The sequence below is a fragment of the Bacillus sp. AF62 genome (genome assembly GCF_050312695.1).
GTDB classification, from domain to species: Bacteria; Bacillota; Bacilli; order Bacillales; family Bacillaceae_G; genus Bacillus_A; species Bacillus_A cereus.
This window is the reverse complement of sequence record NZ_JBNPJZ010000021.1, coordinates 1-57,671: the sequence shown is the minus strand read 5'-3', so window position 1 is coordinate 57,671 and position 57,671 is coordinate 1. Positions and strand designations below refer to the sequence as shown.

Below are 57,671 nucleotides of genomic sequence, written 5' to 3'. Positions count from 1 at the left end.
ACGGACAGTCATTTGTTCTGTTTCATCATTAAGTTTTGCAATTATGCTTCGTTCAATCGCTCGCATAACAGGAATATATACACCTAAATCACATGCGTCGATAATACCACGAATACTTGCTGCTTCTTCACTTACACGTCCATCGCGAGCTAAAGGCATAAGGTCGCTTGCAAATGCAACAAACTTTTCAATTGTTGCAACATCATTTAATTTTGATTCTGCTAATAATAGTTCTTTTAATGTGTCACCTTGAATGTAAGGAACTTCAATAATAACGAAACGGTTTTTTAATGCTTCATTTAGTTCACTTGTTCCAACGTAACCTTCGTTAATCGCAGCAATTACACGGTATTCGTCATCACCGTATACAACCTCTTGTGTAAATGGGTTTGTGATCATTTTACGGTAATCTAATGCGCCGTGAAGTAGCGGTAAAGTTTCAGGTTTTGCCATATTGATTTCGTCAATATATAGGAAGTGACCGTTCTTCATTGCTTTCATAAGAGGACCGTTAACGAATGAAACTTCAGATGCACCATCTTTCGTTTGTAGTGTGTTGTATCCTAAAATACCTTCTACATCTAAGTCGACAGAGCAGTTAATGCTATGCATTGGTTTTTGGAATAAAGAAGAAAGAGTTTCCGCTAGTACTGTTTTACCACTACCAGTCGGTCCTTTTAATAGAATGTTCTTGCCAAGAAGAAGTGCTGTAATCGCATCTTCAATAATGCTATTATCAGACGCTTTATATATTTTCGTTCCGATTAAATGTGCATTTTCACCAGCTTCTTGTTTATTCTTTTCATGAATCGTAGAAAGCTGTTGTTTTAAATCAGAATGTATATGAAATTGTTCTAACATGTATTTCCCACCTAACATTATTTTCATAAAGTAATACATCTTATGATAACTTGTTTTAATATGGTATGCAAAGAAAAGGAAGGAGGATAAAGGGAAAAGAAAAAGCAATCAAGATGAAGTTGATTGCTTACAGTAAAGGAGAAATGAGCCTCATGAAAGACTCCAATATGCGTTTTTTTATACTTCTTTTTTGGAAAGAGTTCCATTTAATTTCAGTTGAATGTTTAAAGTCTTCTTCAAAATCACGTTTAATATCGTGAACTGTTTTTGATTCATAAAGTACGCTAATAATTTCGTAATTCAATTCAAAGCTACGTACATCCATGTTTGCTGTTCCAATAGTTGCAATTATATCATCAACGAGTACAATTTTTGCATGCATAAAACCATCTTTATAACTGTAAATAGAAGCACCAGCTTTTAAAAGCGGAGTGAAATAGGATTGAGATGCTTGATCACTAATGACGCTATCACTTTTACCTGGATATAAAATCCGTACATCTATTCCGGCAATTGCACTTAAGCGTAATAATGTTAAAGTTTCTTGATCTGGAATAAAGTAGGGTGTAGCAATCCAAATTGATTTTTTTGCAGAGCCCATAACAGCTAATAATGTATTACGAATACTTTTATAATCGGAGCTTGGTCCGCTGGCTACGATTTGAACAGCACCTTCTGCATTTGAAATCTCTTTACCTGGGAAGTATTGTCTATTCATGAATTGATCCCAGGAATAAGTATTTAAACCACTAGAGGCATAGAGCCAGTCTTCTAGAAAGATTGCTTGTAATTTATATAATGCTTTTCCTTCTATTTTTAAATGACTATCACGCCAAACAGGAAATTTCTTTGAACGACCAAGATATTCATCACCGACATTGAGTCCTCCGGTAAAACCAATTTCTCCATCTACAATAACAATTTTTCGATGGTTACGATAATTGACAGTTTCAAGTAACCAAGCTGAAAAAATAGGGTCAAATTCTACAATTTCAATCCCAGCTTCTTTCATAGGTTGTAAAAATCGTCTTCTTAACGTATTACTTCCAAGGCCATCATAAAGGAAGCGTACAATAACACCATCTTTTGCTTTTTGTATTAAAGCATCTCGAACTTTTGTACCAATTTCATCAGATTTATAAATGTAGTATTGAATATGTATATGATGTTTTGCCTGCTCTATAGCTCGCAAAATTTCTGAAAATGTTTGATCTCCGTTTGTTAAAAGTTTTGTAGTTGTTTTATCTGCGGCAGGACCGCCTCCAAATTTTTGTATGACTTCTGTTAAATGTAAGGAACGTTCATTTAGTGGGACTGTGAGTAATAACTCTAGTCTTCTTCTTTCTAATATTTCACGGAATAATTTTCTTTGTTCTTCTGAACGATGGAGATGTTTTTTTCTTCTCCAGCGGCTGCGTCCGAAAATAGCGTATAAAAGCACACCTATAATAGGAAGAAGTGCTAATACTAAAAACCATGCTAATGTACTTTGTGGAGATCTATTTTCTATAAAAATAACGAATGAAATTCCTACGATTGTGATGGACCATAGAGCACCGACAAATGTATATAACGAGATATACGATGTATTTAATAGGAACAGAACGATAGATACAATTGTAAATATTAATAGTAATTGAACGATAGGTTTTTTCATTTCTATATAATTCCCCTAATCTTTTTTCAATATAGACTTCTTAAATAGAAGATGTAATATGACATCTTTATTATAAGGTGTTTTGCTTTTTTTACAAAATATAGACATTTCACCTATACTTTCCGCATTTGTCCTACATACAGTGTACTATCCCATTTTTTATCCCACTCTTAACGCATATGAAAATGAAAAAATCGAAAAGGAGCGGAGAAACATGAATTATATAGAAAATAATGGATTGTATTATCGAAATCATCATCATGGAGGACACAATCATGGTGGGCACAATCATAACGGCGGACATCATCACCATGGAGGACACAATCACTATGATCACCATCATCATCACGGAGGCGGATGGGGCTGGGGTGGTGGTAGTTCATGGGGAGGCGGATTTTTCCCTGGAAGCTTTGCAGGAGGAGTGTTAGGCGGACTGACAGCGGGTGCATTAACAGGTGCAACAAGTGGAGGATATTATCCGGCTCCATATCCAGTAGCTTATCCATCACCATACCCTGTAACGTATCCAATGCCATACCCAGGTTATCAGCAAATACCATATTCGTATTAAACTAAAAAAGAGGCTATCCTCTTTTTTAGTTTAATACGGTATTTATTTATAAAATACTTCCAAAATTAAGGTGAAAATATGTTAATATTTTGTTATTGTAATTCAAAAACATATACATTGATGTAGAGTTTTATATTATTATTCGTGAATAGTTATGTAGTATGTTCTAATTTCTATTTCGTTATTAAAAACAAAGAGATCAGATGTGAGTGGTATTAGTTGGAAACAAGGCTTGCATAGAGCCACTTAAAGGGATTGCAGTATAATAAGGCGCGAAATAATTAGGGAGATGAGAAGCTACTAGTTATAATTGGAACGGTATAATATTGCTTTTTATTACAAATAATATTATGTTATTTTAATCGGTCTATTTAAAAAGATACTTTATGTAATGGGCTAGTATTAGAAAATGAAATATCTCTATTTCTATGAAGAGAAACAGGTTGTGTTTTAGTCAGATAGAAGCAAGGAGAGATGCGCATGCTAGAACAGAGAGGTCATGCATTATATGACTCTTCATTGCGAGATTTAAAGTTAGCATTAGATGAGTCTTCAATTGTTGCAATTACAGATCGAAAAGGTCTTATTACATATGTAAATGATAAATTTTGTGAAATCTCTAAATACAAAAGAGAAGAATTAATTGGAAAAGATCACCGTATTTTAAATTCAGGACATCATCCAAAAACCTTTTTTCAAGAATTATGGAAACGTATTTTGAATGGGAAAGTATGGACAGGTGAGATTCGGAATCGAGCAAAAGATGGTACATATTATTGGGTCAAAACAACAATTGTTCCATTTTTAAATGAAAAAGGAGAGCCATACCAGTTTATCGCAATTCGAAATGATATTAGTAGTAGAAAAGAAGCGGAACATAGATTGCGGCTAAGTGAAAGTCGTTATAGGGAGCTTGCCTATCATGATGCCTTAACGAGTTTGCCTAACCGTTTACAATTAATAACGACCGTTAATAAATTGATTGCAGATAAAAAAGAATTTGGTATGATTTACTTTGATTTGGACCGTTTTAAATTAGTAAATGATACGTTAGGTCATATGATAGGAGATTTACTTTTAAGCGAAGTTGCTTCAAGGTTGCATTATGTACTAGGAGAGAAAGATGTTCTGGCTAGGCTAGGTGGCGACGAATTTGTGCTGTTAACAAAAAATCATAGACAAGATGATATGAGTCAGTTAGCGACATCTGTGTTGTCATGTTTCCAGGCACCATTTATGCTTGAAGGCCATGAAGTATACATTTCAGCTAGTCTAGGACTTTGTTCTTATCCACAAGACGGACAAGATGTGGAAACTTTATTGAAAAACTCTGACTTAGCTATGTATAGTGCAAAAGAACAGGGGAGAAACGCTGCATGTTTCTTTACAGATGAGCTACGCGCGAAAATAAATCGTAGAATGAAAGTTGAGTTTGCTTTGCAAAAGGCAATTCGTGATGAAGAGTTAGATGTAGCATTGCAGCCTATTATTGATTTGAAAACGAAGAGATATTCTGGTATAGAAGCTCTAGTGCGTTGTATGACAGAAGACGGACCTATTTCACCAAGCGAATTTATCCCTGTTGCTGAAGAGTCTGGACTTATTATAAAGCTAGGAGACTGGGTATTAGAAAAGTCATGCCGATTGTTTAAAACATTGCCAAATTATCAAGAAGGACTAAAGTTATCTGTGAATTTATCTATACAACAATTAATGCAGAAACGTTTTATTTTGTCTGTACGTAGCATATTAAAGAGAACTGGTTTTCCTCCGAACCGTTTAATATTAGAAATAACGGAAAGCATTGCAGTTCGCCATTTTGATTATATTATTGCTACATTACAAGAATTAAGAAATATGGGTGTTTTAATTGCTTTGGATGATTTCGGAACTGGCTATTCTTCCTTATATTATTTAAAACAACTACCACTGGATATTGTAAAAATTGATCGTAATTTTATTCGTGAATTTCATTATGATCACGCACAACCAGAACGAACGATTGTAAAATCCGTTATTGAAATTGCTCATAGTTTAAATTTAGCAGTAGTTGCTGAAGGGGTAGAAACAGTAGAGCAAGAGAGTTTGTTACAATCAATGAGCTGTGATTATGTACAGGGATTTTATTATGCGAAACCTTTATCTGTAGGAGAGCTAAAAGAAAAGTTAATTACAGATTTTTAATAAAAAAGAGAAGCCAGCAGCTTCTCTTTATTTAATCCGTTTTTTGTGAGTCTTTCATTAGTACAGGATAAAGAATAAGACCTAATACGAACAATCCAATTCCTAAGAAGAACGTTTTTAAGTCAGCAGTTCCTGTTTTGATAACCCAAATTGAGTATACAAATGCTAATGTAGTGATGATCCCGTCCTTTATTCGAGAACCAGGCATTATATCATACGTTTCTCCTGTAATAACCAGTTTGAATTGGTACAGAGTAGAAACAAGGTATGGAATTAAATAGGCTAATGTTGCTACGACGATAGCGAAACTATACGCTTCTGAAACAGTACCAGAAATCGTTGAAAATAAGAAGATTTGCGTCATTACATTTGTAATTAATAATGATTTTGAAGGACTACCTTTTTTATTTGTTTTCCCGAAAAACTTAGGGAAAAGTCCATTCTTTGCTGCCTGGTAAGGTACTTCTGAACTAACAACAATCCAGCCAACTGTAGATCCAAATAAAGATATAAGAGCGAGTAAAGCCATTATATATGCACCTTTATTTCCAATTGCTAAATTTAATGCGTCTACTAAAGGTTTTTGAGACTCTTTTAAAGCATCTTGCGGAAGAGCTCCCATTGTAAGTAAGGTAATTGACATGTAAATAAGAAGAGCGATAATTAATCCGAAAATCGTAGCTTTTTTTACATCGCGCTGTGATTTTGCACGATTAGAAAGCATAACTGCTGATTCAATACCGATAAATGCCCAGAGTGTTGCAATAGCAGCTGAATTGATTTGTCCACCTAATGAGATTGATTGTCCTGCTTCATTCATAAAGGTTTGACCATCTCCGAAATTAGAGGCGTTGAAAATGAATAATGTAATTACAATAAACATTGTAAATCCGATAATTTTTGCAATGGTAGCAAGTAGATTCATGTTTCCAGCTCGATCAATATTTTGAGAAAGAATATATTGAATTCCCCACAGCATAAGGCTACATACGAGGAAAGTTAACCCTTTTCCGAGTTCCAGTGAAAATCCATTTATTGAAAAAAGAATTTGCTTACTTTGTAAAACTGGAAAGAATGTTGATAAATATCCAGCAAAGGAAATAATAACAGATGCTGTTGCAGCCCAGTTAGCAGCCCAATATCCCCATGCCATACTATATCCTGCAACTTTACCAGCTTTTTTTGAAGGAAACATCGCTTGAGCATAGCTTTGTGGTCCAGCTTTTAATTCTGGTTTCCGAATCGCTAAATTTCCAAATACAAGTGCAATCATAAATACGCCAAGGCCTGTAATACTCCATGCGAGTGTAGAACCCATTGGCCCTGATACTTGTGCTAAATTTGCTGGTAGCATAAATACGCCACCGCCAACCATATTCCCGATAACAAATGCTGTTAAAACCCATAATCCCCATTTTTTCGTTTCCATTTTTGTTAACTCCTTTGTAGTAAGTTTTGCTTAAACATCATTTTTTACTAGCTTTTTGACAATAAAAAAAGAGCCATGTAGATAAAAAAATACCTACATGGCTCTTTCGCCAAAGCGTAGGTACAACGGGAATAACCCTTGTACCTACGCGTAATTTTTCCGCTAGGTTTCAAGGGTTACGTATGATGATGATGTTTTTGTGCAAATGTAACTACAGTTGTTGTATAAGTAAGCATAGTTCTTTGCTCCCTTTCTCCTCTGATTTTGAAGTTAGTATACTACATGTTTTTTTGAATGAAAAGAAAAATATAAAAATTTTTATAAAAATACGTTTTAAAGATTAAATATTTACCTATATTTTTCTTGTACTGGAAAATAAGTGAGAGATTGGCAGAAGAGTGAAGCATGTTATAATACATATAGAATTAGAAGGTGACAAGGGGCTATTGTAGATGATGAGTAAGTATGAACAAATTTATACAGAAATCAGTAAATCTATTGATAATAAACAATTAAAAGAGGGATGCAAAATCCCATCAGAAACAGAATTAATGAAGCAGTATGAGGCAAGCCGAGGCACGGTAAGAAAAGCTGTAGATTTACTGCAAGAGCGTGGATATGTGCAAAAAATTCATGGAAAAGGTGTTTTTGTTTTAAAGCGAAAAAATATTGAATTTAATTTTGGCGGTATTGTAAGTTTCCAAGAAGAAAATGAACGTTTAGGACGTCATTGTATTACGGAAGTTGTGGAAATGGACAAAGAAAAAGCCACAAAAGAAATTGCGAAATTATTAAATGTAAAAGAAAAAACAGAGATTGACCATATTAAACGTGTACGAAATATTGATGGAGAAAAAGTAATTTTAGATATAAATCATTTTGTATCTGAGTTTATTCCAGGATTAACGAAAGAAATTGCAACTGCATCGATTTATAAATACATCGAGAAAGAGCTTGGGCTACATATTAGTTATTCGCAGAGGGTAATAGAAGTACAGCCATGTACAGAGGATGACAGAAAGTATTTAGATTTAAATGGAACAGACTATGTTGTCGTTGTGAAAAACTTTACACATTTGTATGATGGAAGTCAGTTTGAATATACAGAATCACGCCACCGTTTAGATATTTTTCACTTTTCGGATGTGGCACGCAGGAAGTAAAGAGGTGGAACAAAATATTGTTTCATCTCTTTTTTTATAAAAAAAACACAAACTCGTATATACGAGTGTTGACTAACTTATATATACGAGTTAATATGTAATTGTAAACGGTATCAAAAACAGAAAAGAGGGACGGGAATATGGGGAAAGACTATCGTAAAACAGCAGAGGAAGTGTTGCAGTATATTGGTGGGAAAGAAAATATTGAACAAGCTGCACATTGTGTGACGAGGCTCCGTATCGCTTTAAAAGATGAAAGTAAAATAGATAATGATAAATTACAGTCTGTTTCATTAGTGAAAGGAGCGTTTCATAACGCTGGTATATTTCAAGTTGTAATTGGTCCAGGGGATGTAGATCGTGTTTACGCTGAATTGATAACGCTTGCAGGTATGAAAGAATCGACTGTAGCTGACGTAAAAGACTCTGGAAATCAGAAGTTAAATCCAGCTCAAAAGTTTGTAAAAATATTTTCGGATGTATTTATGCCGATATTACCAGCAATCGTAACAGCTGGTTTACTAATGGGTATTAACAATCTATTAGGGGCAAAGGACTTATTTTTTGATGGGAAAAATTTATTAGATGTTTATCCGAACTTAGGCGGGCTTTGGGATTTAATTAATATGATGGCCAATACAGCATTCGTATTCTTACCAGCACTTGTCGGGTGGTCAGCAACGAAGCGTTTTGGTGGTAGTCCAATACTAGGGATTGTTATGGGATTAATGCTTGTGCACCCGGCCTTATTAAACGCTTGGGACTATGGAAAAGCAGCGACTGGTTTAGAGGGTCAAAAGATTGAGTACTTCAATATTTTAGGACTGTTCCAAATTGAGAAGGTAGGATATCAAGGACAAATTTTACCTGTTTTAGTAGCAGCATTTGTATTAAGTAAAGTGGAAATTTTCTTAAAGAAACATGTACCAAATGCAATTCAATTATTAGTTGTACCAATTACAACAATCGTTGTGACAGGTGTGTTAGCATTAGGAATTATCGGTCCGGTTACACGTCATATCGGAGATTTATTAACAGTAGGATTAGTAGGTGTATATGAAACAGTACCAGTAGTTGGAGCAGTATTATTTGGAGCATTATATGCACCGCTCGTAATTACAGGTATGCATCATATGTTTATTGCAATTGATTTACAATTGATTGCACAGCATGGAGGTACATTTATTTGGCCGATGATCGCTCTTTCTAACATTGCGCAAGGTAGTGCGGCACTTGCGATGTTCTGGATTTCTAAAAATCAAAATGATAAAAGTATGGCATCGACATCAGCCATTTCAGCATACTTCGGTATTACAGAACCAGCGATGTTTGGTGTGAATTTACGAAATAAGTTCCCGTTCTATGCAGCGATTATTGGATCGGCTATTGCAGCTATATTTATTACGTTAAATGGTGTATTAGCACCTGCTATCGGAATTGGCGGATTACCAGCATTTATTTCTATCATTCCGAAATCGATTCCAATGTTTATTGTCGGAATGATTATTGCAGTTGTAATCCCATTTACTTTAACATGGTTATTTGCAAAAAGAGTCAAACAGAAGTAGGAGGAAGTTAAACATGAAGGATTGGCATAAAAGTGTAGTCTATCAAATTTATCCGAAGAGCTTTAATAGTTATTACAATAGAGAAACCGGTGATATAAAAGGGGTTACAGAGAAACTAGATTATTTAAAAGAACTCGGAGTGGATTATATATGGTTAACACCTATATACCAATCACCACAAAATGATAATGGATATGATGTAAGTGATTACTACAGCATTGATCCATCTTACGGAACGATGGAAGAGTTTGAAGAACTTTTAGAGGAAGCGAAAGTACGTAACATTGAGATTATGCTTGATATTGTTGTAAATCATAGTTCGACTGAACATAAGTGGTTTAAAGAAGCGAAGGAAGATCAAAATAGTCCATATCGTAATTACTATATTTGGCGTGATGAAAAAAATAATTGGCAATCTAAGTTTGGTGGATCTGCTTGGAAATATGATGAGAAGACGGAGCAATATTATTTACATTTATTTGATGAAACACAAGCTGATTTAAATTGGGAAAATGAAAAACTTCGTGAAGAAGTATATGATATGATGCGTTTTTGGCTGGATAAAGGAGTAACAGGATTCCGATTAGATGTCATTAACTTAATTTCAAAAGACCAATGCTTCTTAAACGATGAAGGTAGTACTGCGACAAGTGATGGACGCAAGTATTATACAGATGGTCCGCGTGTTCATGAATATTTACAAGAGATGAACCGAAATGTTTTTGAAGGAAAAGATGTAATTACAGTTGGAGAAATGTCATCTACGACAATTGATAATTGTATTAAATATTCTAATCCTGAGCGTAATGAATTAAGCATGACGTTTAGTTTCCATCATTTAAAAGTAGATTATCCGAATGGTGATAAGTGGACGAAAGCAGAGTTTGATTTTATTAAATTAAAAGAGATTATGTCTAACTGGCAAATTGAAATGCAAAAAGGCGGAGGATGGAATGCGTTATTTTGGTGTAATCATGACCAGCCTCGCATCGTGTCACGCTTTGGTGATGATGGAAAGTACCGAAACGAATCTGCAAAAATGTTAGCGACAGCCATGCACATGCTGCAAGGAACGCCTTATATTTATCAAGGGGAAGAAATCGGTATGACGAATCCTAAATTTGAGTCCATCGAGCAATATCGTGATGTGGAATCGTTAAATATATACGATATAAAGCTAAAAGAAGGGCTATCAAAAGAAGAGATTATAGGGATTTTAAAGCAAAAATCTCGTGACAATTCGCGCACTCCAATGCAGTGGAATGAAGAGATGAACAGTGGTTTTACAACAAGTACACCTTGGATTTCAGCGGCTGAAAACTTTAAAGAAATAAACGTAGAGAAGGCATTAGAAGATAAAGAGTCCGTATTTTATCATTATAAAAAGTTAATAGAACTTAGAAAAACGTATGATGTAATTACTGAAGGAGAATATGCTATTTTGGATAAAAATGATCCTAAAATTTGGGCATATACTCGTACTACAGAAAGTGAAGTACTACTTGTTATAAATAACTTCTATGAAGAAGAAATAACTTACTCTATACCAGCGCACGTTCAATTAGATGGAATGAAACAAGAAGTACTACTGTCGAATTATAAAGATGCCAGCAAGGATATTGCAAAACTTAACTTAAGACCATATGAATCAATTGTGTATCGATATACGAAATAAAAGGTTGTATGCCGCATGGGCATACAACCTTTTATTTTAGGACACCACTGTACAAAATGTTTACCTCTACCTCAGGTTTGAATTTTACTTTTGCATAATCTTTATTCCAATTTTTCTTCTTCCATAAGTCAGGGTGATAGGCGATAAGGTGTCTGCCGATACCGAAAGCATCACAGTTTGCTTTTTGTAACTTTTTCGTTATCTTTTTAGCTTCTTTCGTAAGTTGTTTAGACAATTCTTTATTTAGTTTTTTTCTTTCATCCATTTTGTAAAGATTATCTCTCGGAGCTTCAAGCGCTATAACTTTTAGTTGGAGCTTAATGTGAGCATAAACATTTCCTTTTTTATCTGTTGTTATTTTTAAGTCTCGTTTTAACTTTCGATTGCTAATTTCCATTGTTAAATAATCAGATGTTTTCTCTGATTCACCGCTAGTAAGCTTTTGGGTTATACGGGCACTTGTTCCCATTTTTCCGGTTAATAATACGAATAAAACAGATTGTTTCAAAGGTAAATGCCCAGTTAATTTATCATTGTTAAATAAAGCTAGACCGTTTGTAATTACTTCTTTTCCTTTTATTTTTATAGAAGGGAGGGTAAAGTCTTTACCGGGATCTAACATTTTTGTAGCAGCTGTTTCTAAAGTTTCTTTTGGAAATACACTCATATCTTCTAAGCTTTTCACTTTTTTCTTTAGAAAATCTCCAATTAGTAAATTTCCTACTTTCTTTTTTTCTAGTATCTCCGATGTTTCACCATCTACTGCAATAAGTTTTACTAAAGCAGTTGGGTTTGTTGGGTCCCGAAAGCTGACATCTAAATAAGGTAATATACCTTTTTTTAGGATTTTGGTTCCTAGTAATTGAACGCCATATTTAAAATAGCGAATATTCCCAGTAACATTTTTTTTTAGGGCATCGCTTGTATCCCTTATGTTATGCCCCGTTGCTGAATGTATTTCATTTTCGAATGAAGATTGCTCTCCGCTTGAACTTTTTACGAGCTCGATTGTTTGCTGGAGTTTATTCTCTTCCGTAATATCAGATCCAATACTATAAGCTAACCTTGCTTCCCTTAATGGTTCTTGATCCCAACAGCCAGAAAGGAGGGAACTAGCACATAATATAGAAAGTAATTTAACTTTTCTTGTGAACATACTGTTCTCCTTTCTTATTTCGTATCACAGAATAAAGTAGAAATAAAAGAGGGAGGACAACAATAAAAATATACGTGAACTTATCAGTGAAAGTTGAGATTACTTTTAATTCTTCAGGTGTATCTATAAATAAGGCTACACTAAAAGCAATAATACCAATGATTGGAACAGCTTTTTTATGATTAGCAAGATTGAATATATGTCCCACTCCGATTGAAGCAGCGCAATAATAACTAGCGATAGAAGCTGCAACTGTTATCATCCATATGGGAATGAATAGTAAATCAGTCCGGTCTATAATCCCAATATGTAAGGAACGTAATAAGTAAGCAACTGGTTCTGGAATAAGCTCAATTTGTTTTGGACTAAATACGATAAAGCAAATCCAAACAGTAAAAGTATAAAAAAGTGTTACAAATCCATTAGCGATAGAAATGGCCTTCAGTTTTGCGACAGAACTGCCATTTACTTTTGGAAAAGCGATAAGAATAATTTCAAAACCATACATGGCTGTAATTGTTTCCTTGGATGCTTGAATTATATTCCACCAGCCGGCTTCTGTAATGGGAAAAATATAAGAAAAATCAGCTCGGGAAAGCCCTAGGGCAATTAAAAGGGCCATTGGAATAATGAGGATAGAGGCCATGACATAAAATCGTACGATGACTTTAAAAGTGTTATAAGCTACATAACAACAAGCTATTGTAAATAGCATGAGAATGGCAGACCAAGGAGTAGCTTGTAATATCCAAACTTTAATGACATTACAAGCATTTAACATAACTGTCATACCGATAAGAGTAAAATAAAAAACATAAGCAAAACCTAATAGTTTTCCAAACTTATTACCAAATAGCATACAAACACTTTCGTACATATCTGCATCAGGAAATCGTTTTAAGAAAAGCCACATAAGTAAAATAATAAGCTGAATCGCAAGCCCAGCGATGAGAGCAGAAATCCATCCGCCACCTTTCGCTATCGGGTGAAGACGGTTTGGTAAAGAAAGTATACCAACTCCGATTTGGCACTGAATAACGAAAAAGGTAAATTGAACAAGTGAAATTTTACTTTGCGTGTTTGTCACCGTCCTCATCCTCTCTCGTTACATGTTGTCGTTGCATTTTTTTCGGTTTTGGATCATGTGGTCGTTCCCAAAATGACTAAATTGGAAGTCTTACAAAAGAATCTTTCATATCTTTGATCCGCATCGGGGCAACAGGAGAAAGATATGGTGTATGAAACGAATGAAGCTGACATAAGTGAACGAAAGTTATAATTAGACCGAATGATATTCCTACATATCCGAATATGGCAGCAAGAAGCATTAACGGAAAACGAAGAATTCGAACTGCTGAACTCATATCATTTGATGGAACGAGAAAAGATGAGATTGCAGTTAAAGCTACAACGATAATCATTGTGTAAGAAACGAGTCCGGCTTTTACAATCGCATCACCAATTACTAAACCACCTACAATACCGATTGTTTGTCCAACTCGGCTTGGCAAGCGAATACCAGCTTCCCCTAATAATTCGAAAATCAATTCCATTAAGAGAGCCTCAAAAATGGGAGGGAGAGGTACTTTTTCTAATGAAGCCTTAATTGTATAAACGAGCTCGAGTGGCAACACATCAGGATGAAAAGCGACGGTTGCGATATATATAGCTGGTAGGAGAAATGCAATTAAAAAGCTCACTAGGCGAATCATTCGGACGAAAGAACCAACAATCCAGCGGTTATTATAGTCATCTGGTGATTGATAGAAAGCGAATAACGTAACAGGAACGATAAGAGCTGTTGGATCTCCGTCAGATAAAATAGCAACTCGTCCTTCCATTAAATTTGCTGCGACTCTATCTGGACGCTCTGTATTTAATTGCTGTGGAAATGGTGAGAAAGACGTATCCTCTATAAATTCTTGTATATATCCTGGAGGCATAAGTGCATCTGTTTTAATCGTTTGCAACCTTCTTTTTACTTCTGTAACTAAATCGTCATTAGCTATGTTTTGCATATAAGCAATAGCTACTTTCGTGTGCATTTCTTCACCGAGTGTAAAATATTTAACAACTACATTTGGACTCTTAATGAGTTTACGAATAGAGGCTAAATTCGTTGCTAAATCTTCTACAAAACCAGTATGCGGTCCACGTACAATACCTTCATTATCAGGCTCTGTTATATCTCTTTTTAAAGATAGAGCCGTTTCAAAAATGCAAAAGCTTTCGACATGTTCATGAAAATATAAAGATTTACCTTGTAATAAAAGCTGCACACCATAATTTAAATTCGTTTCTTTTTTCATATTTAATGTAGAAAAAGCTTTATCTAAAGATAAATCCGATCGCGTTAATAATGGCTCAAGAGCTAATTGATGAATTAGATTTGGGTCTGCTAAAGATTCGATATATATGATTATTCCTTTTCCGTTTTGAAAAGGGAGATCTAATTTTTTTATATCATCAGAATGAGAAAGTTTATTTTCAATGTAATTAATGTTCTCAGGGAGTGATGGAAACATATGCTTTTGTTTTTTACTCTCTTGCTGTTCTTTTTGCTCTGTCATAATTTCCACCTCTTTTAGTATAAAGTTACTTCTGTTAATTTTTGCTTTTTGTGAGAAATTTATGCTTGGATTATTTTTGAAAAAGCAGCTTGAAAGTTACGTTACGTCATCTTTTATACTATAGAAAATAGGATATAGGGGATGATATAAATGACTTTGAGGCATATGTGGGGATGGAAAGAAGTTTTATATTTATTTGTGTTTGTATTTATTATTGTTCCAGTAACTGTTGAATCTCTTTTTTATGACTATGCTTTAAAAATAATAGGTAACTCATTATATGCTGGGGTATTAATGGGATTTATAATGGCAGTGATATTTACTACTGTAGTTTATCTTTTTTGTATAAAAAGGTATAAACTCTCGTGGAAAGATATTGGAATTCAGAAGCTTTCATGGAAAAATCTCTTATGGACAGTTGGAGCGGTTATTTTCTTAATTGTAGCTAGTATTGCTGTATTAGTGATAATGGAGAAAATGGGTATTTCTTTTGAGAACAGTAAGACGGAGACGGTCCAAAATGATAAATCAATCTATTCATTCTGTATCGCGGTAATTGGAGCAGCAATTATATCACCAATCTATGAAGAGATTTTATATCGAGGTGTTTTTTATACATTTTTTCGTGATCGATATGGCATGTGGGGCGGTATGTTTATAAGTTCCATAATATTTACCGTTGTCCATATTCCAACATATAACACATTACCGGTGAACTTTTTAAGTGGAGTAGTATTTGCTTGGTTATATGAGAAAACAAATTCTATTTTATCGGCTATGATTGCCCATGCATTATTCAATTTCATAGCAGTACTTCTCACATTTGTGTCGAATTAAGAAGATATATAGGAGGGATATATATGGAAATAGCTGTAGAACGTGTTTTTACGAAAGAGATTTTAAAAAGAGCAGCGGGTTTGTTTCATGTAACAGTAGAAGAAAAGCCACTTGGGGATTTTGAGAATTATATTTTTAAGGCGAAGGGTGATAATGATGAAGATTACGTATTACGTTTAACACATTCTTCTCATCGCTCTAAACAAGAGGTAGAGGCTGAACTAGATTTTTTACGATATGTTGCGGAGAATGGGGCAAAGGTAGCAGGGCCTCTTCATTCAAAGTCTCAAAATCTTGTAGAAGAGATTAGAGCAGAGGATGGGACTTTCTTTTTCGCTTCCTTATTTACATATGCAAAAGGTGAGCAAGTAAAAGGAGAAGAATCGCCTTATTGGGGAAATGCTTATTTTGAAGCGTGGGGAAAAGCGATTGGACAACTGCATCGCCTTACAATGGATTATCCTAAAACAGACTACCGTGATACGTGGGAAGAAGACGAAAGTGGAATTGTTAATGAATTAGAAGATGAGAAAGTGAAAGAGGTTGCTGCTGTATTAATGGGGGAAATAAAGACTCTTCCAATTGGAAGAGCAACATTCGGCCTTATGCATGGCGATATTCATCCAGGTAATTTCCATTATGATGGGAAAGAGCTTACAATCTTTGATTTTGATGATGCGGCCTATAATTACTTCATTCATGATTTGGCAATGGTTCTTTATTACTCGGTCCTTTTTACACCGTGGACAGTGGAGGAGAAGACGACATTCGCTCGTAAACAGTTACAAGTGTTAAGAAAAGGATACGAATATGAGCACAGGCTGGCGGATAGTTGGTATGAATCGTTACCACTATTTTTACGCTTACGTGATATAGGTTTATATGGAACGCTTCAAAAGAAGTTTAAAGGGAAAGATATGCCTGATAATTTCTTGAAATTATCGGAAGAGCTATACGGAAGAATTATCAAAAAAGAAGCAATTGTGAATATATAATACATTTAGTTCAAAACAAAGTATATAAAACAAATATATACTTTGTTTTTTTATACAAAAATATGTTTACTTTATTAAAATAATATTGTCCTAGATTCGGTATACACTTATAATTTTATATATATTCTGAATATTCTTTATAAAAAGAGGAGGGGGAATGTTGGAAGCTATCGTAAGTTGGATCAATAATATTGTTTGGAGTCCAGCACTTGTTTATTTATGTTTAGGAGCAGGTTTATATTTTTCCATTCGAACGAGGTTTTTACAAGTAAGGCATGTAGGAGAAATGGTGAAGCTTACATTTCAAGGAGAAAAATCGGATGCTGGTGTTTCTTCGTTCCAGGCGTTAGCACTTTCTTTATCAGGGCGCGTTGGAACAGGAAATATTGCGGGTGTTGCAACGGCTGTTGCATTTGGTGGTCCAGGAGCTGTCTTTTGGATGTGGGTGGTAGCTTTTCTAGGAGCAGGTTCTGCTTATGTAGAATCGACACTTGCACAAATATATAAGACGAAGCATCAAGGCCAATTCCGTGGTGGTCCAGCTTATTACATTGAAAAAGGGTTAGGGGTTAAATGGTATGCATTAGTATTCGTTGCAGCAACAATTCTTGCAACGGGGATGCTGTTACCGGGTGTTCAGGCAAATAGTATTGCTGTAAGTTTGGAAACAGCTTTCGGTATTAATACTTCTGTATCTGGAGCGGTATTAGTAGCGGCATTAGCGCTTATTATTTTTGGTGGAGTTAAGCGAATTGTTAACGTAGCGCAAGTTGTAGTGCCATTTATGGCGCTTGGTTATATTTTAGTAGCTTGCGTCATTGTTGCTATGAATATTGAAAAATTACCAGATGCTTTCATGTTAATTTTAAAAAGTGCATTTGCATTAGAAGCAGCTTTTGGTGGAATTATTGGTTTAGCAATCTCTTGGGGAGTAAAACGTGGTATTTATTCCAATGAAGCAGGACAAGGAACTGGGGCCCATGCGGCGGCAGCTGCTGAAGTATCACATCCAGCTAAACAAGGGTTAGTACAAGCATTTTCCGTTTACATTGATACATTATTCGTCTGTTCAGCAACAGCATTTATGATGATTATTACAGGCATGTATAACGTATTTGATGCAAGCGGAAAAAACTTTATTGTCAATAAATTAAATGGTGCACAGCCGGGTCCTGGTTATACACAGGCAGCAGTAGAATCTGTTTTTCCTGGATTTGGAAATGGTTTCGTTGCAATCTCTTTACTATTCTTCGCGTTTACAACAATTATGGCGTATTACTACATTGCAGAAACGAATATTGCATACTTAAATCGTGATAAAGACCGTCCTTGGATGTCCATCGTACTAAAATTTGTATTCTTAGGAGTCGTATTCTATGGTTGTGTAAAAACAGCTGCAACAGCATGGGCTTTAGGTGACATTGGTGTAGGGATTATGGCATGGGTTAACATTATCGCGATTTTACTACTACAAAAACCAGCATTGATCGCATTAAAAGACTATGAAAAGCAGAAAAAAGAAGGGAAAGATCCAGTATTTGATCCGCAGGAATTAGGAATTAAAAATGCTGATTTCTGGGAGCATGAGTACGGGAAAGATAAGAAAGAAGAAGTATCTTAACAGAATAGAAATGAAGAAGCAAAGGGGAAACTCTTTGCTTTTTTTTATGGACAAATTGAAGCTAAAAGTTATTTTTGGGACTGTTTTTGAATATAAAAAGAATGTACATGCTTTGTTAGGGGAAGGGGTGAGTATGTTGATAGAGTTTCGTAACGTAAATAAATATTATGGCAACTTTCAAGTTTTGAAAAATATTAATGTGCAAGTGAAAAAAGGCGAAGTGGTAGTAGTAGTTGGTCCTTCAGGATCAGGAAAAAGCACGTTGCTTCGGTGTATAAATCAGCTAGAGACAATTACCGACGGAGAATTAATCGTACAAAATACGGAGGTACACAATGCAAAAACAGATATGAATGAATTACGCCGAAATATCGGGATGGTTTTTCAGCATTTTTATTTATACCCGCATAAAACGGTTCTTCAAAATATTACACTAGCACCTATTAAAGTAAATAAAGTTTCCAAAGAAGAAGCAGAAAAAACAGCAATGTTTTATTTAGAGAAAGTAGGAATCCCGGAGAAGGCTAATGTATATCCGCATCAACTATCCGGAGGACAACAGCAAAGGGTAGCAATTGCTAGAGGACTTGCGATGCAACCGGAAATTATGCTGTTCGATGAGCCTACGTCTGCTCTTGATCCGGAGATGATCGGGGAAGTACTTGATGTTATGAAAACGCTAGCTAAAGAAGGGATGACGATGGTCGTCGTCACGCATGAGATGGGATTTGCAAGAGAAGTAGCAGATCGAATTTTATTTATGGATGATGGCCAAATCATTGAGGATACAACACCAGTGCAATTCTTTGCAAGTCCTGAACAAGAAAGAGCGCGTCTATTTTTAAGAAGAGTGTTAAATCATTAAAGGAGGAATTTCATGCTTAAAATGAAAAAGTTGTTTACGTTAATCGTATTTTCATGTTTATTCGTACTTGTCGTTGCTGGGTGCGGAAGTAAAAAAGATGAGGCGAAAGAAACGAATACGAAGCAAGGCGGGGCTGTTGAACAAATTAAGAAGCGCGGGAAACTAGTAGTTGGAGTGAAGAATGATACGAACTTATTTGGCTTGAAAAATCCTTCAACAGGGCAGGTAGAAGGATTTGATGTTGATATCGCAAAGGCGCTTGCGAAAAAAATCCTTGGAGATGAAAAGAAACTAGAATTAAAAGAAGTAACGTCTAAAACGCGTATTCCACTACTGAAAAACGGTGACATTGATGCAATTATCGCAACAATGACAATTACGGAAGAACGTAAAAAAGAAGTTGATTTTTCAGATGTATATTTTAAAGCAGGGCAATCGTTACTTGTGAAAAAAGGAAGCAATATTAAGAGTATTGATGATATAAAACAAGGTGTGAAAGTATTAGCTGTAAAAGGCTCAACATCTACAAATAACATTCGTCAAAAGTCACCAGAAGCGACTGTATTAGAATTTGAAAATTACAGTGAGGCATTTACGGCGTTAAAAGCAGGAAAAGGTGATGTTTTAACGACAGATAATGCAATTCTTTACGGTATGGCAAAACAAGATTCAAATTATGAAGTTGTAGGGAAAATTTTCACGGATGAACCGTACGGAATTGCAGTGCAAAAAGGTGCAGATGATTTAATGAAAGAGATTAATAGCTTGCTAAAAGATATGAAAGCGAATGGAGAATACGATAAATTGTATGAGAAATGGATTGGTCAAAAACAAGAAAAATAAAGTGACACTTAATTGGAATAAATAATAAGAGTGAGAGGATGAGGGATGCTCATCCTCTTCTTGTAAAGAAAGAGGGGAGAATATGTGCCTGATTTTTCTATACTAACGAATAACATTGATATGTATTTAGAAGGCTTTAAGTATACAGTTATGTCTAGTGTAATTGCATTAATAGGAAGCTTTATTTTAGGAGTAATTTTGGCGGTAATGCGTATTGCACCGATTCGTATTTTAAATTGGGTAGGATCAGCTTTTGTAGAGTTTGTAAGAAATATTCCACTCGTATTAATTGCATTTATATTTTATTTCGCTTTACCTGTAATAGGAATTACTTTAAATGGTTTTGTAGCAGGAACAGTTACGCTTACGGTATATACGGCAGCGTTTATTGCGGAAGTTATTCGCGCTGGTATTCTATCAGTTGCGAAAGGTCAGATGGAAGCAGCACGTTCCTCAGGATTGACTTATACGCAAGCAATGTACCATGTCGTTTTACCTCAAGCGATGAAAATCGTAATCCCTCCTTTAGGAAATCAATTTCTCAATTTAGTAAAAAACTCTTCCATACTCGGAATTATCGCTGGTACGGATTTGATGTATCAAGGAGATTTAATTTCAACGAAGACGTTTGTTACGTTTGATGTCTATATATTTGTCGGGATGTTTTATTTAATATTAACAATTCCGCTCAGTATGCTAGTGCGTTATTTAGAAAAACGCTTGGCAAAGGAGGCGGTGTAAATGGATTTTAAGGGAGCAATTACAGGAGATCATATTCTATTTTTATTAAAAGGATTACTTATAACATTAGAGGTAGCGCTCGTAGCAATTGTACTTAGTTTTATTATTGGAAGTGTAATCGGTATATTGCGCTACACGAAAATACCTGTCGTCTCACAAGTATTAGGAGTTGTAGTTGAAGTGATTCGAAACTTACCACTACTGTTAATTATATTTTTCACGTATTTTGCACTTCCAGAAGCAGGCTTGAAATTAGAAATTATAACAGCTGCAATTGTTGCTTTAACAATATTTGAGGCAGCAATGATATCTGAAATTGTTCGAAGTGGTCTGTTATCTATTGAAAAAGGACAGATTGAGGCCGCAAGATCTTCAGGATTAACGTATGTGCAAGCGCTTTGGCATATTATTTTGCCACAAGCATTAAGGAGAATGGTCCCGCCGCTTGTCAGTCAGTTTATTTCATTGCTGAAGGATACGTCGCTAGCGGTTGTTATATCACTCCCAGAGCTTATGCATAATGCTCAAATTATTAGCGGGCAGAATGTAAATTATATGATTCCAACGTTTATAGTAGTAGCTTGTATGTATTTTATCGTAAATTATAGTTTATCAATTTTATCGAGAAGGTTAGAACTTCGTTGACTCTTACAATATATGTAAGAGTTTTTTCCTTGTTTATCCTTATTTTCCTCTAAATAGAATCTAAATCTTGCAATAATTAGATTTTTTATATTATTTTATCAGAAAAGTTTTAATTTTATATAGAAAATGTAATCGCTTTCGTGTATATTTTTATTATCAGAAAATTTTAACAAGACATAGGGGTATGGTAGGGGGAGGATTTAGATGCAGCAACCAACGAATGAGAAATTACATCGTACGATGAAGAGTAGACATTTATTTATGATCGCACTTGGTGGTGTAATCGGAACTGGTTTTTTCTTAGGTTCAGGTTACACTATTAATCAGGCTGGACCAGGGGGGGCCATCCTTTCATATTTAGTAGGCGGATTTATTATGTATTTAACAATGCTTTGTCTTGGAGAGTTAACGGTAGCAATGCCAGTTTCAGGTTCTTTCCAAAAGTATGCAACGAAGTTTATTGGACCAGGAACGGGCTTTATGATCGGCTGGCTATACTGGCTTGGCTGGGCAGTAACAGTAGGACTAGAATTAACGTCAATCGGTTTAATGATGAAAAGATGGTTTCCAAATGTTGATGTTTGGGTATGGTGCCTTGTATTCGGCGTTATTCTATATGCGTCAAATGCTATCTCAGCGAAAAGCTACGCTGAATTAGAATTTTGGTTTTCTAGTATTAAAGTAATTACAATCCTTGCATTTGTTGTTCTTGGTGGTAGTGCATTATTAGGATTTATATCATATGACGGAAAAGAAGCAGCACCTCTTTTCTCTAACTTTGTAAGCGATGGTGGACTTTTCCCGAATGGACTAGCTGCCGTATTACTTACAATGATTACAGTTAACTTCTCGTTCCAAGGAACAGAGTTAATCGGAATTGCAGCGGGAGAAAGTAAAAATCCAGAAAAAACAATTCCACGTGCGATCCGTAATACAGTATGGCGCATTATGTTATTCTTCATTTTAACAATGACGATTTTAGTAGGATTAATTTCTTGGAAAGAAGCAGGCGTAATTGAAAGCCCATTTGTAGTCGTATTTGATAAAATTGGTATTCCATACGCAGCTGATATTATGAACTTCGTTATTATTACTGCGTTATTATCTGTAGCGAACTCTGGATTATATGCAGCGACGCGTATACTATGGTCACTTGCAAATGAAGGAATGGCACCAACTTCTTTCAAGAAAGTAAATAAACGTGGTATTCCAATTACAGCGCTAGTCGTAACGATTGCGGTAGCTGGATTATCCCTATTCACAAGTTTCCTTGCAGAAGATACAGTATACATGTACTTATTATCGATAGCTGGTTTATCGGCTGTTTCAAGTTGGATCATTATTGCTCTATCGCAACTTCGCTTTAGAAGTCAGTATATAAAAGGCGGAGGAAAGTTAGAGGACTTAAAGTATAGAACACCACTATATCCGATTGTTCCAATTTTAGCTTTAATTACAAATAGCATCGTTGTTATTAGTTTAGCGTTTATTCCTGAACAAAGAATGGCGTTATACTGCGGTATTCCATTTATCATTTTCTGCTATATATATTATTATTATATGAGTAAGAAACAGCAGAAACCGATGAAAGTGGAGATGGACAAAACAAATGAAACTAACAATCAAACACGATGATATAAAGGCAGATTTATCGTACGCTCAATTAGCGATTGGAAAAGAAAACGGGTATTCACCGTTACAATTACTCGTTTCTTCTATTGCAGGATGTAGTGCAATTGTCTTTCGAACAATTTTAGAAAAGAAACGTATTACATACGATACGTTTACGATCGAAACTGAAATTGGTAGAAGTGAAGCTTTATCCAAACCAGTTGAAAGTGTTCATTTGCACTATAAAATTAAAGCGGAAAACATTACAGAAGAGCAGTTGGACAAAGCATTGCAGCTTGCAGTGAAAAATTGTACGATTGTTCAATCTGTAAAAGACAGTATAAAAGTTACGGAAACAATTGAACTAATAAAGTGAAACATAAAAGCGTGAGAGTATAGCTCTCACGCTTTTATGTTTTTAACAGAGGAGGAAGTATTATGAAATGTTTAGGTTGTAAATTAGCAAACGAAGAGGAAAAAATATATAAAGTATATGAAGATGATTATGTAACTTGCTTTTTAGATCATGCGCCTTTCTACCCAGGACATACTTTAATTGTGCCAAAGCAGCATGTTGTAGAAGTAGACGAATTAGATGACGTTGTAGCAAGATCAATTATGGATGCTTCTAAGCTGATTGCAAAAGCGATTAAGGCATTATATAAACCAGATGGAATTACAGTTTGTCAAAATGGTGGAGTATTTAACGAGTTAACACATTACCATATGCATGTCGTACCAAGATATAAAGAGCGTTCGTTTGCTGAGTTTTATACGGTGCAACCGGAGGAAAAGAAGAATCATAACTTTGAAGAGACAAAGAATTTGTTAAAAGAAGCGATAGAGCAAATACTGCATATTGAAAAGGTGTAAAAGAATTTCTCTTAGAGATACAGTCAGGAAAATTCTAATATTAAAAAGCCCAATTTCTTAGTTACAATAGAGAAATTGGGCTTTTGCTTATTCTATTATTAAATTTTATCTATAAAAAGATTTTGCAGTGTCACAAAGTTACAGTGCTCATTCGTTATATAGAGTGAGAGGAGGAATTATATGAAAGTTACAAACAACGATTATGAAAAGATGGAAGAGCTATATGAGTTGTATGAACAAAAAATTTATTATGTAGCTTATTCTATTTTAAATAATATTCAACAGGCTGAAGATGCGGTTCAAGAGACGTTTATTACTCTTTATAAGAACTTGGAAAAGCTCCATAGCTTGAGCACTGAAGAGCTTAAACGCTATATTTTGAGGGTCGCGAAAAACAAGGCGATTGATAGTTACCGGAAAAATAAACGACATGAAACATTTTTAGAAGAATATGAAAGAGAATCAATAGAAGCAGTAGATGAAAATATTGAAGAGTGGGAAAAACGTAAAATGTCTGAGGTTCAAATTGATACATTGCTAAACGAGTTAAATGAATCTAACAGACAGGTGTTTAAGTACAAAGTCTTCTATAACTTAACGTATCAAGAAATTTCAAGTGTAATGGGGATTACGGAGGCTAATGTCCGCAAGCAGTTTGAACGCGCTCGAAAACGAGTCCAAAATATGATAGGAGGTATACAACATGACGAATTCAAAGAACTCCAAAGAAATATATGAACTTGCTGAAAAAATTGCTTTAGATGATTTTGATAAATCCGAAGAACAACATGAATTTTCACATACATATACGCGCAAAAAGAAATTGTTTATGGAGGAAATGAAGCTGAAAGATGGACAACCACAGAAAAAGCGTAAAAGACATCGTATGTTAATCGCTGCTGCCTGCTTATTGATTGGTATGCCGACAACCGTTTTTGGTGCAGTGAAAGTCTATAATATGATTGTCCAAAAACAAAATTACGAAGTAAATGTTTCAGTAACAAACAAGGACTCGAAAAAGAGTGATAAGTGGTATAAGTTGAAGATTGGTAAATTGCCAGAAAATATGGAAGCAATTGATGACTCTGCTATGAAATATTCATTTAAAGATAACGACGCAAATGGAGGCTTTTCATTTAGTCTTTGGAGAGTAGGGGAAAATGCGGACTTTCAAACTTTATATTCAAAAAGCTACGAAGAAAAAGAGATAGGTGGCAAGAAAGCAGTAATTGTTCATAAAGAAACTGGAAACAACAATGTAATGTTTGATAGGAAGGTCTTTCTCTTTTTTGAGAAAGAAGGGATTATGTTAGAAAGTTTTATTGGATCAGATATAAATGAAGAACAAATGATAGATGTCTTAGGGAATATTTCACTTGAGCCCACGTCAAAAGAAAAGGCATCACATATATCAAATTATGATAAAAAGTATTTTAGCCAAGCAGATGAACCTAAAAAACCTAAAGTGATTCCTTTGAAAAAAGATAGCAAACGACTATTTCATATAGGGCAAAAGGTTCCAGTAACGATATCTATGGATAACAGCCAAATTGAATATGTGATAGAAAAAGTTGAAGTTTTTGATTCGATTAAAGATTTTAAACAAGAGAACTTTAATGAACTTGGCCTAGGGATATTAAGCAAGAAGAAGGCTTTAGATCAGACGGGAAAACTGCTATCGTACAGACGGGATGTATATAAATTAGGGAATGGTAAAGATTCAATTGATACATTAGTAGATTCGCAATTAGTTAATGTTAAATTTGTCTACTTGACAACAACAGTGAGAAATATTGGTAAACAGGCGACAGAAGAAATCTATATGCATCCATCCATAAAGCAGCTTAAATTTGAAGGGAATGCATGGAAATACGCTAAAGAAGAGGGAATGGATGCAACGCGTATTATGACGGGAGAAGTTGATTATTTAGAGCCTCATGGAGATGGGAAAAGCTTCTACAATATTGGCAATATCCGACCAGGAGAAACGGTAAAAGTTAACTTCGGTTATTTTGTAGATGAAGATAAACTAGATTCAATCTTTTTGGATGTTTTTAATTACAGAGGGACTGGCGACACTGAAAATATGAATGCGAAACATCGTTGGTGGTTTGATATTCGTCAATAGTAACAACTGAACAAAAAAGCTGCTTATATTTAGCAGCTTTTTTCGTCTTCATACATATGTAAAACTTCTTTTGCGCGTATACGTAAACCATCTATCAATTCTTTCGGTTCTAAAACTTTTGCATCTTTTCCAAGTCTATAAAATAAAGGAGTAATAAAGTTAATCTCACTTTTATCAATTGTTGAATGTATATATCCTGTCCCATCTTCGTTTACTACAACGAATTCCTCAAGATAAGGAACGCTTTTACATTGGCGTACGCCTTCTGTTGTCAGTAAAACATGTAACTGAGTAGGATTGTGTACTACGTTAGAGTTAGAGGCAAACCACTCTTCTAAATTCATGAATGTATCTGTATTTTCTTCCATTGATAATATTGAGAGAATACGATCAACGCGATACAGTAATACTTTTTTTCTACCGAAGTCATAGGACGGTAAGTACCATAACCCGTCGTGAGCATATACACCAATCGGATGAACATGTTTTGTTTTTATCCCTGATTTAGATTCGTATTGAAAGTGTAAATTTTTATTTTCAATAGCCGCTGTTAACACTTTGTTTAAAAGTGGGGTCTCAATTGTTCTCTTCGGATTCCAAAAGGAGATATAAGAACGTATTTTATCAACTTTCGCTTTCGCCTCATGTTGTAGAGAGCTATATAGTTTATGAGTGACAGAATTGATTTCTGTATTAAAAGGCAAGTCTCTGTAGTAGCTTAAAGATTGAAAGGCAAAAAAGATGGAGACCGCTTCTTCTTCCGTAAATAAGATAGGTGGAATGACCCTAGTTGTTAATACTTTATATCCTCCATTACGACCTTGTTCAGCATAAATGGGTAATCCCATATCACTTAAATCTAAAATGTATCTATGAACCGTACGAACGGAAATGTTAAATTCATCAGCTATTTCTTGAGCTGTAAATGTTTTTTTCGCAGAAGCAAATATAAGAATATCTAATAAGCGTTTAGCTTTTGACAAATGTATCACCTTTTCTTTTTAACATGACATAAATTGTCATGTTTTATTGTTAGTATATTGTTTACATCATATGTTATCAAGATGAGATGCAAGGAGGAAAAGATATGTCACGTGAAATAGTTTTATTTATAGCGGCGAGCTTAGATGGATATATTGCGAAAGAAGATGATGATTTAGAGTGGTTAATGGAAACAGAAGGAGAGGGAGATAACGATTATACAGAAATGTATGAAACAATTGATACAATAATAATGGGAAAGAGAACGTACGATTATGTAGTAGAGCATACAGAGACATTCCCGTATTTAGATAAAAAATGTTATGTGTTTTCTAATTCAGAAAAAGGCACGAACGGACATGTAGAGTTTGTAAATGAAGATGTAGTGGAGTTTACAAAAAGGTTAAAAGCACAAGAAGGATCTAAAATATGGATGGTCGGTGGAGGAAGTCTATTAAGAGAGTTCTTTAAGAATAATCTAATTGATGAATATATCGTTACGATTACACCGCATATATTAGGTTCTGGAGTTCCGTTATTTCAAGACAAGAACCCGGAAATTAATTTAACTTTAACGGATACGAAACGTTTTGGGCAATTTGTAAATTTATATTATAAAGTAAAATGATAAAGTGAAACTTTAATCAGTGGGGGTTTTGTTCATCTCCCACTGATTATTAGTTGAACCAATCGGGCTTTTACGGGCAGTTGATCCCCCACCTAACTTCTTTGCTTCCGCTGAATTTTGATGTAGGGGTCTTACTGCCCGTTAATGCGGGATAAAGAAACACGACTATTGATGATAGTCGTGTTTTTTTATGGATGGTAATGAAATTATAAAACAAGATCCATGATCAACTTCACTCGTGACAGTAATCGTCCCGCCGTGTAGTTCTACGATCTCCTTCACGATAGAGAGCCCTAAGCCAGTTCCACCTGTAGCGCGTGTTCTTGCTTTATCGACACGGTAAAAGCGATCGAAAATGTGAGGGAGGTCTTCAGGTGGAATACCTTCGCCTTCATCTTCAATTGTAATGGAGATACGTTTATGTTCTTCTGTAATAGAAATGTTTATATGAGAATGTTCTTTTGAATGTCTATAAGCGTTATTTAAAATGTTTACTATAACTTGTTCAAATCGCTGTTCATCTAAGTTTACTAGCAGTGTAGGAGAACAAGAGAAAGAAACTTTAATGTATCTTTCTTTATACACGGCGTTTACTTTTTCAGCTATACGAGTAAGGAAGGTGTGTAAATGCACTTCCTTTACTTGAATAGAAAAGTTATGTTGTTCCATTTGTGCAAGTGAAAATAAATCTTGAACTAAGTTTGTAATGTAATCAGATTCATCTTTTATAATCGATAAATATCGCAAACGTTGCTCAGGAGAGGTGCTTTCTTTTAAAGCAATGTCAGCATAACCTCTTACGTATGTTAACGGTGTTCGTAATTCGTGAGCAACACTTGCTAGAAATTCACTTCGCTCTGTTTTCATATAATGTAAATCATTTGCGAGCGTTTGGATAGATGATGCTAGTTCACCAATTTCATCATTTCGAGTAGTCGTTAACGAAACGGACAAATCGCCTTTACTCATTTTTTCAGTGGCATGTTTCATGTGTAACAATGGTTTTGTTAATAAACGTGATAATAGAAAGATGGTGATGGCTGTTAGTAGAAACGTAATGACTCCGGCAATAATGAATTGTCTTGTTAGCCCGTTAACCATTTCCTCGATTGATTCCGTCCCGAGAAACATATATACGTAGCCTTCCGTTTTTCCAGCCACTACAATGGGGCTAACTGTACATATATAATTAGATGTTTTCCAATGATTCTCTATAATTGCTCCGTCATGATCTGTCCGTGTTTGCATCTTTTCAATATGCTTTTTTATAGTAGTATTTATTTCATTGGATTTAGCTAGTACCTCCTTATTTGCATTTGTAATAACAACAGTAGTTTCGGCTTCGGATTCCATTAGTGCAACATGGGAGATTGTTTGCTTATCAAAATACTTTTCAAGGACATCTCTGTGACTATTTCCGCGCTTTAATAAAGCTGTCATTTCTTCATTTACTCTATTGTTGACAAGGCTATAATAAAGCGAGACAAATAGAACACTTTCGATTAAAAGTGTAACAATCAAAAAATAAAATCCGAGCTGAATCGAAATTCGCTTCATTGCTTTGCTCCTTAATCTAGAGTATCAACCCATCGATATCCGACTCCGTAAACAGTTTTTAAATGATGATCAATAGGGAAATGTGCTTTTCGCAATTTATCACGTAAATTGCGAATATGTGAATCGACTGTGCGATCTTCTGTATTTGTGTTTAACCCCCAAATTCGTTCGATGAGCTGATCACGGTTTAATACGTAGTTCACATGGCGTAAAAATAATCCGAGTAAAGAAAATTCAATTGGTGTGAGAAGGAGCTCTTCATTATGGACAGAAACGAAGTGTTTTGTTTCATCCCATACAATACCGTGATATTGGATTTGTTTATGTTCATTTGTACGTCTTAAAACGGCTTCAATTCTTGCGAAAAGTTCTTCTTCATGGAAAGGTTTCGTTACGTAATCATCGGCTCCGAGTTTTAATCCTTGAACGACATCTACTGTTTGATCACGAGCTGTAACCATAATGATAGGAATGTTACTAAAAGATCGGATTTTTTTGCACGTTTCCCATCCGTCCATCTTTGGCATCATAATATCGAGTAAAACAAATTTAAAGTTTTGATTTTCTATATGTAAAATAGCTTCTTCTCCTGAATTCGCACATACGCAGTTATATCCAATTGGAGTAAGATAAAGAGTTAATAATTCAAGCATTCTCGGTTCATCGTCTACGAGCAGTATATCAATCATAGAGAGCCCTCCATATTTATAATCGTTACTTAAAGTGTAATGCAAAATCATGAAGAAATGGTGCAGATTATGATGTGTCTGCATAATTTCTTCAGAATTGCTTGTTATTGTGGAGTTGAAATTACATTTTAGGTAATCATATTGGCTCAAAAATGATTAATACGGAGGCGGTATAGTGAAAAAAATGACCCGAATTTTTGGGATAACAATAATTACAGCAGTTGGTCTTGCTGCATGCGGACAAACGAATACAGACCATAAAAACCATGAATCTACAAAAGAGAAAAAAACAGAGCAAAAGGAAATGAAAATGAATCAGGAGGTAACGGCGCCAAAAGAAATGAACGAAGGGGCATCGAATGATTTATTAACGACAAGTTTAAAAAATGTGACGAGGTTAAATACAAATGATCCCCTGCAAATGGCAGTGTTAACTTCGCAAACGATATGGCCAGCAACCCATAAAGAGAACCAGCCAGGTGCTGTTATTTTAGTACCAGTGAGCGAGTGGCAATTAGGTATTGCGAGTGCAGACCTTATTCATCATCCGAATAACGGACCGATTTTATTTATAGAAAAAGAAAAAATACCAGAAATGACGTTAAAAGAAATAAAACGATTAAATCCAATCGGAACGAAAGATGGAACACAAATTATGGTGATGGGGGATGTAGGTACTAGCGCGCTTGAACAATTAAAAGGTTATAAAATAAAACAAATAAAAGAAACGAACCCAGCTATATTTGCTAAAGATGTTGATAAGGAGTATGCCGATATAACAGGAAGCTACCCAAATAGTGTTATTATCGGTTCGTCTGCAGAAGAAGGACGTTTATATACAACCCCCGCTGTAAACTGGATTTCTCATATGCCGGAACCACTACTCTATACAGAAAAGAATAAAGTGCCAGAAGCGACAATAGAGGCATTAAAGATGAGAAAAGATAAAGCAAATATATATGTACTAGGACCAGAAAAAATCGTTTCAAAAGAAGTAGAAAAAGAGTTAAGCAAATACGGGAAAGTAACGCGTATTAGCGGTGAGACTCCAACAGAAAATTCTATCGCATTTGCGAAGTTTAAAGATGAAAAAACAAAATTTGGCTGGGGATTCACAAAATCTGGTCACGGTTTATCATTTGTTTCAAGCAAAACACCAGATTTAGCAGTTGCTGGGGCACCTTTTTCACATATGGGTAAACACGCACCTGTTGTCTTGTTAGAAGAAGGGAAAGCTTCACAACCAGTGTATGACTTCCTTGCTACTATTCAGCCGAAGTTTAAAGATGATCCAACACTTGGACCATATAATCATGGCTTCTTATTAGGAAGTACGAGTGATATTTCATTTGAAACACAAGGAATACTAGATGAGAGGTTAGAAATTGTTCAGGAAAGTGGTCAAGGACACGGTGGACATTAATGAAATGAGAAAAGACGCTACTGATATAGCGTCTTTTTTTATTTTTCTCGACAAAATATGACAAAAAAGTTGTAACTGTTTCTGTTATGATAGTTTCGGAAATCTTACATTTTACATAATCGGAGGAAAAAGAATGTATAAAAAATTGGGTACTATTGCTTTAACAGGTGCACTTGCTTTTAGTTTAGCTGCTTGTGGTGAAACTGAAGTTAAAGAAGTGAGTAAAAACGATGCTCCTAAACAGGCTGAAAAGAAAGATAAAAAGGAAAAAGCTGAAAGCAAGATTTATAAAATTGGAGATACGGTAGAAGTTAATGGTCTACAGCTTACTTTCAGTTCAGCTAAATTCGTTGAGCCTAACGAATACATAAAAGCTGAAAAAGGGAAAGTACTAGAAATCGCTTTTAACGCTAAAAATAATGGCAAAAAAGATATATATTTTGGAACTTCTGAGTTGAAAATTGCTGATACTAACGGCAACCAATTCAAAGAGTACTTTGGTGGGGACAATACGTTTATAAACGAAAATATTGCGCCAGGTAACCAAATTACAAACAAAATGTTATTTGATGTACCAGAAGGCGATAAGTTTGTTGGTACATTTAAACCTACATTTACATTTGACGAGAAATCAGTGAAATTTGAATTTGAAGTTGCTAAATAAGGAGAGATTGAAATGAAAAGAACAGCTGAATTTGTATTAGGTCTTATTGGAGGTATTTTTGGTATTATTTGTGCATTTGTTGCTTTATTGATCGGCGGTATGGGAGCTGCTTTTGAAGCTGATGGAGCAAATACTGTTATTGGTTTAGGTTGGGGAGCTGTGGCTCTATCAATCTTAGGAATTGTTGGATCTGTTATGGTAAGAAGTAAAGCGAAGGTTGGCGGTATTATGATGACTGTGGCTGCTATCGGTGGATTTATTTGTATTTCTATAATTTACTTATTACCAGGCGTATTATTATTAATCGGTGGGTTAATGGGTATATTCCGTAAGGATAAAGCAACTGTATCTGCATAAAATGAGCACTCGAAAGAGTGCTCTTACTATTTTCATTAAATTAGCATAAACTCCTCTAATCCTAAACTATCCAAACTAAACCTCATATATGAAGTGGAAATATCTATAGAACTTTAAATGAATTCCCTTGGTAGCTAATATCTTGATCCTTGGATTATTCAATTAAATGAACTAAATTACATGTGCATTTTTCATCCATCCAAACAAAGTTCTCTTCATTTGACATACAGTAGAATCCGAAATCATTGTACGTTAAATCAACAATAGGTGATAGTATATTTAAAGTTTCCTAAAAAAGAAGCTACGAAGGTAACATCTTTTTAGGAAACTTTTACATAGTAAAAAATCTTCTACTCGTTATATAATAGCTTTCGTGCAGTCGGCTAGATTTTCTTATGGAGAAAATCAAATTATAAAGGAGTAGAGGAGTGGTATTTTGTTTCAAACGATAAAAAATGATTGGTTTTCTAATGTGAGAGGGGACGTGTTATCAGGAATTGTCGTTGCTTTAGCGTTAATCCCTGAAGCGATAGCTTTCTCTGTTATTGCAGGCGTGGATCCGACAGTTGGACTATATGCAGCCTTTTGTATTGCAGTTACCATTTCATTTGTTGGCGGAAGAACTGGGATGATTTCAGCTGCAACAGGTGCAATGGCATTATTAATGGTAACGCTCGTTAAAGATCATGGTTTGCAATATTTATTTGCTACAACAATATTAACAGGTATTGTCCAAATTATTTTTGGCGTGTTCAAACTGAGCTCATTTATGAAGTTTGTTCCGAAATCTGTTATGAGTGGTTTTTTAAATTCACTTGGAATTTTAGTTTTTACAGCGCAATTACCGCATTTTAAAAATGCAACTTGGCAAATGTATGCACTCGTTGTATTAGGACTTGCAATTATATATTTATTTCCACGTATTACAACGGTTGTACCTTCTACGCTTATTTCAATTATTATTGTGACGAGTATTGCACTTATGAGCGGATTACAGTTGAAAACAGTAGGGGATATGGGAAGCCTACCGAAAGAATTACCGTTCTTTAGTATTCCTGATGTGCCATTTACATTAGAAACATTAGGGATTATTTTACCTTATGCAGTTATGCTTGCAATTATTGGTTTACTAGAGTCTTTATTAACAGCTTCAGTTTTAGATGATATGACGCATACAGAAAGTAATAAGCATAAAGAGGCACGCGGACAAGGGATCGCAAACATCGTCGCTGGTTTCTTCGGAGGAATGGCAGGATGTGCAATGATCGGTCAATCTGTTATTAATATTAAATCAGGTGGACGAGGTCGCCTATCAACATTTGTAGCGGGCGGATTTTTAATCGTATTACTATTCGTTTTAGGAGATTATGTCGTTCATATTCCGATGGCAGCTTTAGTTGCGGTTATGATTATGGTTTCAATCGGAACGTTTGATTGGAACTCTGTAACAACGATTCATAAAGTACCAAAAGGAAACGCATTTGTTATGATCGTAACAGTTGTGATTGTCCTAATTACACATAACTTAGCAGTAGGTGTAATTATCGGAACAGTAATTAGTGCGGTGTTATTTGCATTCAATATGGCAAAGATTCACGTGAAACATTTATATATTGAAAATAAGAAAATATACGAAATTCACGGTCAACTTTTCTTTGCATCCACAGCCGATTTCATAAATAATTTTTCATTTAATGAAGATGTAAAAGAAATTGAAATGAATTTTACTCATGCGCACGTATGGGATGATTCAGCGGTGGCATCAATTGATAAAGTTATCATAAAGTATGAGCAAAGTGGTGTGAAAGTAAGTATAACAGGATTAAATGAACGTAGCTCAAAACTTGTTGCAAATTTAGCTACTTATAATAAAAGAATTGCTAGTTAAAAGCCTCCTTTTTAGGGGGCTTTATTATATAATACGAGTAGGATAACGAAAAGGGGATTCAGCATATGTACAAACAAATTATATTAGCATGTGACGGTTCTGAACATGCACTTCGAGCAGCGGAACATGCAACATATATTGCGAAATGTAGCGAAGAAACAAATGTTGAAGTTGTGTACGTAGTAGATAATAGAACGGCAAAATCAGATATTATACAAGGTCAAACAGATTTAGAAACAATATCGGCTAGTCGAAAAGATAAATTAAAAGAGATTGAAGTTTTATTAAAGAAAGAGAACATATCTTATACAATTACGATATTACATGGTGATCCTGGAGATACAATTGTTCAATATGTAAATACAGGAGATATAGATCTTGTTATAGCGGGAAGTAGAGGATTAAATACACTGCAAGAAATGGTACTTGGTAGTGTAAGTCATAAAATAGCAAAACGAGTGAAATGTCCGGTGATGATTATAAAATAAAATGTAACTAAAGACCTTAGTATAGCTGAGGTCTTTTTTATGTATAAATAACTCTCATTTGTGGAAATACTAGATATATAAGTTGAAAAGATGTTAACTTACAAATTTGTAAGTTAGTTGTTAGAGAAATCGATGTTATGAAATTTTTCCCATTGGTAAAATAAAAGTATCAAAGGGGAGATAGGGAGGATGGAAGCAATGAAATCATTTCAAAATTTGTCATATAGTCAAGGGGTAAGCTTAATTTGTTTAGGGGGATTTGCTGGATCTGTTACGTTAGCTGTTTTAATAAAGGTATTTCATCAAATCTTTTAATATTAGAGTAGGGAAGGAATTGGTTGTTATCATTAGTAGGAAAAGCAATGAAAATAAAAAATAGCTCTTAGCATGTATGTAAATGCTAAGAGCTATTTTTATGTTTATTTTTCTACTTCTGGCTTCTCACTTGTTACAGTAACGTCTTTCCAATGTGAAGTTATTTGATTCACTTCAGTGTTGACATCATAATTTTTTACGCGCTTATTAACACCTGTTAAATCAAATGTGTAATGAATTGGAATCATCGGTGCTTCGTCATGAATTAATTTTTGCCATTTATCGTATACTTCTTTACGATATTTTTCATCAGTAGCTTTTTCTGATAATCCTGCTTCTAATAACTTCGTATTTTCATCATTTACCCAGCGTTGATAGTTGAATCCGGCATTTTTGCCCCATAGGCCAGAAAGGTCAGGGTCAGAGCCAGTGTTCCAAGCACCGGCAAAAATATCAACCTTCGGATCATCTTTTTTAATCATATCACGCATAGCATTAAATTCGTGTAAGCGTCCATCAACAAGTTCTACTTTTAAGCCGATATCTTTCCAAGATTGAATGTAGAATTTAGCCAGCGGTTCACTTGTTTCACTACCACTACTAGTTAAGAAGTTAATCTTCAATTCATTACCTTTTGGATCTTCACGGAATCCATCACCATTTTTATCTTTATACCCAGCTTCATCTAATAGTTTTTTCGCTTTATTTACATCGAAATTATACGCACCAACATCATTATTATGGTACTTTGGCATAGATGGTGGAATTGGAGAGTTAGCTGGAACGCGAAGTCCGTGATATACTTTCTCTCCTAATTTTTCTCTATCAATTGCATGTGCCATCGCTTGACGTAAACGAACGTCTTTGAACTTATCGTTATCCATTACAGCTTCATTCTTTGCTTTGTCCATATGTCCGAACTTAAATCCGATATAAGTGTAAGCAAGGTCAGTTTTACCAATTAGTTGTGTGTTTTTTAATTTACTTACGTTCGGATATTGATCAGCAGTAATTGCTGCAATATCAATATCACCTTTTTTCAGAGATGCACTAACAATAGATGGATTTACAACTTTTAATGTTACATTTTTTAGCTTAGGTTTGCCGCCCCAGTAATCATCAAAACGCTCATACTCAACTGATTCACCAGGAACGATTTTCTTCACTTTAAATGGACCGAATCCAATTGGATTTTGACGGATTTTATCTGATTCAGCTAGTTTTTCAATTGGTACATCACCTAAATATTTTTTAGGTGTAGGATATGTCCAAATACCAGTTTTTAGTGAAGGGTTTACTTCTTTATAAGTAATGGAAATTGTTTTTGGATCGACTACTTTAATACCAGAAATTTTGTCAGCTTTTCCATTGTGATATTCTTCCATACCTTCAATCATTTGCATTTGTGTATCGTAACGGATACCTGTATATTTGCTATTACCGATTATTAAGTAAGAATATTCTAAATCCTCAGCTGTTACAGGATTACCATCGTGCCATTTTACATTATCTTTAATTTTAATTGTAATTGTTTTTTTATCTTCAGAAATTGTATAAGTTGCAGCACCGTCATTTGTAATTTCCCAGTTTTTATCTGTAGCTAATAATTGTTCATCAAAGAAATCCATAATCTCTGAATCTGGAGCAACTTCATACAATACCCTACTTAAAACACCAGCGAAAGGTGAATTTGAAACGAGTCCATAAGTTAATGATCCGTCTTTAATTTCTTTACCGTCATTTTTTACAGCAGCACTAAATTTATTTGTTTCTACTTTTTTTGTGTTTGCCTTTTTACTACCGCTATCAGCACCCCCACATGCAGATAGTAATAATGTTGAAGCAGCAAGTGTACTTAATACTTTGTACAGTTTTGGTTTGTTCATAACTTCTCCACCCCTTATCCTTTTCTTTGTCTCGCATCAGCCGCACGCTTTAACGCTTGACCAATAAAATTTATACACAGCATCAACACTAAAATCATGATTGATGCGGGTAACCAAATCCACCACTTTTCTTGTAATACATCTGGGTTAGTTGCGTAACTTACAAGTGTACCAAGACTTGGTGTGCTCTCTGGTAGACCGAAGCCTAAGTAAGTTAAACTAGATTCAATTCCGATGTTACCAGCAAGATTTAATGTGATATTTACGATAATAATAGAACTTAAATTAGGTAATATTTGCTGGAAGATTATTTTCCAATTTGGTGTTCCTAATGTTTTTGATGCAGATACGTAATCAAGTTCTTTCTCAGTCAATACTTTAGAGCGTATAAGCCTTGCTTTTCCGACCCATAAGAAAGCGGTCATTATGAGAATAAATGTCGTAATATTGAAAGTTGGAACGAGTGAGATAAACACGATAACAATCATTAAGAATGGTAAAATCATCATAAAGTCGATAAAACGCATAATGATGTTATCGACAACTCCTCCAAAATAGCCAGCAATTAGTCCCGTCGTAAGACCGATAAGGGTTGCTAAAAGAGTGATGGCTAAACCAACCGTAAAGGAGTTACGTGTACCAATAATTAATTGTCCGAAAATATCACGGCCTCCATAATCAGTTCCTAACCAATGTTCAGCAGAAGGAGGGTCATAAATAGCGAATAAATCGACTCGGACGATATCTTCTTGCTTCATAATAAATGAAGTTGCGTAAACGGCTATTAATATTAAAGCTAAAAAGAATAGAGAAAACATTGCTAGTTTATCTTTACGAAATTCTCGCCACATAATGGAGAAACCAGAGGGGCTCTTTTCGTAATGAATGAATTCAGTTTGTTTTTCAGGATTTGCTAACATAACGTTTCTTCACCTCCATTAATCAATACGAATACGTGGATCAACGATGCTTAGAATAATATCGGAAAGAAGAGTCCCGAGTAGCGTTGCGAATCCAGTAAATAATACAAGAGCAGTTACGACACTGAAATCACGTTGAGTGATAGATTGGAAAAATAGTTGTCCAATTCCTGGATAGCCGAAAATATTTTCTAGAATAATAGAGCCTCCAACTAAACCTGTAATTTCATATCCTAAAAATGCTGCAATTGGTAAAAATGAATTTCTTAAAATATGTCTGGAATATACTTTAGATTCTGGTACACCTTTTGCTTTTACTGTGCGTACAAAATCTTTATGTTTCGTATCGATAATTTCACTTCGTAAATATTGTACAGTTCCTACAGTTCCAATTAATGCCCCAGATAAAGCTGGTAAAATCATATGATTGAATTTACTTAAATAGTAATCAAATGATCCTGTTGCAACTTGTGGATCAACGCTACCACTCGTAGGGAAAATTGGATATAAAAAGCCGAATAAGAATAACATTACTAACCCGAAAATAAATAGTGGTGTACCGAATCCTAAAAAGTTATAGAGCGTAATGAGTCGATCAGCCCACGTATCATTCCAACGTCCACTTATAACTCCAAGTGGAATAGCAATTAAGTAAGTAAGAATAAGAATAAGAAGAGCTAACAGTATGGTATTGCCAAGACGTTCCCCGATAATATCTGTTACTTTTATTTTATGTGCGTAAGAAATACCGAAATCCCCTTGTACAGCATTTGAAATCCACCTTACATATTGAGTGGGAATAGGATCGTTTAAACCTAGTTTTTCACGTTGTTCTTCGAGCACTTTTGGATCGGCTTTTGGGTTTGCTAGTTCAGCGCCACTTAATGCATCACCTGGCATTGCCTTAGCCAGTGTAAAGACGAGTACGCTTAATATGAATAATTGCGGTATCATAACTAAAACCCGGCGTAATATAAATTTCCACATGTTTTATCACTCCCTTAAGGTAATGCCACCCGGTGTGTTGGCGAGATTGGTTTTAAATCGTAAGCACGACCATTTTCATTGAAATAACTTTCGTATGATTTCTCATACTCAACGCTTACCTCACGACGCAATTTACGTTGTTGCTCGCGGTTTTCTGGACGAATATCAGGAATAGCTGATATTAGGCGCTTCGTATAGATGTGCTGTGGATTATTATAAATTTCAGCACTAGTTGCTTCTTCCACAATGCGTCCGCGATACATAACACCGATACGGTCACACATATGGCGAACTACACCTAAATCATGACTAATAAATAGGTATGTTAGTCCGAGTTCAGATTGTAAATCTTGCAAGAAGTTTAAAACTTGAGCTTGTACCGACACGTCAAGCGCGGATACAGGTTCATCTGCGATAATAAGCTTCGGTTTTAGTGTAAGTGCGCGTGCAATACCAATCCGCTGTCTTTGTCCACCGGAAAATTCATGTGGGTATTTATACATAGACTCAGGATTTAATCCAACTTTATCAAGATAATCTTGAACAGCTCTACGCTCTTCATCAGGTGAGAGTTTCTCAAAATTTCGAAGTGGTTCAGCGATAATATCCATAACACGTTTCTTCGGGTTTAAGGATGAATAAGGATCTTGAAAAATCATCTGAATATCTTTTCGTTGTTCTCTTAGTTCTGAGCGACTTAATTTTGTTAAATCTCTATTATTAAAATGAATGCTACCGCCTGTCGCTTTTGTTAAGTGCATAATTGCTTTTCCAGTTGTTGATTTGCCGCTCCCAGATTCCCCAACGATTCCGTATGTTTCGCCAGGTTGTAGTTCGAAGCTTACGCCATCAACAGCACGAACGTAATCTAATGTACGGCCGAAAACACCACCTTTAATTGGAAAGTGTACTTTTAAATCTTCTACTTTAAGCAGTGCCATGAGTTACGTCATCTCCTTTCTTATGTTGGAAGTTGAAATGTTTGTAGCAAGTGCAACGTACCCAATGGTCTTGTTTTACTTCATGTAAAACGGGATTTTCTTCATGTTGATCAGGTCTAATCCATGGAATCCGTGCTTGGAATCGACAACCTGTGCGAGGTAACTTAGCTAATGTCGGTACAACGCCTTGAATAACATGTAATTTTTCTTTTTCAGCAGATGCAGACGGGATTGAATTTAATAAGGAACGAGTATATGGATGAAGAGGGTTATTAAAAATCTCTTCGACTGTTCCTGTTTCTACAACTTGTCCTGCATACATAACGACGATACGATCAGCGGTTTCGGCCACGACGCTTAAATCGTGTGTAATTAAGATGATGCCCATTTTCGTTTGTTCTTGAATGGAACGTAATAAATCTAAAATTTGCGCTTGAATGGTTACGTCAAGTGCAGTTGTTGGCTCATCTGCAATAATGAGCCCTGGCTTACAAGCAATTGCAATTGCGATAACAATTCTTTGTCTCATTCCGCCAGATAATTCGTGTGGGTATTGTTTATATGTAAGTTCTGGTTTTGGAATACCAACTTGATGAAGTAGTTCTAAGGTGCGTTCTTTCTTTTCAACTTTTGAAAGGCTTGTGTGGTAGTCTAAGTTTTCTTCGATTTGTTTTCCAACTGTCATAAGAGGATCGAGTGCTGTAAGAGGTTCTTGGAAAATCATTCCGATATTTGAACCGCGTACTTTATTTATTTCGGCGGTTGACATGCTTAGTAAGTCCTTATCTCTATAGTAAAGCTGCCCTTGTAATTTTGTATTTGCTTCATTATGCAGTCGCATAATGGAAAGGGCAAGTGCACTTTTTCCGCATCCTGACTCACCAACGATAGCAACAATTTCATTTTCATGAACAGTTAAGGATACATTATCAACTGCTGCATGATACTGATCTTGTATACGAAAGGAAGTTTGCAAGTTTTCAATACGAAGAAGTGAATTCTTCATGGCTATCCCTCCATCTTTTCTGAAAAGACTAAATATTTTGTATGTTGTTATTTTAATACAAATTGACAATGTTTGACAAGGATAAGTTGGAAAAATATTCAAAAATCTTTTTATATAAAAGTGGAATGCAGTTGTATTAGGTATTGAAGTGATTTGGAAACGCTAACATATATATGAGAGGAAAATAAATCTTTTGTAAGAAAAAAGATTTATATGTAGAAAAAAGAGAGGCATTCTGGAAAGAATGGTCTCTCTTTTTTTGATAAGTATAATATTTGTACTTAAGCTTGCTTTTGTTTTGTTGACCCTGTATTTAAAGTAAGGGCAAGGAAGAACATTGCAAGTATGCAAGATGCAAGTAATAAGATGAATCCGCCATCCCATCCGAATGCATCTACGATAAAGCCCATAGCGGCACTAGCGAAAGCAGCTCCGCCTAAGTAACCGAAGAATCCAGTTAAGCCTGCTGCAGTTCCAGCAGCTTTCTTTGGTGCTAAGTCTAGAGCGTGTAGACCAATTAACATAACCGGTCCGTAAATTAAAAATCCAATTGCGACAAGTGCGATACTATCAACCATTGGATTACCAGGAGGGTTTAACCAGTAAACAAGAACTGCGATAAATACACCAACCATAAATAAAATACCAGCAGGTGCACGACGTCCTTTAAATAGTTTATCACTCATCCATCCGCAAAGAAGTGTACCTGGAATACCAGCCCATTCATATAGAGCGTAAGCAGTACGTGAGCTACTATGAGTAAAGCTTTTTTCTTCTACTAAATAAGTAGGAGCCCAGTCTACAACGCCGTAACGTACGAAATATACGAAAACGTTCGCAATAGCGATGTACCATAAAAACTTATTGTTTAGTACGTATTTAAATAAAATTTCTTTTGCCGAAAGTTCGCGTTCGCGATCTTTTATTTTCTCATCTGGTGGATATTCTCCAGTATGCTCTTCAATAGAAGGTAGTCCACAAGATTGAGGCGTATCTTTCATTGTAATTAATACATAAATACCAACTAAAATTGAAAGAATACCTGGGAAGTAAAAAATACTTTTCCAGTCATCTGCGAAGAAGTATAAGCCTAATGTTACAAGAGAAGGCATAAGCGCGCCGCCGACATTATGAGCGACGTTCCAAATAGACATTTTTGTACCACGTTCGCTAATAGAGAACCAGTGAACCATCGTACGGCCACAAGGAGGCCAGCCCATACCTTGTACCCATCCATTTAAAAACTGAAGTACAAACATAAGTATAATGCTCGTTGTAATGAAAGAAAATGAGCCGAAAATAATATTAATGATACCTGATAAAAATAGCCCAGCTGCTAAAAAGTAGCGAGGATTACAACGATCGGATACGATACCCATCAAGAATTTACTTAATCCGTAAGCGATAGATACTGCTGAAAGGATAACCCCAAGTTCCCCTTTACTAAAGCCTTGCTCGATTAAGTATGGCATTGCTAGTGAAAAGTTTTTTCGAACAAAGTAGTAACCTGCATAACCGATGAAGATACCTAAGAATACTTGTAAACGTAATTTACGGTATTCGCTATCAACGCGATCAGCTGGTAAGCGTTCCGCGTGGGGCGCAGGTTTAAATAATTGTGTGAAAAACATAAAATGAAAATCCTCCCCTAATTAATTCGAAGCGTTTTAAGACAGAGAACATAAAAAGGCCATGAAATATAAAAAAGTTTCCTTTTTTATGATTCATAGCCGTGTACTCCGTTTCTCCGTGACTGTCAATATTAACTTCGTCGAAAATTATACAACTTTGTGACAAAAATGTAAACGTTTTTATAAATAAAAGTATTGACGGATTTTGTTCGCGGGATTAATATTTAAATACGTTAAATATTTTATTGTTTAAATAAGAGGTGGATAACATGCCAAATGATATGACGCATATCGATAAAATTCAAGCTCTTGCCTTTTCGATTGGAAAGAAAATGCAGACGGAGTTATTAGAACAAATGCAAGCAACAGGACTTACACCACCGCAGTTTTATATTTTAAAGATTTTAGATCATTATGGGGCTTCAAGAGCGACAACATTAGCAAAAAAGATGTATGTGAAGCCTAGCGCGATTACAGTGATGATTGATCGTCTAATCGATCAAGAACTTGTAGAACGCTATCACGACAAAGATGACCGTCGTGTTGTCATCATCGAGTTAACGAAAAAGGGGAAAGCTAGAGTAGAAGAGGCAATGACAGCTCGCAACGAGCATATTGCAAAATACTTTTCACATTTAGAGTTGCAAGAAAGAGAAGATTTATTACGTCTCTTTGAGAAGTTAGAAACCATTATTTGCGGGACACAAGAGAAAAAAGAGAATAACTAAGAGGAATTGAGGAGATTACATGGAGCAACAAGAAAATCAAAATAGAAAGTTGTTGTTAATCGGTTTAGTAATCGCGATGCTATTTGCTGCATTAGATGGAACAATTGTTGGTACAGCAATGCCACGTATCGTCGGTGACCTAGGCGGATTAAGTTTAATGACATGGTTAACGACAGCTTATATGTTAACATCAACGACAGTTGTACCAATTGCAGGTAAATTAGCGGATTTACTTGGTCGTCGTAACGTATATATAACAGGGCTAGTTATTTTCATGATTGGTTCGGCGTTATGTGGTATGGCGAATGGTATGACAGAATTAATTATTTTCCGTGGTATTCAAGGTCTTGGTGGCGGTATTATGATGCCAATGGCTATGATTATTATTGGAGATATGTTCACGGGAAAAGAACGTGCGAAATGGCAAGGTATTTTTGGTGCGTTATACGGTCTTGCTTCTGTAATTGGACCGCAAGTTGGTGGTTGGATTGTAGATGCAGTGAACTGGAGATGGGTATTCTACATTAACTTACCGGTTGGTATTTTAGCAACAATCTTTATTGCAATGGGATTAAAATCACATAAACAAACAGGACCAATTAAAATTGATATCGCTGGAATCTTTACGATGATTCTAGGTGTTGTAAGTTTATTGCTTGCGCTAACGTTTGGTGGAAAAGATTATGCATGGGATTCTTGGCAAATTATCGGTTTATTCGCACTAGCTGTAATTGGTATCGTTAGCTTTGTTATTGTTGAAACGAAAGCTGAAGAGCCGATTTTACCAATGCATTTCTTTAAAAATCGCACATTTACAATACTGAATGCGATTGGATTCTTTATGAGTATTGGAATGTTCGGCGCGATTATGTTCGTACCATTCTTCATGCAAGGTATTGTAGGAGTAAGTGCTGCTGAATCAGGAACAATTATGACTCCAATGATGATTACAATGATTGTAATGAGTATTATCGGTGGGCAACTTGTATTAAAAGTTGGTGTAAAACCACAAATTATCGCAGGTATGCTTATTATGGCCGGTGGTTTCTGGTTATTAACAACGATGGATATGCACACAACGAAGCTTACAGCTACTTCTTATATGATGGTTATCGGTTTAGGAATGGGTCTTGTAATGCCGACATTAACATTAGCGTTACAAGAAAGCTTCCCGAAAAAAGACCTTGGTGTCGTAACGTCATCAAGTCAGTTCTTCCGTCAAATTGGTGGAACATTTGGTATTACAATTTTAGGATCAATTATGAATAACACTTCAGGTACAACGTTAACAAATAAATTAGTACCTGTATTAGATACATTCCCGAAAGAAGCGGGACAAATGGTAACGAAATTTAAAGATATGATTCACACAGATCCACAAGGTTTATATTCGATGCTATTTAGCCCAGAGGCATTAAAACAAATGCCAGAAGCGTTTGCTAACAGCATTGTACCTATTTTGAAAAACTCTTTAGTAGACTCGCTTCATACTGTATTCTTAACAGGATTAGTATTTATCGTAGTAGGTGCCATCTTTACGATTTTCTTACAAAAAATTAAACTATCAGATCGTAAAAAAGATGCTGAAGAGCCTGCTGTAGAAGAAAAAGAAAAAACTGTATCATACTCGTAATGAAGAAGCATCGCCTTATGGCGGTGCTTTTTTGAGTATAACCTTAAAAGCTTTTTAGTGAGAAATGATTGACGTATTTTTAGAAATACGTTATATTATTTTCTGTAAACGGTTACATGAAGTGAGGAGAAAAGAGAATGAGTACGATTAAAGACGTTGCGAAATTAGCGGGAGTATCTGTTGCGACCGTTTCCAGAGTTCTAAATAAAAATGGATATGTTCACGAAGATACATTAAAAAAGGTAGAGCGTGCAATTGAGATGTTAGATTATAAGCCTAGTACAGTAGCGCGTTCACTGTATAATAAAAAGTCTCGTTTAATTGGCTTAGTTGTTCCAAATATCGTGAATCCGTTCTTTCCAGAAGTTGCACGTGCCGTAGAAGATGTAGCACATAAACAAGGTTACACAGTTGTTCTTTGTAACTCTGATGAAAGTTTAGAAAAAGAGAAACAATACATTGATGTACTTAGACAAAATAATGTAGATGGATTTATTGTAGCAACGAATCCACAAAATAGTGTTAATTACATGAATTTATCTGTTCCGGTTGTTGCGATTGACCGTATGTTTAATGAGCGTATTCCTACTGTATATGCAGATAACTATGCAGGAAGTCAGGCTGCGACAAAGTTGTTACTAGATAAAGGATGTAAACATATTGCACATATTCGCGGTCCACGTGATGTGAGTACTGCAAATGAACGTTTTGAAGGTTTTGTAGACGTTATTACGCAAAATAATCTTTCGTATATGATTGCGGAGAGTACGTTTGATCCAGCAAATAGTGAGCGTGTAGCGATGGAATTATTAGAAGGATACCCGCATATTGATGGTATTGTTGCTGGGAATGATTTAATTGCGATTGGTATTGTAAAGGCTGCACTTCAAAAGGGGATTGCCATTCCAGATGATTTACAAATTATCGGATTTGATGGAATTTCTTTAACAGAAATGATGTATCCATCTATTACAACAGTTGCACAACCGATATATGAGATGGGAAAAATTGCAACAGAGTTGTTGTTAGAGCAAATGGAAGGAAATGCATTAGAAGAGAAACACTATCGTCTACCGATTAAAATTATTGAACGAAATACAACGAAGTAAGGAGATGAAACAGATGCCAAATATTGCAGTAGTAGGTAGCATTTCAATGGACTTAGTGGCTGTTTCAAAAAAACGGCCGAAAGCAGGAGAAACAGTAATTGGTGAAGCGTTTCATACAATCCCTGGAGGGAAAGGGGCGAACCAAGCGGTTGCTGCAGCTAGATTAGGAGCAAATGTAGCAATGGTTGGAGCGGTAGGAAATGATGATTACGGAACGGTAGTTAGAAAAAATTTAGAGAACGAACGTATTTTTATCGACTATGTGGTACCGGTTACAGATGGAACGACAGGAATTGCTCATATCGTTTTAGCAGAAGAAGATAACAGTATTGTTGTCGTACAAGGAGCAAATGCTCTTGTAAATAAGTCAGTTGTAGATCGCTCAAAAGACCTTCTTATAAAAGCAGATATGGTTGTTCTGCAACTAGAAATTCCACTTGAAACAGTAAAATATGTATTGGCTATTTGTGAGGAGCATAATATTCCAGTTATGTTAAATCCAGCGCCAGCACAAGTGTTATCAGAAGATATTTTAGAAAAGGCAACTTATATTACGCCAAATGAACATGAGTGCCGCATTGTATTAGATGATTTTACATCACCAATTGAAGATTTATTGGCGAAGTATCCAAATAAATTATTGATGACAGAAGGTTCTAACGGTGTTCGTTTCCATAATGGAACGGAGATTGTACATGTTCCTAGCATTGCTGTTGATGTAGTGGATACAACTGGAGCTGGTGATACATTTAATGGTGCGTTAGCAGTTGCACTTTCTGAAGGAGAGACACTTCAAAAAGCAATTCGTTTCGCGAATATTGCCGGTGGTCTTTCTGTAACGAAACTTGGGGCACAGGGCGGTATGCCAACGAGAAATCGAGTACGTGAAGTGCAGGTGATTGTTGGATGAAAAAGCATGGTGTATTAAACAGTGAAATCGCGGCAGTCCTTGCTTCACTTGGGCATACAGACACGGTTGTAATTGCTGATTGCGGGTTACCGATTCCGGATGGAGTAAAACGAATTGATTTAGCTGTTGAGATTGGAAAACCGAGTTTTTTAGAGGTGTTACAAGTTGTAGCTGATGATATGGCAATCGAAAAAGTGACGTTAGCAGAAGAAGTCATTATAAATAATGCGGAAGTAAATAAAGAGATCGAGCAAAAATTAATAGAGCCAGCATTTGAGTATGTATCTCATGAACAATTTAAAGAGCATACAAAGAAAGCGAAGGCGATTATTCGTACAGGCGAGGCTACGCCTTATGCAAATGTAATTTTACATGCAGGCGTGATTTTTTAATAAAGGGAAGTGATGGGAATGCATATTGAAATGAAAAACATTTCAAAGGCGTTCAATGGCAATCCTGTTTTGAAGAATGCACAGTTTATGATTGAAACAGGAGAAGTTCATGCATTGATGGGGGAAAATGGAGCGGGTAAATCAACGCTCATGAAGATTTTAACAGGTGTATACAAAAAAGATGGTGGAACAATCACGATTGATGGGCAAGAACGTACGTTTAAAAATGCGAAAGAAGCTGAAGAGTACGGCATCGCATTTATACATCAAGAACTAAACATATTGCCGAATTTAACAGTAGCTGAAAATATGTTTCTCGGTAAAGAGTTAATGTATGGGAAAACAGGTATTTTACGCACTCGACAAATGAACGCGATTGCGCAGCAGCAACTAGCGGAGTTAGGGTTGCATGTAAAAGGCGCTATGTTAGCAGGAGAGCTATCTGTTGGACAACAGCAAATTATCGAAATTGCGAAAGCGTTAATGACAAACGCGAGCGTTATTATCATGGATGAACCTACTGCGGCACTGACGGACCGTGAAATCGAAACGCTCTTTACAGTTATAAATAAGTTACGTAAAGAGGATGTTTCATTCGTTTACATTTCGCATCGTATGGAAGAGATTTTCTCAATATGTGATGCCATTACGATTTTGCGTGATGGAGAATACGTCGGAAAGAGATTAATTCCAGAAACATCATTTGATGAAGTAGTGAGTATGATGGTGGGGCGCAGCATTGGTGAACGTTACCCAGAGCGAAATAGTCAAATTGGCGATGTTATTTTTGAAATGCGTAACGGAACGAAGAAAGGGAAATTTGAAAATGTTTCGTTTCAAGTAAGAAAAGGTGAAATCCTTGGTGTAGCTGGTTTGATGGGGGCTGGACGCACAGATGTTATGAAAGCGATATTTGGGTATGAACCTCTAGACTCTGGGCAAATTTTTATAAATGGACAAGAAGTAAAGATTGATAGTCCGATAGATGCGATTAGACAAAGAATTGCTTTCATTACAGAAGATAGAAAATCTGAAGGGTTAGTGTTAGATTTCTCAATTCGAGAAAACTTATCTTTACCGAATTTAGAAAGTCTTTCAAAGGGAAGTGTTCTGAGCAACGAGCTAGAACAACAGTTTACAGAAGATATGATGAAGCTTCTTAATGTGAAAGCATCTAGCGGAGAGCAGGCAGTGAAATCTCTTTCTGGTGGAAATCAGCAAAAGATTGTAATCGCAAAATGGCTAGGCATTCATCCGCAATTACTCATTTTAGATGAGCCAACAAGAGGTGTAGATGTTGGAGCGAAAAAAGAAATTTACTCTATCATGAATAAGCTTACAGAGCAAGGCGATGCCGTTATTATGGTATCATCTGAGCTTCCGGAAGTTTTAGGGATGAGTGATCGAGTTCTTGTTATTCATGAAGGAAAAGTCGGCGGCATTTTAGGGAAAGATGAGGCATCACAAGAGTCTATTATGGCACTAGCTACAGGGGGAGAGTAAGGATGGCTAAGAAGGGGAATGTATTACAACAACTCGGTTCTTTAATCGGTTTAGTATTAATTATCGTCGTAATTACAGCTTTAAATCCAGCGTTCATTGAAATTCCAAATTTATTTAATATACTGCGTCAAGTATCGATTAATGCGCTTATTGCATTCGGAATGACCTTTGTAATTTTAACAGGGGGTATTGACTTATCGGTAGGTTCTATTTTAGCATTATCAAGTGCACTTGTTGCTGGAATGATGGCAAGTGGCATGGATCCGTTCCTTGCAATGGCAGTTGGACTATTAGCAGGTCTTGTAATGGGAATTGTAAACGGTATCATCATTGCGAAAGGAAAAGTAGCTCCATTTATTGCAACTTTAGCAACAATGACTATTTTTCGTGGGTTGACGCTTGTTTATATGGACGGACGTCCGATCACTGGTCTTGGTGATCATTTAATGTTCCAAATGTTTGGCCGCGGTTATTTTCTTGGTATTCCGGTACCAGCTGTTACAATGATGATCGCTTTCGCAGTACTGTACTTCATTTTGAAGAAAACGACATTTGGCCGTCGTACATTTGCAATTGGTGGGAATGAAGAAGCAGCAGCACTATCAGGTATTAATGTTACGAGAATTAAAGTAATGATTTACGGTCTTTCCGGAATTTTGGCAGCGCTTGCAGGTATTGTCTTAACATCACGACTAGATTCTGCACAGCCGACTGCAGGTACTTCTTACGAATTAGATGCAATTGCAGCAGTTGTATTAGGTGGAACAAGTCTTTCTGGGGGAAGAGGATGGATTGTTGGTACATTTATCGGTGTACTAATTATCGGTGTACTAAATAACGGTTTAAATTTATTAGGTGTATCTTCTTTCTTCCAACAAGTTGTAAAAGGACTTGTAATCTTACTAGCTGTATTAATTGATCGCCGAAAAGAAGCGTAATGGAGGGACAGTTCATGAAGAAATGGTTACTTATACTCGTTGCATGTATTATGGTCATTACTGCTGGTTGTTCAATGGAACCACCAGAATGGGCAAAGGATTCTAGCGATAAAGGTCGAAATAAAACTATTAAAGTTGGATTCTCTGTTTCAACTTTAAATAATCCCTTCTTTGTAACTTTGAAAAAGGGTGCAGAAAAGAAAGCGAAAGATAGCGGCATCGAATTGATTGCTGTTGATGCGCAAAATGATGCAGCGAAGCAAACGAACGATGTTGAAGATTTAATTCAAAAGGGTGTCGATGTAGTTGTTATTAATCCGACCGATTCAGATGCTGTTGCTTCAGCGGTAAGTGCGGCAAATGCAGCAAATGTTCCTGTTATTACAGTAGACCGCGTTGCGAATTCAGGTAAGGTTGTTTCTCACATTGCTTCTAACAATATCGAAGGTGGTCAAATGGCTAGTGATTACATTCGTGAATTAGTCGGCGAAGGAGCAAACGTTGCTGAGTTAGAAGGAATCCCTGGATCGTCTGCTGCTCGTGAACGTGGGAAAGGATTCCATAACGTAGCTGATAAGTCTTTAAAAGTAGTTGCCAAACAAGCGGCTGATTTTGATAGAGCGAAAGGATTATCTGTTATGGAAAACATTTTGCAAGCAAATGGTGATATTAAAGCCGTGTTTGCGCATAACGACGAGATGGCATTAGGTGCACTTGAAGCATTGAAGTCTGCTGGAAAAACAGATGTAGTAGTTGTTGGATTTGATGCAACAGAAGATGCTGTGAAAGCGGTTAATGATGGGCGTATGGCTGCAACAGTCGCTCAAAAACCGGAATTAATCGGAGAGAAGGCGATGCAAACAGCAAAAGAGATAACACAAGGTAAAAAAGTGGACAAATCTATTCCGATTGAATTAGAGCTTATTAAGAAAAATAAATAAATATAAAATGAAAATTAGGAAGGAAGAATAACAAATGAAATTTTTTATTGATACAGCAAACATTAACGAAATTAAAGAGGCAAATGCATTAGGCGTAGTAGCTGGAGTAACGACAAACCCATCACTTGTAGCAAAAGAAGGCGTAGATTTCCATGAGCGTATTCGTGAAATTTGCAGCTTTATAGAAGGACCTGTAAGTGCAGAAGTAATTAGCTTAGAAGCTGATAAAATGATTGAAGAAGGAAAAGAATTAGCGAAGATTGCTCCAAACGTTGTTGTAAAAGTTCCAATGACAACAGAAGGTTTAAAAGCAGTAAAAGCATTCTCAGATTTAGGAATTCGTACAAACGTTACATTAGTATTCTCAGCAGTTCAAGCATTACTTGCAGCTCGCGCTGGTGCAACATATGTTTCACCATTCTTAGGTCGTTTAGATGATATCGGTCATAACGGTATGGATTTAATTCGTCAAATCGCAGAAATCTTTGCAATTCATGGCATCGAAACAGAAATCATTGCAGCATCTGTACGTCACAGCGTTCACGTAACTGATGCAGCATTAAACGGTGCACATATTGCAACAATCCCAGCAAACGTAATTGCTTCATTAGTGAAGCACCCATTAACAGATCAAGGAATTGAGAAATTCTTAGCTGATTGGGAAAAAACACAAGAGAAATAATAGAAAATCAAGAATCCTAGTTTAATTGACTAGGATTCTTTTTTATTTAAAAGAATTTTCATGCAATTTTGCATATTGTCTTTTAAATTTGTTATATAAGATATTTAATATATATCACATAACTCTTTATTTTTCATATTTCGATATAAAGTGAAACGTTAATCAGTGGGGGCTTTGTTCATCAGCACACTGATTATTAGTTGAACCAAGGGATAAACAGATAGAGGGTCTGACCAGAAAACTGGAGGGCATGATTCTATAACAGAAAGTTTAATGTTTATAGAATTATGTCTTTTTATATAGGGAGGGTAGTAAACAGAGATTTCGACAAAAATGCACCGATTTATCTGAATTTTAAGTTTTATAAAAGGAGAGAAATAGAATGAGAAGAAAAGCGCCATTTAAAGTGTTATCGTCATTAGCAATTGCGGCAATTATCGGATGCACATCTGTAATGAGTGCGCCGTTAGCATATGCAGAAACGCCAGCAAAAGAGAAAGAGAATGTGTCTACAACGCCAATTGATTACAATTTAATTCAAGAAGATCGTTTAGCGGAAGCTTTGAAAGAAAGAGGAACAATTAATCCAGCATCTTCTAAAGAAGAGACGAAAAAGGCTGTCGAGCAATATATTGAAAAGAAACAAGGAGATCAGGCGAACAAAGAAATTCTTCCAGATGCTCACTTACAAGAAACGTCTGATTTCACAAAAAAAGTAAAAGAGAAAAAGATGGAAGAAAAGGAAAATGTAAAAAAGACTGAAAAAAATATTAATCTTGAGCAAAAGCCAGAACCAAATAAAAAGCAATTAAATGGGCAAGTTCCAACTTCAAAAGCAAAGCAAGCTCCATATAAAGGATCTGTTCGATCGGATAAAGTATTAGTGCTACTCGTTGAATTTAGTGATTATAAACATAATAATATTGATCAAACACCAGGTTATATGTATTCGAAAGACTTTAGTAGAGAACATTATCAAAAGATGTTGTTCGGTAAGGAGCCGTATACATTATTTGATGGTTCAAAAGTAAAAACGTTTAAACAATACTATGAAGAGCAGTCTGGTGGTAGTTATACGACAGACGGATATGTAACGGAGTGGCTAACAGTTCCAGGAAAAGCATCTGATTATGGAGCTGATGGTAGCAGTGGTCACGATAATAAAGGTCCGAAAGGTGCACGTGATTTAGTGAAAGAAGCTTTGCATGCAGCTGCTGAGAAAGGACTAGATTTATCTCAGTTTGATCAGTTTGATAGATATGATACAAACGGGGATGGGAATCAAAACGAACCTGACGGTGTAATTGATCATTTAATGGTAATCCATGCTGGTGTTGGTCAAGAAGCAGGTGGTGGTAAATTAGGTGATGATGCGATCTGGTCACATCGTTCAAAATTAGCAGTAGATCCAGTAGCGATTGAAGGTACAAAATCAAAGGTAGATTACTTTGGTGGTAAAGTAGCAGCACATGATTACACAATTGAACCAGAAGATGGAGCTGTAGGTGTGTTTGCACATGAATTTGGACATGATCTTGGATTACCAGATGAATATGACACGAAATATACTGGAAATGGTTCACCAGTCGAAGCTTGGTCATTAATGAGTGGAGGTAGTTGGACAGGGAAAATCGCAGGAACAGAACCGACTAGTTTTTCACCACAAAATAAAGACTTCTTACAAAAGAATATGGGTGGCAACTGGGCAAAAATATTAGAAGTAGATTACGATAAAATTAAGAGTGGTGTGGGAGTTCCTACCTATATTGATCAAAGTGTTACGAAATCAAATCGTCCAGGCGTTGTACGTGTTAACTTACCAGGTAAAAGTGTTGAAACGATTAAACCGGAGTTTGGAAAGCATGCATATTATAGTACAAGAGGCGATGATATGCATACAACGTTAGAGACACCATTCTTTGATTTAACAAAAGGAACAAATGCAAAATTCGATTACAAAGCAAATTATGAGTTAGAAGCAGAGTGCGATTTCGTCGAAGTACATGCAGTAACAGAAGATGGAACGAAAACATTAATTGATAGACTTGGAGAAAAAGTAGTCCAAGGAGATAAAGATACAACAGATGGGAAATGGATTGATAAATCATATGATTTAAGTCAATTTAAAGGAAAAAAAGTGAAACTACAATTAGACTATATTACAGATCCGGCTGTAACATATAAAGGTTTTGCGATGGACAATGTAAATGTAACTGTTGATGGACAAGTTGTATTTTCTGATGATGCAGAAGGACAGTCTAAAATGAATTTAAATGGTTTTGTTGTTTCTGATGGGACAGAGAAGAAAGCTCATTATTACTACTTAGAGTGGAGAAACTATGCGGGATCAGATAATGGTTTAAAAGCAGGAAAAGGTCCAGTGTATAATACAGGTCTTGTCGTTTGGTATGCAGATGATAGTTTCAAAGATAACTGGGTTGGGGTGCATCCAGGTGAAGGATTCCTTGGTGTTGTAGATTCTCATCCAGAAGCGCTAGTTGGTAATTTAAACGGAAAACCAGCATACGGTAATACGGGCATGCAAATTGCAGATGCTGCATTTTCATTTGATAAAACACCAGCATGGAGTGTAAATTCATTAACACGTGGTCAGTTTAACTATTCTGGATTACAAGGTGTTACAACTTTTGATGATTCAAAAGTATATAGTAACAAGCAAATTGCAGATGCAGGAAGGAAAGTTCCAAACCTTGGACTTAAATTCCAAGTTGTTGGACAGGCAGAAGATAAATCGGCAGGCGCTGTTTGGATTAAACGTTAATAACATAAAAGCACATTCTTCATATGAAGAGTGTGCTTTTTAATTTGTACAGTAAGTTATTATTTTAGTTTATGTAATACAAGTGTTTATTCATGTGTAGTGTATCAAATTATGTGGGGAAAGGAAATATTTCCGAGGAAATTGTCGAAGTATCGTTGGTATTGATACACTTTTTTTGTAAAAGAAGAAATGTAGTATTGTCTTTACAGTTTAATTTATTTACATTGTTACTTGGCTATACACAAAAGTAATATATTCGGCAATAAAAGAGCGCTATTGGATAGTGCTCTTTTTTATGAATAGAAAGGAGTGAGTTAAATGAAAGAAGTAATTGAATGTCCACAGTGTGAAGGGGATATTACTGCGCAACATATTATGGATCTCCCGCATCCTTTTTCATTCAGGTGTCCACATTGTAAGGTGAAATTAAAAGAAATGAGGATCACACCATGTTTAATATTAGTGGCAATTTGTATCATTCCACTATTTATTATGATTGGAGAGAGTATTAAGGAATTACTAGTAAAATATTTTTCTATTATAGACGGTGTACCAACTGTACTTATTTTCTTCTTATTTTGTTATCCATTGTATTATCTCTATGAAAAATATAATGCCATATTGTTTATTAAATACGGCTTGTTGAAAGTTAAAAGTTGAATAGGGGTTTATCATTAAAAAAAGACAACGATGGATTATCCCATCATTGTCTTTTTTACTTTGCTTCTTACATAAATCATCCCAGCAAATGTTAATAAAAATGCTGTCCCGATAATGAAGCTGATGCTAGGTGATGCTCCGATTGCGCCGACTGTAAAGGAGCCAGCAACAACTCCTAATGAGAAGAAGGCATAAAATAATCCGAATGCCTTTCCGCGATTATCGTCTGTAGTATTTTCAACGAGTAAAGCGTTAATAGACGGAAAGAGGATTGCGAATCCAATTCCATAAATCATCATTACGATAAAGAGCATACCTTTTGTAGCAAATAATCCGAGTAAAGATAATGCGAATGCCATAACTGCAATTCCGATTAGCATTAGTTTCGAACGATTAAATCGATCGTAAATACGATTTGTTGGAAGCAAGAAGAAGAGGATAGCGGTTATACCGAATACACTTAACATCATGCCTGTTGTGGATGCTTTAAGCGCTAATGCCTCAACTTTTACTGGTAACATATAAGTGACAATTCCTTGTGAAAACATTAATGTGAAAGCACCAATATATGCTTGTAATAACGGTTCTGATTTTAAAAGTTCAACCATATCTTCTTTGTTCATCATTTGCGTTCTTGATGTATCTTTTCTTGATACGTTATTTGGTAAGAAGAATAGAGATACGATCGTACCAAGAGCCATTAAAATAGAAATAGTAATAAAGACCCACTCTACGCCAGCTGTTGCTTTCATAATACCGCTGAAAGCAGGTCCTACGATTGCAGCTGTTCCAACAGCCGCACCAGATAGAGCCATTGCTTTTCCTTGTCTTTTTGCATTTGTTTGTTTTGATAAAAATGTAAAGGCGGCAGGAATTAAAAAGCCATCACTAAATCCATGCATAAAGCGCACAACTAATAGTTGTTCACCACTTTGAACAACGGTGTATAACAAGACTATGAAACTCGTAATTCCCATGCTTATATAAAGGATTTTTTTTGCACCAAATTTATCGACAGCGGCTCCAGCAATAATATTACCGATCATATTAGCGAATGAGTACATACCGACAACTAGCCCGATAATAAGAGGAGTTCCTCCAAGGCTTTGAGCGAAAGTACTCATAATAGGTAATTGTGAAAATGTATCTAAAAATGCCACGATAACGATAAAGTAAATAAAATATTTCAAGCGATATTCACCTCTCCTATGCTATTATGGCACAATGCTAATTTCACCTGCAATGAAATTGAATTAACAGATGTGGAAAAAAGTACAAAGTGACAAAATATTGAACGTTATTTGTAAAAAATTAGTGGGAACGTGATTGTTTTTTTGAAATATATGGATAGAAGTATTATAATAGAATTGTAAACTTCACCAGGTTAAGTATATACATAGAGAGGGATGTATAAAATGAAAGCACTACTTTGGCATAATCAACGTGATGTACGAGTAGAAGAAGTACCAGAACCAACAGTAAAACCAGGAACAGTGAAAATCAAAGTTAAATGGTGTGGTATTTGTGGGACAGACTTGCATGAATATTTAGCAGGGCCTATTTTTATTCCAACAGAAGAACATCCATTAACACATGTGAAAGCACCTGTTATTTTAGGTCATGAGTTTAGTGGTGAGGTAATAGAGATTGGTGAAGGAGTTACATCTCATAAAGTGGGAGACCGCGTTGTTGTAGAGCCAATTTATTCTTGTGGTAAATGTGAAGCTTGTAAACATGGACATTACAATGTTTGTGAACAACTTGTTTTCCACGGTCTTGGCGGAGAAGGCGGCGGTTTCTCTGAATATACAGTAGTACCAGAAGATATGGTTCATCACATTCCAGATGAAATGACGTATGAACAAGGTGCGCTTGTAGAACCAGCAGCAGTAGCAGTTCATGCAGTACGTCAAAGTAAATTAAAAGAAGGGGAAGCTGTAGCTGTATTTGGTTGCGGTCCAATTGGACTTCTTGTTATCCAAGCAGCTAAAGCAGCAGGAGCAACTCCTGTTATTGCAGTTGAACTTTCTAAAGAACGTCAAGAGTTAGCGAAATTAGCAGGTGCGGATTATGTATTAAATCCAGCAACTCAAGATGTGTTAGCTGAAATTCGTAACTTAACAAATGGTTTAGGTGTAAATGTTAGCTTTGAAGTAACAGGTGTTGAAGTTGTACTACGCCAAGCGATTGAAAGTACAAGCTTCGAAGGACAAACTGTAATTGTTAGTGTATGGGAAAAAGACGCAACAATTACTCCAAATAACTTAGTATTAAAAGAAAAAGAAGTTATTGGTATTTTAGGATACCGTCACATCTTCCCAGCTGTTATTAAATTGATTAGTTCTGGTCAAATTCAAGCAGAGAAATTAATTACGAAAAAAATTACAGTGGATCAAGTTGTTGAAGAAGGATTTGAAGCACTTGTAAAAGATAAAACACAAGTGAAAATTCTTGTTTCACCTAAATAAGATAGAATCGAAAAGAGTAGCCCTTTTCTAGAAATAGAAGAGGGCTACTTTTTTTCTGTACAGAAAGGTGATAGACTTTCCTGTAACTAAAGGTATTTTGTTTGGAAGGGGAAGTCTAATGCTTTCATTTATGTTGACATTGAAACGGATGCTAAAAGCTTGTTTGCGAGCATGGAAAGATAAAGAATTTCAAGTGTTATTCGTATTAACAATTTTGACATTAATATCTGGTACAATCTTTTATAGTACAGTGGAGGGGTTACGTCCTCTGGATGCTTTATATTTTAGCGTTATGACGCTGACTACTGTCGGTGATGGACAATTTAGTCCCAAAACTGACTTCGGAAAGATATTTACGATATTATACATATTTATAGGGATCGGATTAGTGTTTGGATTTATACATAAGTTGGCAGTTAATGTACAATTGCCAAGTATATTATCGAATAGAAAAAAAGAGTAAAGCATGTGTATGCTTTACTCTTTTTTTACATTAGAGGGTGTTGCAAAACTAAAATAAATATGCAATGTTATGAATCAGAAAAACTAGCTGAACATGCAATAGATAGCG

52 protein-coding genes and 1 pseudogene (1 of these 53 running past the window's edge) are annotated in these 57,671 nt (G+C 35.6%); 37 read left to right on the top strand and 16 right to left on the bottom strand.

What is annotated here, in order from left to right; genetic code table 11:
- On the bottom strand, window positions 1–861 hold the 5' portion of the coding sequence (locus ACQRBL_RS03180; RefSeq protein ID WP_000892988.1) for an ATP-binding protein. 33 nt of this gene lie to the left of the window's left edge; only the first 861 of its 894 coding nucleotides appear in the window; it begins with the start codon at window positions 859–861; its stop codon lies beyond the left edge, outside the window.
- A gap of 127 nt (window positions 862–988) precedes the next feature.
- On the bottom strand, window positions 989–2,518 hold the full coding sequence (locus ACQRBL_RS03175) for a cardiolipin synthase (protein ID WP_411996153.1): 1,530 nt from the start codon (window positions 2,516–2,518) through the stop codon (window positions 989–991).
- Window positions 2,519–2,732: 214 nt separating this feature from the next.
- Here ACQRBL_RS03175 and ACQRBL_RS03170 point away from each other — a divergent pair, with 214 nt between their 5' ends.
- Together ACQRBL_RS03170 and ACQRBL_RS03165 are read left to right on the top strand one after the other, a co-directional pair.
- Window positions 2,733–3,089, top strand: a complete 357-nt coding sequence (locus ACQRBL_RS03170; RefSeq protein WP_001106406.1) for a hypothetical protein — start codon at window positions 2,733–2,735, stop codon at window positions 3,087–3,089.
- 480 nt (window positions 3,090–3,569) lie between these two features.
- Complete coding sequence (locus ACQRBL_RS03165) at window positions 3,570–5,273, top strand: putative bifunctional diguanylate cyclase/phosphodiesterase (protein WP_078994591.1); 1,704 nt, start codon at window positions 3,570–3,572, stop codon at window positions 5,271–5,273.
- A gap of 31 nt (window positions 5,274–5,304) precedes the next feature.
- Here ACQRBL_RS03165 and ACQRBL_RS03160 read toward each other — a convergent pair whose 3' ends face one another.
- Window positions 5,305–6,702 carry an amino acid permease gene (locus tag ACQRBL_RS03160; RefSeq protein WP_000448446.1) on the bottom strand — a complete coding sequence of 466 codons (1,398 nt, stop codon included), beginning with the start codon at window positions 6,700–6,702 and terminating at the stop codon, window positions 5,305–5,307.
- Window positions 6,703–7,154: 452 nt separating this feature from the next.
- Between ACQRBL_RS03160 and treR the strand changes: the two genes are divergently transcribed.
- From treR to treC, 3 genes are all read left to right on the top strand, one after another.
- Window positions 7,155–7,865, top strand: coding sequence for a trehalose operon repressor (gene treR / locus ACQRBL_RS03155; protein ID WP_000987242.1), 711 nt, complete (start codon window positions 7,155–7,157; stop codon window positions 7,863–7,865).
- 140 nt (window positions 7,866–8,005) lie between these two features.
- On the top strand, window positions 8,006–9,433 hold the full coding sequence (treP, locus tag ACQRBL_RS03150; protein ID WP_000513958.1) for a PTS system trehalose-specific EIIBC component: 1,428 nt from the start codon (window positions 8,006–8,008) through the stop codon (window positions 9,431–9,433).
- Window positions 9,434–9,446: 13 nt separating this feature from the next.
- Window positions 9,447–11,108: an alpha,alpha-phosphotrehalase gene (gene treC, locus ACQRBL_RS03145; protein WP_000656153.1), complete on the top strand. Its 1,662-nt coding sequence runs from the start codon at window positions 9,447–9,449 to the stop codon at window positions 11,106–11,108.
- Between the two features lie 31 nt (window positions 11,109–11,139).
- Here the strand turns inward: treC and gerKC are convergent, their stop codons facing one another.
- From gerKC to gerKA, 3 genes and pseudogenes are all read right to left on the bottom strand, one after another.
- Window positions 11,140–12,264 (bottom strand): spore germination protein GerKC, encoded by a 1,125-nt coding sequence (gene gerKC, locus ACQRBL_RS03140; RefSeq protein ID WP_065482146.1) that lies wholly within the window; start codon window positions 12,262–12,264, stop codon window positions 11,140–11,142.
- Window positions 12,245–13,351 (bottom strand): GerAB/ArcD/ProY family transporter, encoded by a 1,107-nt coding sequence (locus ACQRBL_RS03135; RefSeq protein ID WP_021036116.1) that lies wholly within the window; start codon window positions 13,349–13,351, stop codon window positions 12,245–12,247. The genes gerKC and ACQRBL_RS03135 overlap by 20 nt, the downstream gene beginning before the upstream one ends.
- Window positions 13,332–14,834, bottom strand: a pseudogene (gene gerKA, locus ACQRBL_RS03130) (spore germination protein GerKA). Before gerKA ends, ACQRBL_RS03135 begins: the two are co-directional and overlap by 20 nt.
- A gap of 150 nt (window positions 14,835–14,984) precedes the next feature.
- Here gerKA and ACQRBL_RS03125 point away from each other — a divergent pair.
- The 12 genes from ACQRBL_RS03125 to ACQRBL_RS03070 all read left to right on the top strand — a co-directional run bounded on the left by ACQRBL_RS03125 (window position 14,985) and on the right by ACQRBL_RS03070 (window position 25,993).
- Window positions 14,985–15,671: a CPBP family intramembrane glutamic endopeptidase gene (locus ACQRBL_RS03125; protein WP_411996152.1), complete on the top strand. Its 687-nt coding sequence runs from the start codon at window positions 14,985–14,987 to the stop codon at window positions 15,669–15,671.
- Window positions 15,672–15,694: 23 nt separating this feature from the next.
- Window positions 15,695–16,666, top strand: a complete 972-nt coding sequence (locus tag ACQRBL_RS03120) for a phosphotransferase enzyme family protein (protein WP_097984385.1) — start codon at window positions 15,695–15,697, stop codon at window positions 16,664–16,666.
- Between the two features lie 160 nt (window positions 16,667–16,826).
- On the top strand, window positions 16,827–18,287 hold the full coding sequence (locus tag ACQRBL_RS03115; RefSeq protein WP_023521044.1) for an alanine/glycine:cation symporter family protein: 1,461 nt from the start codon (window positions 16,827–16,829) through the stop codon (window positions 18,285–18,287).
- Window positions 18,232–19,152: an amino acid ABC transporter ATP-binding protein gene (locus ACQRBL_RS03110; RefSeq protein WP_043924608.1), complete on the top strand. Its 921-nt coding sequence runs from the start codon at window positions 18,232–18,234 to the stop codon at window positions 19,150–19,152. The genes ACQRBL_RS03115 and ACQRBL_RS03110 overlap by 56 nt, the downstream gene beginning before the upstream one ends.
- Before the next feature lie 12 nt (window positions 19,153–19,164).
- A complete protein-coding gene (gene glnH / locus ACQRBL_RS03105; RefSeq protein WP_023521046.1) occupies window positions 19,165–19,995 on the top strand; it encodes a glutamine ABC transporter substrate-binding protein GlnH in 831 nt (276 codons plus the stop codon).
- Window positions 19,996–20,079: 84 nt separating this feature from the next.
- Window positions 20,080–20,736, top strand: coding sequence for an amino acid ABC transporter permease (locus ACQRBL_RS03100; RefSeq protein WP_001112681.1), 657 nt, complete (start codon window positions 20,080–20,082; stop codon window positions 20,734–20,736).
- Entirely contained in the window at window positions 20,737–21,381 is a 645-nt protein-coding gene (locus tag ACQRBL_RS03095) for an amino acid ABC transporter permease (protein WP_023521047.1), read from the top strand. It begins immediately after the preceding gene.
- Window positions 21,382–21,585: 204 nt separating this feature from the next.
- Window positions 21,586–23,016 carry an amino acid permease gene (locus tag ACQRBL_RS03090; protein ID WP_411996151.1) on the top strand — a complete coding sequence of 477 codons (1,431 nt, stop codon included), beginning with the start codon at window positions 21,586–21,588 and terminating at the stop codon, window positions 23,014–23,016.
- Window positions 22,991–23,368 carry an OsmC family protein gene (locus ACQRBL_RS03085; RefSeq protein WP_000778853.1) on the top strand — a complete coding sequence of 126 codons (378 nt, stop codon included), beginning with the start codon at window positions 22,991–22,993 and terminating at the stop codon, window positions 23,366–23,368. The genes ACQRBL_RS03090 and ACQRBL_RS03085 overlap by 26 nt, the downstream gene beginning before the upstream one ends.
- A gap of 62 nt (window positions 23,369–23,430) precedes the next feature.
- Window positions 23,431–23,865, top strand: coding sequence for an HIT family protein (locus tag ACQRBL_RS03080; protein WP_023521048.1), 435 nt, complete (start codon window positions 23,431–23,433; stop codon window positions 23,863–23,865).
- A 180-nt stretch (window positions 23,866–24,045) separates the two neighbouring features.
- Window positions 24,046–24,603 (top strand): RNA polymerase sigma factor, encoded by a 558-nt coding sequence (locus ACQRBL_RS03075; protein ID WP_000869277.1) that lies wholly within the window; start codon window positions 24,046–24,048, stop codon window positions 24,601–24,603.
- On the top strand, window positions 24,569–25,993 hold the full coding sequence (locus tag ACQRBL_RS03070; protein WP_023521049.1) for a DUF4367 domain-containing protein: 1,425 nt from the start codon (window positions 24,569–24,571) through the stop codon (window positions 25,991–25,993). Before ACQRBL_RS03075 ends, ACQRBL_RS03070 begins: the two co-directional genes overlap by 35 nt.
- Before the next feature lie 29 nt (window positions 25,994–26,022).
- On the opposite strand, the gene ACQRBL_RS03065 is transcribed toward ACQRBL_RS03070, so the two are convergent.
- Window positions 26,023–26,976, bottom strand: a complete 954-nt coding sequence (locus ACQRBL_RS03065; RefSeq protein ID WP_023521050.1) for a helix-turn-helix transcriptional regulator — start codon at window positions 26,974–26,976, stop codon at window positions 26,023–26,025.
- A gap of 104 nt (window positions 26,977–27,080) precedes the next feature.
- Between ACQRBL_RS03065 and ACQRBL_RS03060 the strand changes: the two genes are divergently transcribed.
- Window positions 27,081–27,602, top strand: coding sequence for a dihydrofolate reductase family protein (locus tag ACQRBL_RS03060; protein ID WP_411996150.1), 522 nt, complete (start codon window positions 27,081–27,083; stop codon window positions 27,600–27,602).
- A 165-nt stretch (window positions 27,603–27,767) separates the two neighbouring features.
- On the opposite strand, the gene ACQRBL_RS03055 is transcribed toward ACQRBL_RS03060, so the two are convergent.
- The gene (locus ACQRBL_RS03055) at window positions 27,768–29,159 is read right to left on the bottom strand and encodes a sensor histidine kinase (protein ID WP_411996149.1); all 1,392 of its coding nucleotides are present in this window, start codon (window positions 29,157–29,159) and stop codon (window positions 27,768–27,770) included.
- An 11-nt stretch (window positions 29,160–29,170) separates the two neighbouring features.
- A complete protein-coding gene (locus tag ACQRBL_RS03050) occupies window positions 29,171–29,848 on the bottom strand; it encodes a response regulator transcription factor (RefSeq protein ID WP_000565468.1) in 678 nt (225 codons plus the stop codon).
- 175 nt (window positions 29,849–30,023) lie between these two features.
- Here ACQRBL_RS03050 and ACQRBL_RS03045 point away from each other — a divergent pair, with 175 nt between their 5' ends.
- The 6 genes from ACQRBL_RS03045 (at window position 30,024) to ACQRBL_RS03020 (ending at window position 34,983) form a co-directional block, all read left to right on the top strand.
- Entirely contained in the window at window positions 30,024–31,271 is a 1,248-nt protein-coding gene (locus ACQRBL_RS03045) for a cell wall-binding repeat-containing protein (protein ID WP_411996148.1), read from the top strand.
- 133 nt (window positions 31,272–31,404) lie between these two features.
- Entirely contained in the window at window positions 31,405–31,935 is a 531-nt protein-coding gene (locus ACQRBL_RS03040; protein ID WP_000277054.1) for a DUF4352 domain-containing protein, read from the top strand.
- Between the two features lie 12 nt (window positions 31,936–31,947).
- Window positions 31,948–32,292 (top strand): DUF4064 domain-containing protein, encoded by a 345-nt coding sequence (locus ACQRBL_RS03035; protein ID WP_000831286.1) that lies wholly within the window; start codon window positions 31,948–31,950, stop codon window positions 32,290–32,292.
- Between the two features lie 436 nt (window positions 32,293–32,728).
- Window positions 32,729–34,180, top strand: coding sequence for a SulP family inorganic anion transporter (locus tag ACQRBL_RS03030; RefSeq protein ID WP_000487919.1), 1,452 nt, complete (start codon window positions 32,729–32,731; stop codon window positions 34,178–34,180).
- Window positions 34,181–34,245: 65 nt separating this feature from the next.
- Window positions 34,246–34,668 (top strand): universal stress protein, encoded by a 423-nt coding sequence (locus ACQRBL_RS03025; protein ID WP_000278001.1) that lies wholly within the window; start codon window positions 34,246–34,248, stop codon window positions 34,666–34,668.
- A 198-nt stretch (window positions 34,669–34,866) separates the two neighbouring features.
- Window positions 34,867–34,983, top strand: a complete 117-nt coding sequence (locus ACQRBL_RS03020) for a DUF4027 family protein (protein WP_002094283.1) — start codon at window positions 34,867–34,869, stop codon at window positions 34,981–34,983.
- A 104-nt stretch (window positions 34,984–35,087) separates the two neighbouring features.
- On the opposite strand, the gene opp4A is transcribed toward ACQRBL_RS03020, so the two are convergent.
- From opp4A to glpT, 6 genes are all read right to left on the bottom strand, one after another.
- Window positions 35,088–36,869, bottom strand: a complete 1,782-nt coding sequence (gene opp4A / locus ACQRBL_RS03015) for an oligopeptide ABC transporter substrate-binding protein (RefSeq protein WP_001039729.1) — start codon at window positions 36,867–36,869, stop codon at window positions 35,088–35,090.
- Window positions 36,870–36,883: 14 nt separating this feature from the next.
- Entirely contained in the window at window positions 36,884–37,789 is a 906-nt protein-coding gene (locus tag ACQRBL_RS03010; RefSeq protein ID WP_097920135.1) for an ABC transporter permease, read from the bottom strand.
- Between the two features lie 18 nt (window positions 37,790–37,807).
- On the bottom strand, window positions 37,808–38,776 hold the full coding sequence (opp4B, locus tag ACQRBL_RS03005; protein WP_000265452.1) for an oligopeptide ABC transporter permease: 969 nt from the start codon (window positions 38,774–38,776) through the stop codon (window positions 37,808–37,810).
- A 14-nt stretch (window positions 38,777–38,790) separates the two neighbouring features.
- A complete protein-coding gene (locus ACQRBL_RS03000; RefSeq protein WP_001196381.1) occupies window positions 38,791–39,717 on the bottom strand; it encodes an ABC transporter ATP-binding protein in 927 nt (308 codons plus the stop codon).
- Window positions 39,704–40,723, bottom strand: a complete 1,020-nt coding sequence (locus tag ACQRBL_RS02995; RefSeq protein ID WP_000798236.1) for an ABC transporter ATP-binding protein — start codon at window positions 40,721–40,723, stop codon at window positions 39,704–39,706. The genes ACQRBL_RS03000 and ACQRBL_RS02995 overlap by 14 nt, the downstream gene beginning before the upstream one ends.
- A 281-nt stretch (window positions 40,724–41,004) precedes the next feature.
- On the bottom strand, window positions 41,005–42,354 hold the full coding sequence (gene glpT, locus ACQRBL_RS02990) for a glycerol-3-phosphate transporter (RefSeq protein WP_000466382.1): 1,350 nt from the start codon (window positions 42,352–42,354) through the stop codon (window positions 41,005–41,007).
- A 269-nt stretch (window positions 42,355–42,623) separates the two neighbouring features.
- Between glpT and ACQRBL_RS02985 the strand changes: the two genes are divergently transcribed.
- The 11 genes from ACQRBL_RS02985 (at window position 42,624) to ACQRBL_RS02935 (ending at window position 54,632) form a co-directional block, all read left to right on the top strand.
- Entirely contained in the window at window positions 42,624–43,082 is a 459-nt protein-coding gene (locus tag ACQRBL_RS02985; RefSeq protein ID WP_001132365.1) for a MarR family winged helix-turn-helix transcriptional regulator, read from the top strand.
- Between the two features lie 19 nt (window positions 43,083–43,101).
- Window positions 43,102–44,715, top strand: coding sequence for an MDR family MFS transporter (locus ACQRBL_RS02980; protein WP_000437647.1), 1,614 nt, complete (start codon window positions 43,102–43,104; stop codon window positions 44,713–44,715).
- Window positions 44,716–44,852: 137 nt separating this feature from the next.
- A complete protein-coding gene (gene rbsR, locus ACQRBL_RS02975) occupies window positions 44,853–45,824 on the top strand; it encodes a ribose operon transcriptional repressor RbsR (protein WP_000104050.1) in 972 nt (323 codons plus the stop codon).
- A 13-nt stretch (window positions 45,825–45,837) separates the two neighbouring features.
- Entirely contained in the window at window positions 45,838–46,734 is an 897-nt protein-coding gene (gene rbsK / locus ACQRBL_RS02970) for a ribokinase (RefSeq protein WP_001132859.1), read from the top strand.
- On the top strand, window positions 46,731–47,126 hold the full coding sequence (rbsD, locus tag ACQRBL_RS02965; RefSeq protein ID WP_000716151.1) for a D-ribose pyranase: 396 nt from the start codon (window positions 46,731–46,733) through the stop codon (window positions 47,124–47,126). The genes rbsK and rbsD overlap by 4 nt, the downstream gene beginning before the upstream one ends.
- An 18-nt stretch (window positions 47,127–47,144) precedes the next feature.
- A complete protein-coding gene (gene rbsA / locus ACQRBL_RS02960) occupies window positions 47,145–48,629 on the top strand; it encodes a ribose ABC transporter ATP-binding protein RbsA (protein WP_097822429.1) in 1,485 nt (494 codons plus the stop codon).
- A gap of 2 nt (window positions 48,630–48,631) precedes the next feature.
- A complete protein-coding gene (locus tag ACQRBL_RS02955) occupies window positions 48,632–49,567 on the top strand; it encodes an ABC transporter permease subunit (protein ID WP_001074641.1) in 936 nt (311 codons plus the stop codon).
- A gap of 14 nt (window positions 49,568–49,581) precedes the next feature.
- The gene (gene rbsB / locus ACQRBL_RS02950) at window positions 49,582–50,508 is read left to right on the top strand and encodes a ribose ABC transporter substrate-binding protein RbsB (protein WP_000758975.1); all 927 of its coding nucleotides are present in this window, start codon (window positions 49,582–49,584) and stop codon (window positions 50,506–50,508) included.
- 34 nt (window positions 50,509–50,542) lie between these two features.
- Window positions 50,543–51,190, top strand: coding sequence for a fructose-6-phosphate aldolase (gene fsa, locus ACQRBL_RS02945; protein ID WP_000667666.1), 648 nt, complete (start codon window positions 50,543–50,545; stop codon window positions 51,188–51,190).
- A 382-nt stretch (window positions 51,191–51,572) separates the two neighbouring features.
- Entirely contained in the window at window positions 51,573–53,972 is a 2,400-nt protein-coding gene (gene inhA2, locus ACQRBL_RS02940; protein ID WP_078994579.1) for a M6 family metalloprotease immune inhibitor InhA2, read from the top strand.
- Between the two features lie 318 nt (window positions 53,973–54,290).
- Complete coding sequence (locus ACQRBL_RS02935; RefSeq protein ID WP_021036119.1) at window positions 54,291–54,632, top strand: hypothetical protein; 342 nt, start codon at window positions 54,291–54,293, stop codon at window positions 54,630–54,632.
- A gap of 35 nt (window positions 54,633–54,667) precedes the next feature.
- On the opposite strand, the gene ACQRBL_RS02930 is transcribed toward ACQRBL_RS02935, so the two are convergent.
- Window positions 54,668–55,822, bottom strand: a complete 1,155-nt coding sequence (locus ACQRBL_RS02930; protein WP_000873271.1) for an MFS transporter — start codon at window positions 55,820–55,822, stop codon at window positions 54,668–54,670.
- Window positions 55,823–56,047: 225 nt separating this feature from the next.
- Here ACQRBL_RS02930 and bdhA point away from each other — a divergent pair, with 225 nt between their 5' ends.
- Together bdhA and ACQRBL_RS02920 are read left to right on the top strand one after the other, a co-directional pair.
- On the top strand, window positions 56,048–57,100 hold the full coding sequence (bdhA, locus tag ACQRBL_RS02925) for a (R,R)-butanediol dehydrogenase (RefSeq protein WP_000645827.1): 1,053 nt from the start codon (window positions 56,048–56,050) through the stop codon (window positions 57,098–57,100).
- A gap of 118 nt (window positions 57,101–57,218) precedes the next feature.
- Window positions 57,219–57,563: a potassium channel family protein gene (locus tag ACQRBL_RS02920; RefSeq protein ID WP_000948241.1), complete on the top strand. Its 345-nt coding sequence runs from the start codon at window positions 57,219–57,221 to the stop codon at window positions 57,561–57,563.
- The last annotated feature ends 108 nt before the right edge of the window (window positions 57,564–57,671 follow it).

Coding starts and splice junctions, on each gene's coding strand:
- treR (WP_000987242.1), top strand. CDS start 7,155: ATGATGAGTAAGTATGAACAAATTTATACAGAAATCAGTAAATCTATT.
- opp4A (WP_001039729.1), bottom strand. CDS start 36,869: ATGAACAAACCAAAACTGTACAAAGTATTAAGTACACTTGCTGCTTCA.
- inhA2 (WP_078994579.1), top strand. CDS start 51,573: ATGAGAAGAAAAGCGCCATTTAAAGTGTTATCGTCATTAGCAATTGCG.
- ACQRBL_RS03095 (WP_023521047.1), top strand. CDS start 20,737: ATGGATTTTAAGGGAGCAATTACAGGAGATCATATTCTATTTTTATTA.
- ACQRBL_RS03020 (WP_002094283.1), top strand. CDS start 34,867: ATGAAATCATTTCAAAATTTGTCATATAGTCAAGGGGTAAGCTTAATT.
- treP (WP_000513958.1), top strand. CDS start 8,006: ATGGGGAAAGACTATCGTAAAACAGCAGAGGAAGTGTTGCAGTATATT.
- ACQRBL_RS03000 (WP_001196381.1), bottom strand. CDS start 39,717: ATGGCACTGCTTAAAGTAGAAGATTTAAAAGTACACTTTCCAATTAAA.
- ACQRBL_RS02980 (WP_000437647.1), top strand. CDS start 43,102: ATGGAGCAACAAGAAAATCAAAATAGAAAGTTGTTGTTAATCGGTTTA.
- fsa (WP_000667666.1), top strand. CDS start 50,543: ATGAAATTTTTTATTGATACAGCAAACATTAACGAAATTAAAGAGGCA.
- ACQRBL_RS03090 (WP_411996151.1), top strand. CDS start 21,586: ATGCAGCAACCAACGAATGAGAAATTACATCGTACGATGAAGAGTAGA.
- rbsB (WP_000758975.1), top strand. CDS start 49,582: ATGAAGAAATGGTTACTTATACTCGTTGCATGTATTATGGTCATTACT.
- rbsD (WP_000716151.1), top strand. CDS start 46,731: ATGAAAAAGCATGGTGTATTAAACAGTGAAATCGCGGCAGTCCTTGCT.
- rbsA (WP_097822429.1), top strand. CDS start 47,145: ATGCATATTGAAATGAAAAACATTTCAAAGGCGTTCAATGGCAATCCT.
- ACQRBL_RS02920 (WP_000948241.1), top strand. CDS start 57,219: ATGCTTTCATTTATGTTGACATTGAAACGGATGCTAAAAGCTTGTTTG.
- ACQRBL_RS03165 (WP_078994591.1), top strand. CDS start 3,570: ATGCTAGAACAGAGAGGTCATGCATTATATGACTCTTCATTGCGAGAT.
- ACQRBL_RS03050 (WP_000565468.1), bottom strand. CDS start 29,848: ATGATTGATATACTGCTCGTAGACGATGAACCGAGAATGCTTGAATTA.
- ACQRBL_RS03080 (WP_023521048.1), top strand. CDS start 23,431: ATGAAATGTTTAGGTTGTAAATTAGCAAACGAAGAGGAAAAAATATAT.
- ACQRBL_RS02935 (WP_021036119.1), top strand. CDS start 54,291: ATGAAAGAAGTAATTGAATGTCCACAGTGTGAAGGGGATATTACTGCG.
- opp4B (WP_000265452.1), bottom strand. CDS start 38,776: ATGTGGAAATTTATATTACGCCGGGTTTTAGTTATGATACCGCAATTA.
- ACQRBL_RS03035 (WP_000831286.1), top strand. CDS start 31,948: ATGAAAAGAACAGCTGAATTTGTATTAGGTCTTATTGGAGGTATTTTT.
- ACQRBL_RS03070 (WP_023521049.1), top strand. CDS start 24,569: ATGACGAATTCAAAGAACTCCAAAGAAATATATGAACTTGCTGAAAAA.
- ACQRBL_RS03110 (WP_043924608.1), top strand. CDS start 18,232: ATGCTGATTTCTGGGAGCATGAGTACGGGAAAGATAAGAAAGAAGAAG.
- ACQRBL_RS03060 (WP_411996150.1), top strand. CDS start 27,081: ATGTCACGTGAAATAGTTTTATTTATAGCGGCGAGCTTAGATGGATAT.
- ACQRBL_RS03085 (WP_000778853.1), top strand. CDS start 22,991: ATGAAACTAACAATCAAACACGATGATATAAAGGCAGATTTATCGTAC.
- ACQRBL_RS03040 (WP_000277054.1), top strand. CDS start 31,405: ATGTATAAAAAATTGGGTACTATTGCTTTAACAGGTGCACTTGCTTTT.
- ACQRBL_RS03075 (WP_000869277.1), top strand. CDS start 24,046: ATGAAAGTTACAAACAACGATTATGAAAAGATGGAAGAGCTATATGAG.
- ACQRBL_RS03175 (WP_411996153.1), bottom strand. CDS start 2,518: ATGAAAAAACCTATCGTTCAATTACTATTAATATTTACAATTGTATCT.
- ACQRBL_RS02955 (WP_001074641.1), top strand. CDS start 48,632: ATGGCTAAGAAGGGGAATGTATTACAACAACTCGGTTCTTTAATCGGT.
- rbsK (WP_001132859.1), top strand. CDS start 45,838: ATGCCAAATATTGCAGTAGTAGGTAGCATTTCAATGGACTTAGTGGCT.
- ACQRBL_RS02985 (WP_001132365.1), top strand. CDS start 42,624: ATGCCAAATGATATGACGCATATCGATAAAATTCAAGCTCTTGCCTTT.
- ACQRBL_RS03025 (WP_000278001.1), top strand. CDS start 34,246: ATGTACAAACAAATTATATTAGCATGTGACGGTTCTGAACATGCACTT.
- ACQRBL_RS03125 (WP_411996152.1), top strand. CDS start 14,985: ATGACTTTGAGGCATATGTGGGGATGGAAAGAAGTTTTATATTTATTT.
- glnH (WP_023521046.1), top strand. CDS start 19,165: ATGCTTAAAATGAAAAAGTTGTTTACGTTAATCGTATTTTCATGTTTA.
- ACQRBL_RS03170 (WP_001106406.1), top strand. CDS start 2,733: ATGAATTATATAGAAAATAATGGATTGTATTATCGAAATCATCATCAT.
- ACQRBL_RS03010 (WP_097920135.1), bottom strand. CDS start 37,789: ATGTTAGCAAATCCTGAAAAACAAACTGAATTCATTCATTACGAAAAG.
- glpT (WP_000466382.1), bottom strand. CDS start 42,354: ATGTTTTTCACACAATTATTTAAACCTGCGCCCCACGCGGAACGCTTA.
- ACQRBL_RS03055 (WP_411996149.1), bottom strand. CDS start 29,159: ATGAAGCGAATTTCGATTCAGCTCGGATTTTATTTTTTGATTGTTACA.
- gerKC (WP_065482146.1), bottom strand. CDS start 12,264: ATGTTCACAAGAAAAGTTAAATTACTTTCTATATTATGTGCTAGTTCC.
- rbsR (WP_000104050.1), top strand. CDS start 44,853: ATGAGTACGATTAAAGACGTTGCGAAATTAGCGGGAGTATCTGTTGCG.
- ACQRBL_RS03160 (WP_000448446.1), bottom strand. CDS start 6,702: ATGGAAACGAAAAAATGGGGATTATGGGTTTTAACAGCATTTGTTATC.
- ACQRBL_RS02995 (WP_000798236.1), bottom strand. CDS start 40,723: ATGAAGAATTCACTTCTTCGTATTGAAAACTTGCAAACTTCCTTTCGT.
- treC (WP_000656153.1), top strand. CDS start 9,447: ATGAAGGATTGGCATAAAAGTGTAGTCTATCAAATTTATCCGAAGAGC.
- ACQRBL_RS03120 (WP_097984385.1), top strand. CDS start 15,695: ATGGAAATAGCTGTAGAACGTGTTTTTACGAAAGAGATTTTAAAAAGA.
- bdhA (WP_000645827.1), top strand. CDS start 56,048: ATGAAAGCACTACTTTGGCATAATCAACGTGATGTACGAGTAGAAGAA.